The organism is Rhodococcus sp. BP-160 (assembly GCF_019836205.1).
Lineage (GTDB): Bacteria > Actinomycetota > Actinomycetes > Mycobacteriales > Mycobacteriaceae > Rhodococcoides.
Genome location: NZ_JABUEK010000003.1, coordinates 502,778 through 560,278, shown reverse-complemented (window position 1 = coordinate 560,278; position 57,501 = coordinate 502,778). Strand labels below are relative to the sequence as shown.

Genomic DNA, 57,501 nt, shown 5'->3' with positions numbered 1-57,501 from the left:
GAGGAGGCGTACGAGGAGATCGCCGACACGAATCCGTCGGAACCGATGTTCCCGGCCGCGCCGAACAGTCCGCACCCCGAGAACCAGAAGCTGAGCCGTGGCGAGGTCGACGGTCCCGCGAGCTGACGCCACCGGTGTCGCGGAGGCACCGCTGTGGCGCGCCGCGGCAGCGTTCCGACTGGTCACCGTCCTGTACGTGGTCGGGTTCCAGTTGGTCGTCCAGGACCGGTACGACGCACCGCGCCTGAGCTGGCTGTTCGTCGTCGTCACCGTCATCTGGTCCGGAATCGCGGCCGTCGCGACCCTGACGACGCCCGCGCGGCGCCCCGTCGTCGTCGCCGACCAGATGATGACGCCGGCATTGATCTGCAGCACGCTGCTGGTGGCGAGTCCGGCATGGCGCCAGGACCACCAGGTGCTCCCGACGACGATCTGGGTGGCCAACGCCGTGATCGGTGCCGCCGTCCTGGGAGGCCCCCGAGCGGGGCTCGCCTCGGCGGCGGTGATGACCGCCGCCATCGCCGTGGTGCGCGGCACCGTCGACGGCGAGTTGTGGCGCGACTCGACCGGGCCCGTGCTGTTGTCCGTCGGTCTGGCACTGGGGCTCGCGGCGCGGACGGCGCGCCTCGCACGCAGCCGCCTGGACGAGGCGGTGGCCCTGGCCGCGGCGACCGCGGAACGCGAGCGCCTGGCCCGCGAGGTGCACGACGGTGTGCTGCAGGTGCTGGCCATGGTCAGTCGTCGCGGCCACGAGATCGGCGGCGCAGCAGCAGAACTGGCAGATCTCGCCGGCAGCCAGGAGGCTGCGCTCCGCGCCCTGCTGTCCGGGTCGGCCACCGGGCGTACCGACGGCACTGCCGACCTGGCCGCGCTGGTGCGCGCTGCGGTGGGCACGCGCGCCGTGGTCTCGGCGCCGTCCGAGGCCGTCGTTCTCCGGGCGTCGGCCGCGTCGGAGCTCGCGGCCGCGACGCTCGCCGCCGTCGACAACGCGCATCGACACGGCGGGTCCGACGTCCACGTGTTCGTGCTGGTGGAGGACTTGGGGGACGAGGTGATGGTGACGGTGCGCGACGACGGAGCAGGAATGGCACCCGGCCGTCTCGACGAGGCGCGTGCGGAGGGACGGCTCGGCGTCTCCGGCTCGATCGTGGGCCGGACGGCAGCCATCGGTGGGCGTGCGAGGGTGGACAGCAGGCCAGGAGAGGGAACGGAATGGGAACTGACGCTGCCACGGACAGCGCCGACGCCTCGGTGACGGTGATGGTCGTCGACGACCACCCGATGTGGCGTGACGGAGTGGCGCGGGACCTCGACGCGCGGGGCTTCCGTGTGGTGGCCACCGCCGACGGAGTCCGCTCGGCCACCGCGCGTGCGCGGGCGACGTCGCCGCAGGTGGTCGTCATGGACATGGACCTCGGAGACGGAACCGGAGCCGAGGGCACCGCGTCGGTGCTGGCGGTCTCGCCCGACAGTCGGGTACTGGTGCTCTCCGCGTCCGGCGAACGGGACGACGTGCTCGGCGCGGTCAAGGCTGGGGCGACCGGCTACCTCGTGAAGAGCGCCTCCATCGACGATCTGGTGTCCGCCGTACAGGCGACGAGTCGCGGCGATGCGGTCTTCACGCCCGGACTGGCCGGGCTGGTGCTCGGGGAGTACCGGCGCATGGCAGCCGCCCCCACGGCTGCGGAACCGCCTCCCGTGCTGACCGAGCGCGAGACGGAGGTGTTGCGCATGGTCGCGAAAGGGTTGAGCGCCAAGCAGATCGGCACTCGGCTCGGTATCAGTCACCGCACCGTCGAGAACCACGTGCAGGCGACCCTGCGCAAGCTGCACCTCGCGAATCGTGTCGAACTCACCCGGTGGGCGCTCGAGCAGGGGCTGCAGTGACGGCGTCGTGTTCACTACTCTGGTTGCCATGACCGGAGACGGCACCGACCCCAGGAACATGCGCGTGAGCGACGCCGAACGAGAGCACGTGGGCGGCCTGCTCCAACGCGCCGTCGGACAGGGGATGCTGTCGCTCGGCGAGTTCACCGAGCGGATGGACTCGGTACTGGCGGCCAAGACGCGCGGTGAGCTCAACGCGGTGCTGGTCGACCTGCCGGGCATGACACTGCAGGGCGGCCCACCCCAGCAGGCCGGGCCGCTCGCCGTGGTCCCGAGCGACGCGCTGACGTCGGCACCCGGACACCCGGCCACCGACGGTGCACCCGTGGACATCCGAGCCACGATGTCGACGGTCACCCGTTCCGGTACCTGGACCGCGCCGTCGGCCATCCGGGTCGCGTCGAAGATGGCCACGGTGACCCTCGACTTCAGTTCCGCGGTTCTGACCTCGCGCGAGGTGCGGATCGACGTGGACGACTACTGCAGCACCATCACCGTCGTGGTGCCCGAGGGTGCGTCGGTGGATCTCGACGGCGTCGACACCATGGGCGGCAGTGCGACCAACAAGGTGCGCAGCCGGCCTGTCGAAGGGGGACTGCACGTCGTCGTGCGCGGACGCATCCGCTTCGGATCCGTCACGGCCAAGCACCCGTTCGGGACGTCCATCAAGCGCATGTTCGGGTAGGAACTGCACCCTCGGCTGAGTAGAACGGCGTCGGACTCGAGTAGTTTCCCGTGTTCCCCCGGTCCGCCCCGGCCAGCACGATCGAGGTATGACCACTCCCTCGATAGATCCGCGACTCGTGCACGTGCTGTCCGGTGAGGTCGCCTCCCTGCAGCAGCATCTCGCCCGTGTCGGCCACGACCTGGGTCTCCTCCGACAGCAGCTCGACGGTCCGCCGATGCAGGCCCCGCTGCAGGCGCCCCCTCAGCAGCACCCCGTCTCGAGGCCACAGGTGCAGAGTCCTCCGGTGTCGACTCCCCCGGTACGGCCGATCCCGCGCCCGATGCCCACGCCTCCCCGTGACACCACCCCGTGGTGGCAACGCGACGGTGTCGTCAGTCGTGTGCTCGCCGCCGCGGGCGCTGCGGTGACCGTCATCGGTGTCGTGATGCTGGTGGTGCTCGCGGCGCAGTCGGGCTGGTTCGGGCCCGGTCCTCGTGTCGCCGCGGGTGCGCTGCTGTCCGGAGCGCTCGTCGCCGCCGCGCACCGTGTGGTCGCCCGACCCGGTGGCCGCGTCGGCGCCGTCGCACTCGCCGCGACGGGATTCGCCGGGCTGTATCTCGACCTCGCCGCCGTCACCGCGCTGTACGGGTGGGTGCATCCCGTCGTCGGGCTCGTGGTGGGACTCGGTGTCGCCGCGCTCGGAGTCGCGGTCGCACTGCGCTGGTCGTCGCAGTCACTCGCGGTGATGGTCGTGGCCGGCATCGCGACACTGGCACCCGTCGTCACGGGCGGCATCATGCCGGCACTCCTCGCATTCCTGGTGGTCGTGCAGATCGCCGCCTCGCCGGTCGACGTCCGCGAACAGTGGGTCTGGTTGCGCGTCGTCCGCACCGTCCCGGTCGTCGGAGCGGTGCTGCTCGCCGGGCTGCTCGCCCACGTGGAGACGGTCCCGACCGCCGATCTGCTGCCGCTGCTCGTCGTCGCGGGACTGTCCTTCGGCACTGCTGTCGTCGCCTGGTGGACCACCCTCGCCCACCGCGCCGTGGACCCGGCGTCGCTCGCCTCGATCGCGGCCACCGCCGCCGCGGTCCTCGTCACCGCGACGCTGTTCTCTCGCCCCGTCGCCGGCGGCGTCGACGCTGCGGTCGCGCTCGCCCTGGTGGCGATCCTGGTCGCTCGACGCGAGCTGGTCACCACGGTTCGTCTGGTGCTCACAGCGACGGCTTCGGTGGCGGTGGCGTCGGCGCTGGTGACGGGCACGGCCGATCAGGTCCGCATTCTCGCCCTGCTGCTGGTCGCCACCACGGCGCTTCTCGTCGGCGCCCGGACCCGCTCGGGTGTGTCGGCCGCAGCCGGCGCGTTCTTCGCCCTCCTCGGAACCAGCGCACACTCGCAGATCACCTCGGTCGACTCGCTGAGCAGCCCCGTTCGCGCGCTCGACTCCGGCTGGGCCTCGGTGCCCGCGTCGGTCGCCATGATCGCGATGGCTGTGGCGGGAGTGCTCGCGGCACTGCGCACCATCGGGGACGCGACGCTCCGAACCCTCGCCGCCGGCCTGGCGGGAGTCGCCGGCCTCTTCGGTGCGACGGCGGTGTGCGTGATCACCGGCATCGAGATCGGCGGCCGCACCGGGTTCCTCGTCGGCCACGGCGCAGCGACCATCGTGTGGATGACCGTCGCCGCCGCACTGCTGATGCGTGGTCTGTCCGACGCCACCGGTGCCCGCGCGGTCCTCGCCGCAGGTCTGACCGTCGCGGCCTCGGCCATCGCCAAGCTGTTCCTGTTCGATCTCAGCGCACTCGGTGGACTGCCCCGCGCCGCAGCGTTCCTGGTGGTGGGAGTGATGCTGCTCGGTATCGGCACCCGCTACGCGAGGTCGTTCGCGGACCGCGCCGTCACTGCCGACGCTGGCGGGCCAGCAACTCGCTCACACTGATGGCACCGGACTGACCGTGGTGACGACCGCCCGACTCGTCGTCCCCGTCCCGAGCCCGCCGGCGACCCGATGTGGTCGTCGGCGGTGTCTCGTCGGGCTCGGGGACCTCGGGCGTGGAGGGGTTGTGGGTCTCGGGCTCGGGTGCCGGCCGATCCTCGCGCTCGGGCATGCGCAGACCGGCGATCCAGGAATCGACCTCGGCGCTGGTGCGCGAGCCGTTCCCGTGGGGCCCTCCGTTCCCGTTGCTGTGACCGTTCCCGTTCCCGTTCCCGTTGCCGTTGGAGTGGCCGTTCCCGTTGCTGTCGCCGTTGCGGGGCCGATCGACATCGATGCCGTCGCCCGAGACCGAGCCGTACCGGAACGACGTGGTCTCGTGCCCGTTCGAGCCGTTCGAGCCGTTCGAGCCGTTCGAGCCGTTCGAGCCGTTCGAACGCTGAGCGACCGACGGCGCGCGGAGTTCGGCGAGCCAGCTCTCGATGGGGCGCGGGGCGGGTGCGCCGTTCCGCGGTGCCGGCTCGGCCGACGTCGGCTCGGGACCGGCCGTCGGACGACTCTGCTGATCGTCGGAGGCCCGGGCGGGTCGGGTCTCCGCCGGGCGTGCGACCCGAATCTCCCCCGCGGGCGCGGGTGCGACGGGAGGTGCCGTGGGTTCGACGGCGCGCGGTGCGACGGGCTCCGGCGCGGCGGGCTGCTGCACCGGGGGTTCCTGCACAGCGGGCTTCTGCACGCGCTCGGGAGCCGGACGCGGGGCGACGGGCCGGGGACGATCGGGTGCGACGCGCTCGGGCATTGCACGAGCGGCCGACGGGCCGCTCTGCATGACCCGCGGAATCGGCTGGGTGAGCGGTTCCCGCGTCCGCGCCGGGAGCGGTGCGGACCCGATCGCGACGAGCTCGGGGACGTCGGTGGGCATCATCTCGGCGTCGAGGATCGGCTCGCCGAGCCCCAGCTTCTGCTGGATTCGCTTCATCCACTGCGGCGCCCACCAGCAGTCGTCGCCGAGCAGCTTCATCGTCGCCGGGACCAGGAACATGCGGATCAACGTCGCGTCGATGATGAGCGCGGCGATCATGCCGTAGGCGATGTACTTCATCATCACCAGCTCGGAGAAGGCGAAGGCGCCCGTGACGACGATGAGGATCAGTGCGGCCGCGGTGATGATGCGACCGGTGTGCGAGGTACCGACGCGAATGGCCTCGGTCGTACTGGCTCCGCGGGCTCGTGCCTCCACCATGCGGGAGAGCAGGAACACCTCGTAGTCCGTCGACAACCCGAAGATGATCGCGATGATCAGCACCAGGACCGGGGCCATGATCGGCCCGGGAGTGAAGTTCAGCAGACCCGCGCCGTTGCCGTCGACGAAGATGAACGTGAGGATGCCGAGCGTCGCGCCGAGGCCCAGCGTGGTCATCAGGATGGCCTTGAGGGGGAGCACCAGCGACCCGAACGTGAGGAACATCAGCAGCGTCGTGACCAGCACGACGAGCGTCGCCATGAGGGGTAGTCGGTCCACGAGCGCCGCGATCGAGTCCTGCTCGATGGCGGGCGTGCCGCCGACCGACAGGGTCACCCCGTCGGGAACGTCGATGGAGCGGATGTAGTCGATGGCCGGCGACGACACGTTGCGGTCGACCAGGCCCGCCTTGAGCACGGCGACACCGTTCTCGTTGCGCTCGATGGAGAACCGTTCGACGAGCCCGGGAGCGTTGGACGCCTCGCGCAGGACCGTGCCCAACTGCGGACCCTCCGCGTTCTCGAGCACGATCTTGAGCGGCTCGGTGCGGTAGGACGGGAAGTTCTCGTCGAACACGTTCTGTGCGACACGGGTGGGGTTGTCCGGCGGCAGGTACGTCTCGTTGATGCCGCCGAACTTGATGGCACCGACCGGCAGCGTGAGGATCAGCAGGCCCAAAACGATGGGCACGCACACCTTGAGCGGGTTCCGCATGACCCAGCGCGTGAGCTTGCCCCACGGCCCGGACTCGATCTCCTCGGTCGTCTTGGTCTTGCGCATGCTCTTCAGTCCGAGAGCGTCGATGCGCGGGCCGAGGATCGACAGGATCGCCGGGAGAATGGTGATGGCGGTCAGGGCCGCCAGAGCGACGGTGGCGATCGCACCGAACGCGACGGACTTGAGGAAGCCCTGCGGGAAGAGCAGCAGACCGCCGAGGCTCGCGACGATCATCGTCGCCGAGAAGACGACCGTGCGGCCCGCGGTCATGACGGAGCGTTGCACGGCCTGCTGTGTCGTGCGGCCGTCGGCCAGTTCCTCTCGGAACCGGCTGACGATGAACAGCGCGTAGTCGATGGCCAACCCGAGACCGATGAGCGAGACGACGGGCGCGACGAAGCTGTTGACCTCGACGAAATTGGTGAACAGCCGGACCATGCCGTTGGCCGCGACCACGGTGAGACCACCGATGATCAGTGGCAACGCCGCAGCCACGACGCCGCCGAACACGAAGAACAGGAGCACGCCCACCACGGGGATGGCGAGGATCTCCATGCGCTTGATGTCGCCGGCCATGGTGTCGTTCAGCGCGTTCGCGATGGGCTGGAGGCCGGCGAGCTGCACGTCGACGCCGTCGATGGCGAACGCGTCCTTCACGTCACGGAAGTTGTTGGTCAGTTCCGTGTCGTTCGCTCCGGCGATCGCGAACGTGGCGATCGCCTTCGTCTTGTCGGGCGAGGCCAGCGCGGGGAGCCGCTGCTGGAAGTAGTTGATGTTGATCTTCGAGATCTTGTCCGATTGCGCCGCCATCATGGCGTCCTGACCAGCGGTGACGGTCTGCTGGAACGCCGGGTCGTCGACCGTCGATCCCTCGGGTGCGGTGTAGAGGGCGACGACGTCGCCGGTGCTGTCGCGACCGAAGGTGCCGTCCGCGGTGACGGCGGCGTGCACCGACTCCGAGTTCGGGTCGTCCCAGCCGCTCTGACTCAGGTGATCGTTGAGGCTGAGTCCGTACGCGGCGAGGCCCAGCAGGAACGCGACCATCACACCGATGACGGTGAACCGTGATCGGTGAACCAGATCTCCCCAGCGAGAAAACACTCAGGACACTCCTTAACGCCCGACGAGCAGGGCGGACAGCGGACGGAACGGCTGCAGCCAGGCGCCCTCGTCCGGAAGGGAATCGAGGCTGACCCGCGGCAGTGGTTCGCGGAACACACCGGGGATGTCCTCGAGATCCAGGAACTCGAGAGTCTCCGACGTGACGGCCCAACTGGCGTGTTCACGGAACCCGAGGATCTGAACGGGCACACCCGTTGCCGCGATGGCTTCGAGTGGGAGCCGGAAGGCCTGGCCGTCCGCGGACGCGACCACCACTCCCGCGAGACCGTGGTCCCGTGAGCGGAGCTCGATGTGATCGAGCATGTCGGAGTCGACGTCGCTGTCCTCGTCGATCTTCGGTTTGGCGAAGACCGCGAAGCCCACGTTACGCAAGGCCTCGACCCAGGGACGAACGACGTCGGCGCTGCCCTGGGCGATGTTCGTGAAGACCGTGGCCTCGGGTTCGAGGCTCGCGGTCTGGTGCGCGGAGAGCTGGGCGGTGCGGCCGAGCAGCCATCGGCCCAGCGCATCGAAGCGCGGGCGGTAGGCGGCGGTGGGTCGTCCGCCCAGGATGGCGCCGAGGCCCATGTCCAGATTGGGCGCATCCCAGACGAGCAGGACCTTCTTGGTATGGCGAGAATCACCGGCGCCGTCGAGCACGGCCGTGTCCGTGTTCTGTTCGTCCACGCTCATCGGAGTGGGTTCTCGCTCTCTCGTCGCGTGATCGTCGCCGCAGCGACGTCGGTCGCTCCGGTGGATGGCCTGCCCCAGACGAACTCGCTCGTCGGCCTGCCGACCTGCTGGGCCTTGCCCTCGAACTTCGTCACCGGACGGTCGACGGACAGGGAGGACCCCTCGACGGTACGTCGTTCGGCATCGAACGGCAGCCGCGTCAGAGCGGGCTCCGCGTCACCGACCTCCTCGATCCACTCCGCGTAGTCGGCGTGGTCGGTGGCGACGTGGAGAATGCCGCCGGGCTCGAGACGGTCCGCCACCAGGGCGAATGTGGCGGCCTTCAGCAGTCGGCGCTTGTGGTGCCGGGCCTTGGGCCAGGGGTCGGGGAAGAAGACTCGGACGCCGGCGAGCGAGCCGGGAGCGACCATGTTCTCGAGCACGTCGGCAGCGTCGCCCCGCAGAATGCGCAGGTTGGAGAGACCTTCTCGCTCGATCCCCTGGACCGTCTGCGCGATTCCCGGTCGGTAGACCTCGACGGCGACGAGGTTCACGTGCGGTTCGGCGGCCGCCATCGCGAGCGCGGCGGTGCCGGTCCCGGAGCCGATCTCGAGAACCACCGGGGCGGTCCGGCCGAACCACGACGCGGCGTCGAGCGGCTCGTCGGCCACCTCGCGGCCGATGCCGGGCCACATCCGGTCCCACGAGGCCTGCTGCGGTTCGGTGAGCGCGCCGCGTCGGGACCGGAAACTGGTCACCCGGGGATACAGCCGGGAACCGCCGGACCGGCTCTCGTCGGCACCGTCGGACAGGCCGTTCTCGGGCGCTGCGTCCACGGCACGGGGGTCGGTCATCCTGTCATTGTCTCCCATGGACGCATTTCGTGACAGCAGGGTCTCGACTTCAGGTCGAGACTCTGGCCTACCGACACCGGGATCGGCGTGTGAGAATCGCCCCGTCGCATCTGCAGAATCGGGGGATCACGGATGCCGGGGACCGAGTCGAGCGCGCTGCACCGCGCGGTGACCGAGCTGGAACGCAGCGTCGACGACGCCGCTCTGCGGGCGGTGATCGAGCGATGGCGTTCCCCGGTGCGTCTCGCCGTCGCGGGACGCCCCGGTGCGGGCAAGTCCCGCGTCGTCACGGCGCTGGTCCTTCCCGAGGCGGCCGAGGTGCACGGGGTGGACGCCCCCGACCTTCCTCCTCCCGTCCTGGACCACGACGTTCTCGCGCTCGTCGTCGCTCGGACCGTGAGCGCCGCGGACCTCGAGGTGGTGGCGGCACGGCCCGGCGGTGACACCCTCGTGGTCCTCGGGCGCACCGACCTCCCGATCGACGCGGACGCCGTCGCCGCGGTGCTGCCGGCCGGGATGCCCGTGATCGGCGTGGACGACGTCGACACGCTCACCCGTGCCTGGGCGACGGCGGTGTCGCGCGCGGCGAGGTGCCGCGACATCGCCCTGCTCGCCGCGGTCGAGACGGTGGCCGCTCGGAGTGCGCTCGGAAGGTCGTCGATCGAGACGTTCCTGCGCGCCCCCGAGGTGGCTCACGTCCGGAGCGGTGCACGCGCGTGAGTCTCGACCTGCCCGCCGACGCGGCCCGAGTGGTGCGGACGTGGAGTCCCGACTCCCTGAGTCGGCTGGGGCGAGGACCCGTACCGGCGCGCACCGTCGCCGTTCTCGCGGCACCGGGTCTCGACCAGGAGGCGGTCGGTGCGGTGGTGACCTCCGCGGGATGGTCCGTCCGTCCCGTCTGCGCGGCCTCGGCCGTGCTCGTCCTGGTGGATCCCGCCCTGCCGCCGGGCGGTGCCCTCGTCCGGGCGGCGCGGTCGATCCCGGCCGATCTTCCGGTGGTGCTCCGGATCGCCGCCGGACCGGACGACGCGCGGCGCGTCCTCGCCCGATGGGCGGCGTCGGTTCCGCGCGCCGACGCGGTGGTGGTGTGCGGTCCCGACGACGATGCAATCGTGGACGCGCTCGCTCGGGCAGCGGACCGGGTGGACCCGGCAGAGGCGGAGCGGACGGCGGTGGACCGTGCGCTGGCCGAGGCCCGCACGGCACTGACAGCGGCGGCCCGACGCGACACGGGCAGCGCGGACCTCGCCGACGCGCGGGAACGCCGGCGCCGGGCCGCGTCGATCGCGACGGACGACGGACTGCTCCTCCGGCGGTCGACGGCCGAGCTGCGCCTCGATCTCGCCCACCGGGTCGGCGTGCATCGGCGGGAGACGGGCGCGCGGGTCGCCGCCGCCGTCGGGGACGCGAGCTTCGCCGACCTCCGACGCCTTCCGTCCGTGGTCGCCGCGGAGATCGATGCGGCGACGGGTCGGCTCGCGGACGAGGTGACCACCGCGCTGACCGCGGTCGGCGCCGTGGACTCCGCACCCCCGGTCGAACGCGCGTCGACGACCCACCAACCGCCCCCGTCGGCCGGGTGGGGAGTCGACGAGGTGGTGGCGGGTGTCGTCGGTGCCTCGGCGGGTGCCGGGGTGGGGCGGGTGGCGGTGTGGGCGGCCTCCCTCGGCGGCGCGTCGGCCGGGTTCGTGACCGTGCTCTGCGCCGCGATGATGGCCGCCGCGGTGGTGCGGACGAGGCTCCTCTCGACGCGCCGCGCGCGCCTGCGCCGATGGGCTGCGGACGTGGTGGCCGATGCCGCCTCCGGCTGGGAACGGGACACCGCGTCCCGTCTCGTGATCGCCGACTCGTGGCTGACCGCGAGACTGTCGGCGCAGGTCAAAGACGCCTCCGCCCGGCGGAACGCGCTGATCGCGGAGATCGACGGCGAGATCCGAGACATCACGTCCCGAGCTGCCTCGCGGGCGGCCGCCTATCAACGGGATCTCGACGTGCTGGACCGCGTCGCCCCCACTTTCGGGCGGCGGGGAACCGTCTCTTCGCTGGATGCGTCCAAGCACGAGGTGGGAACGACAGCGAGGAACACGGGGGACTGAGATGGCCGAGTGGTCGGGATCGTTCGACCCGGACGGGCCGGGTGTCGCGGACGACGGGTTCGACCCTGCCCTCGATCTCGACGGGGACGGCACCGCCGACACGGCGGTGTTGCACGGAGGTCTGTCCGACGTCCACGCGTCGGCATTCCATCGGAGTGCGACGGAGATGACGGTTCTCAGCGATCTCGACGGTGACGGCGACGTCGACCGTGCGACGGTCTTCGAGGCCGACGGCGACTACACCGTGTGGGTGTCCTCCACCGACCTCGCGGACGGTCCCGACGCCGTCTGGCGTGCGTCCGAGCGCGGCTCGCTGTGACGCGATAGACACCAAATGTCCTGACATAGTGCGCTTTACGGCCAGGTCACTGAATCGGTTTTGTGACGGAACGGACATGCCCCGAGTGCCCTGGCCGTTCTTCACAGCGTTAACCTCTAGGTCCAGGACACTCGGGGCCCTGCGATCTGTCGATCGAAGGTCACGGGACTACCCCGCCCACTGGGAACCCATGGTTCGCTCACGCACTTCGGTTCGGCGCCGATCGACGGACCGAGGCGGTGACGGCCACACGTTCCTGCACCACCCCAGGAGACAAGATGACCGCGACCATTCCGGGTCTCAACGGAACCGACGGCACGCCGCCCACGACGCATGCAGGCCTGCTGGCCTGGGTACGTGACGTGGCCGAGCTGACCCAGCCCGACCGGATCGTCTTCGCCGACGGTTCGGACGAGGAGTGGAACCGCCTCACCGACCAGTTGGTCGACGCGGGGACGTTCACTCGGCTGAACGCCGAGAAGAAGCCCAACTCGTTCCTGGGCAACTCCGACCCGTCCGACGTGGCGCGCGTCGAGTCGCGGACCTACATCTGCTCCACTCGGGAGATCGACGCCGGTCCCACCAACAACTGGATGGACCCGGAGGAGATGCGCGGCACGATGCGCGATCTCTACCGCGGATGCATGCGCGGTCGCACCATGTACGTCATCCCGTTCTGCATGGGCCCGCTCGAGGCCGACGACCCCAAGCTGGGTGTCGAGATCACCGACTCCGAGTACGTCGTCGTCTCCATGCGCGTCATGACGCGCATGGGTGCGAAGGTGCTCGAGAAGCTCGGGGACGACGGCTTCTTCGTCAAGGCTCTGCACTCGCTCGGAGCCCCGCTCGACGAGGGTCAGCAGGACGTCCCGTGGCCGTGCAACGACACCAAGTACATCTCGCACTTCCCCGAGGATCGCGAGATCTGGAGCTACGGCTCCGGCTACGGCGGCAACGCGCTGCTGGGCAAGAAGTGCTACTCGCTGCGTATCGCGTCGGCCATGGCCCACGACGAGGGCTGGCTGGCCGAGCACATGCTGATCCTCAAGCTCATCTCGCCGGAGGACAAGGCGTACTACATCGCCGCGGCGTTCCCGTCCGCCTGTGGCAAGACCAACCTCGCGATGATCCAGCCGACCATTCCGGGCTGGCGCGCCGAGACCATCGGTGACGACATCGCGTGGATGCGCTTCGGCAAGGACGGCCGGCTGTACGCGGTCAACCCGGAGTTCGGCTTCTTCGGTGTCGCGCCCGGTACCAACTGGGACTCGAACCCCAACGCGATGCGCACCATCGATCAGGGCAACGCCGTCTTCACCAACGTCGCGCAGACCGACGACGGCGACGTCTGGTGGGAGGGCCTCGAGGGCGACCCCCAGCACCTGATCGACTGGACCGGCAAGGACTGGACGCCGGACTCGGACAGCAATGCGGCGCACCCCAACTCGCGCTACTGCGTGCCGATGTCCCAGTGCCCGTCCATGGCGCCCGAGTGGGACGACCCGCAGGGTGTGCCGATCTCGGCGATCCTCTTCGGTGGCCGTCGCAAGACCACCGTTCCTCTGGTCACCGAGGCTCGCGACTGGCAGCACGGCGTGTTCATGGGCGCCACCGTCGGTTCCGAGCAGACAGCAGCGGCCGAGGGAACCGTCGGCACCATCCGCCGCGACCCGATGGCGATGCTGCCGTTCCTCGGCTACAACGTCGGCGACTACTTCCAGCACTGGATCGACCTCGGCAAGAACGCCGACGAGTCCAAGCTCCCGAAGGTGTTCTACGTGAACTGGTTCCGCCGCGGCGACGACAAGCGCTTCCTGTGGCCCGGATTCGGTGAGAACTCCCGCGTGCTGAAGTGGATCGTCGAGCGCATAGAGCACAAGGCCGCCGGCGTCGACACGCCCATCGGTGTGGTGCCCACGGCCGACGCGCTCGACATCGACGGACTCGACGTCGCCACGGCCGATGTGGCCGAGGCGCTCGCGGTGAACGTCGACGAGTGGAAGAAGGAGATCCCGCTCATCGAGGAATGGTTCGACTTCGTCGGCGAGAAGCTCCCCACCGGCATCCAGGACGAGTTCGACGCTCTCAAGCAGCGCCTGAACTCCTGATCCACCACCACTGACGCCCGCTCCCGATCACGGGGGCGGGCGTCAATGCTGTCTCGGGGTGACCAGTGCGGCCGCTCCTGTGAGAGTCCCGACGGCCCCGAGGGCAGCGGGGACCACCGTGAACGACTCGAGGAAGCCGAGCCGGGCGTGCAACGCGACGGTCTCGCGGATGGGGTTCCACAGCGCCGGGCCGGCCGCGCTGAAGCCACCGCCGAGGACGGCCGTCTCGATGTCGAGCAGCGCCGCGGCGGACGCGATCGCCTGTCCCAGCGCCACGCCGGCCCGCTGGAGGGCAGCGACCGCCACCGGGTCGGCGGCGCGGGCCGACTCGGCGAGGTCGATGCCGGTGGCACCATCCCAGCCGTTCTCGCGGGCCCAACGGACCGCGTTCGGGCCGCTGGCGACCGTCTCGACACAGCCGACCCCGCCGCAGGTGCAGGGTTCGATGGATCCGGGAACGACGATGTGTCCCACGTGGCCGGCGTTGCCGCTGTGGCCGCGAACGATCTCGCCGCCCAGGACCAGGCCGCCGCCGATGCCGGTCGACACCACCATGCCCAGCACGTTCTGCACGTGGCGGGCGGCCCCGAAACGATGCTCGGCCAGGGCCGCGCACGCACCGTCGAGTGCCAGGGTCACGGTGGCGTTCGGAACCACGCCGCGGACGGCCTCCACGAGCCCGAAGCCCTCGTACCACTCCGCGATGTTGATCGGCGCCACGGTGCCGGCAACGGTGTCGACGGGCCCGGCCGAGGCGATACCGACGGCCCCGATGTCCTGGAACTCGACCCCTGCCGCGGACACCACCGAGAGGAGAAGCTCCTCGCACGCCGCCCAGACGTTCTCGGTGGGGGTCGGAACGACGACGGGGTCCTGCGGTCGTCCGTCGGCACCCACCACCGCGGCGGTGAACTTGGTGCCACCGATGTCGAGTGCGAGCGATGTTCTCTCGGTCGTCGTCATTCACGCCACCCTAACGGGCGAGCGTGGTCCCGAGTCCGCGGTCGGCGGCGGAGTGCGCGCGGAGCACGACCACGAGGTTGCTCACCGCCAGCTCGCGAAATCCGGGGACGCGGACACACCACCACGCCCAGCGGGGGTGGTACCGCGGGAAGGCCGCGAGGAGTTCGCCGCCCGAAGTCTCTGCAGCCCAGCGTAATCCGTGCGAGGCGCGGATCGGGAACAGTGACAGTCCGAAACGGTTCTTCGGTTCGGCGCCGTGCACGCGCGCGTAGCGGCGAGCGGCGCGCTCGCCGCCGAACACGTGCCACGGTCCGGTCTCGTGCCCGCCGAACGGGCCCCACCACATGGTGTAGGACAACACCACCAGTCCGCCGGGCCGCGTCACGCGCAGCATCTCCTCGGCCATGATCCACGGGTGGCGGACATGCTCCGCGACGTTGGAGGAGAGGCAGATGTCGACGCTGTCCGAGCGGACGGGCAGCGCGGTACCGGATCCTCGGACGGACCCGCGGGCGTCGAGCCCCGCGGCGTGCATCTCCGAGGCGTCCGGTTCCACGGAGACGTAGTGGGCACCCGCGTCCGCGAAGGCGTCGGCGAAGTAGCCGGGTCCGCCGCCGACGTCGAGCACCGTCAGTCCGTCGAGAGTCGTTCCGGTGGCCCCGGTCCACAGGTCGTCGATCAGCATCGCTGTGTCGCGAGCCAGCGCCCCGTAGAAGCGCGCGGGATCGGACTGCTCGAACCGGAAGTCCGACACGAGCGAGAGTGACCGTCGAAGGGTGGCCCGTCGAGCGAGTCCGGCGGTGACGGGAGACGAGGGCACGAGTGGAGACTGTAGCGCCCGGTCGACCTGGCTCGCCGGGCTCACGGCCCGCGGGTCAGGCGGCGAAGCGCAGCACCGTGACGGAGGTGCGTCGGTTGCGGAAGAGCGCGCTGTCGGCCACCAGCGGCATGGAGTTGAACTTCCACGCGCCCTTGTGTGCTGGGAACAGGACATCGGTCGCCGAGGCGACGCCCGGAATCTCGTCGGCGAGCGAACGCCCACGGCTCGACGTCATACTGAAGGGCATGGCCGGCATCGTGTAGCGCTCGGTCAGCTTGACCCCTGCGACGGTCTTGCGAGACAACCACTCGGGAATGGAGTCGAAGATCATGCCGCCACCGGGGAAGAGCTCGGCGCACCGGGTGATCAGATCCATCGCGGTGGGTTCGTCGAAGTACATCAGCAGTCCCTCTGCGGAGACGAAGACGCCCGGCTCGGGGTCGATGCCGTCGGCCCAGGTCAGATCGAACGCGGAGGCCGCGACGGGAACGATCCGGTCCTCGCGCGGCAGGACGCGGGCACGAAGCTCCATGACCGGTTCGAGGTCCACGGAGTACCACGTGGTGTCCGGCCGCCCGAGTCGCCAGTACGCCGTCTGCAGTCCCTCGCCCAGCGCGACGACGGAGGCGTGGGGCCGCGAGGCGAGGTACGCACTCACCGCGGAGTCGAAGGTGCGGGCGCGCAACGCCGCGGCGGCCACGGGGGTTCCGAACTTGGACCAGTCGTACTCGATGGCGTCGCGGACGCGCAGCGCCATCGGGTCGTCGATGACCTTGTCGGGGCCGTCGGCGAAGGCGGCTCGATTGTGGAGCGTGTACAGAGTGGTGGAAGATACGCCGTCGAGAGTGTTGCCATCGATCAACCCGGACGTCATGACATGAGCCTCACTGCAGTGGGTTTTCCCGACCCTAAAAGGAAACTTACCGGTTTTTCGGGGCCGAAACAGCCATTCTGTGTCGTTCGAACGAATGAAAGACTGCCACGGGGGTGACAGCAGATGACGGAGTTACGTGAGGTGCTGCTGCTCTGTTGGCGTGACAGCGGCCATCCACAGGGCGGTGGTAGCGAGCGCTACCTCGAGCACGTGGGTGCAGGGCTGGCGTCGCGAGGCATCAAGGTCACGCTGCGCACGGCCGGTTACCCCGGCGCACCAGCGTCGGACACGATCGACGGTGTACGCATCAGCCGCGGCGGCGGGCGCCTGACGGTCTATCCGCGAGCACTCGGAGCGCTCCTCGCCGGGCGGCTCGGATTCGGTCCCCTGGCGGGACTGAAGCCCGACGCGGTGATCGACACGCAGAACGGCATCCCGTTCTTCGCACGACTCGTGACGGCGGCTCCCGTCACCGTGCTGGTCCACCATTGTCACCGCGAACAATGGCCGGTGGCCGGTGCGGTCATGGCGCGGCTGGGATGGTGGATCGAGTCCAGGCTGTCGCCGCGGGTCCATCGACGCTCGCAGTACCTGACGGTGTCGCTTCCCTCGGCGGACGAGTTGATCGCCCTCGGCGTGGACCGCGAGAGGGTGGCCGTCGTCCGCAACGGTGTCGACGACATTCCCGGTTCCGTCACGGTGGGCGATCCGGACACGCGTGCGGACGCCCCGACGCTGGCCGTCCTGTCCCGTCTCGTCCCGCACAAGCAGATCGAGGACGCAATCGACGTCGTCGCTGCGCTGCGCGATGCGACGCCCGCCCTGCGCCTCGACGTCATCGGCGGTGGGTGGTGGGACGACAACCTGCGCGACCACGCCCGTGCGCGTGGCGTGGCCGACGCCGTGACCTTCCACGGTCACGTGTCCGAGACCCGTAAGCACCAGATCCTGTCCCAGTCGTGGATCCACGTGCTCCCGTCCCGGAAGGAGGGGTGGGGACTCGCCGTCGTCGAGGCAGCTCAGCACGGTGTCCCCACCGTCGGCTACCGGCATTCTCGGGGGCTGACCGATTCCGTGGTGGACGGTGTCACCGGCGTCCTGGTGGGCGACGAGTGGCTCAGCCGCGACTCCGACGTCGACGAACTGACCGACGCGGTGCGGACCCTGCTGGATGACGGTGATCTCCGTCGGCAGCTCGGGGAGAAGGCGCGGCTGCGGACCCGGGAGTTCTCGTGGACGTGGTGCGCGCGAGCGGTGGAGTCGGTGCTGCGCGAGCGAGTACACGGCCGAGCGGTGTCCGGGCTGGTCGCGGGTAGGCCGGAGGCCGGTCGGTCCGGAATCAGCGAGTCCGGGTGCGACGCGCTCTCGTGACGGTGACGAACGCCGCGATCAGGACGGCGGCCGCCCACAGCAGATGAGCGACGATCGCCGGCAGGCGATCCGAGCGTGGACGAGGTGCCGGATCAGCGAGTGAGTACAGCGTGAGATCGGCGTCCGCGTACGCGGGTTCCAGGCCCGCGAGGGTGCGTGCGGAGTTCCCGCTCTCGCCCGCCGACCTCTCGACCAGGATCCACCCGACTCCGAGTGCGGCGAGGTCGCTCGCCGGGGCACCGGCCAGGAGCAGGCCTTCGACTCGCCCCGCGACGGTGTTCTCTCCCCGGACGACCGTCCCGCCCACCGGGAGATCTCCGGTGCCGAGCACGTCGGCGTCCAGCAGCCTCGGAGCGGGATCGAGGACCGGTGCCTCGCCCGACCAGTCGAACCGGCGGAAGGTACCTGTCGGCAGGACGGCCACGAGAGCGTCGGACGGTCCGACACCGTCGATCACCGAGGACCACCCGGCGGGGTAGTCGACCGGACGCAGCGCGCCGTGCACCCCCCATGCCAGATCGGGCAGGACGACGAGCAGCGCGGCGGCGGCGGACACGGCTGCGAGCCGGGGACGTGTCCCGCCGCGACCGGGTCGATCGACCGCGGCGCCTGCACTCAGGGCGAGTGCCGGCATCCACAGGGCGACCCATTTCTGACCGTCCCGGAACAGCCCGGCACCGGGTACCGACTCGGCGGCCCATCGGCCGACGTCGAGCCCGATCGGGGTGGCGGCGAGGGCGACGAGCACCACGGACACGGCGCCGGTGAGCAGGAGCGTCGCGACCACGGGCGATGCGGTCCGGCGCAGACGGGGGAGTCCGGCGGCGGCCAGGCCGAGCAGCACGGCGGTGCCGACGACGGCGAACAGGCTGGTTCGGCTGCCGGGAACCGCGTCCGCGTTCCAGATGCCGCCCAGACCGGCGAGCGCTCCGATCGTCCCGAGTCCGGGCTCGGCCCGCGCCGCGAAGGCCGCGACACCCGCCGGATCGGCGCCGGTGCCGGCCCCGGACACGGCGGTGGCCACCAGCCAGGGCAGCGACACGATCACCGTGGTGACAGCCACGACGACGAGCCGCCGTACGCGGCGTGCCCCTCCCGGTGCGGCCAGGACCACCACGGCGAGAACAGCGCAGAGCAGCACGCCTGTCGGGGTCAGCCCGGCGATGCCGAGACACAGCACGAGGGGCGCAGCGGACCGCAGGTCACCGCGGTCGCGGAGCGTCATGGTCGCGACGACCGTCCAGGGGAGAGCCGCGTAGCCGACGAGCAGGCTCCAGTGCCCTTGCAGCAGACGTTCGGCCACATAGGGGTTCCACCCGGCCACCGTGGCGGCCACCAGACGGGGGCCGGTCGAGGCGCCGCCGAGCACCCGCGCCGTCATCTGCGCGGCGCCCCACCCGGCGGCGATCAGAGCGAGAGAGAGCAGTCCGACGACCAGTACACCGCCGTCGACGACCGTGGTGGCGACCGCGACGACGGCGTCCTGGGGAACCGCCCGCGCTGCCGAGTCGGACAGGCCCAGGGCCGAGTCGGTGAGATACGACCGGGGCGTCGACACCGCGTCACGCAGCAGTAGGTGGCCGCCACCCGGAAGCAGCACACGCAGGAGCGGGCCGAGGACGACACCGGTGAGCACGACGGACCAGGCGAGGGACCACGCCCCGGCTGTCCTGCTCGACCCTGCGATCATGAGGGCATGATCCCTGCGCGCACCTCCACCGTGGTGGCCGGGGTGAGCATCGTGACGGCGGGGTCGATGGCGGCGAACATCGCCTCGTATCTGCTGCACCTCCCGGCCGGGCGTGTGCTCGGGCCGCAGGGCTACGGGGTCTTCGCGTCGCTGCTCGCCGCCCAGCTGGTACTCGCGGTGCCGGCGCTGGCGTTGCAGACCGTCGTGGCGCGTGACCGGGTGCGCGGTCGTTCGGTGGCTGCCTCCCGCAGGCTCGGACACCTGTACGCCGTGGTCGTCGCCGGTCTCGCCGTCGTCGCGACTCCCGTCGTGGCGGCTCTGCTCCACACCGACGTCGTGACCACGGCGGCGGCCGTCGTGACGGCGCCGTTCCTCGTGCTGCTGGCCACGGAACAGGGCCTGTTGCAGGGAGACTCGCGCTTCGGTGCCCTCGGCGGTGTGCTCGCGGCGAGCGGCCTGGCGAAGGTGGCGCCCGCCGTGGCCGCCCTGGTGCTGGGCGGAGGTGTGGGACCAGCCCTGGTCGCCGGTGCGGTGGGGACCGCGGTCATGGCGCTGGCCGCGCGCATCGTCGTCGACCGCGCCGAGCAGACGGACGAGCACGACCGGCCCGCCGCGGCCGGGACCTGGCGTGACGTGCTCGCCGCATCGCAGGTCCAACTCGTGATCGTCGCGTTGTCCTCGGTCGACCTCCTGCTGGCCCGACGCGTCCTCGACCCGGAGGCCGCGGGTGTCTACGCGCTCGGCGCCGTCGCCGCGAAGGCCGCCTTCTGGCTCCCGCAGTCGGTCGGCGTGGTGCTGTACCCGAGGATGGCGGATCCGCGTCGGTCGGCGTCGGCGGTCCGCACCGCCCTGCTGGTGCTGCTCGGCGTCGGATCCGTCGTGGTTGTGGGTGCCGCGATCGTCGGGCCGATCGTTCCGCTGGTGATGGGCGCGGACTACGCGCCGGTGCAGTACCTGCTGTGGCTGTTCGCCGCGCAGGGCGCGCTGTTGGCCGTGGTGCAGTGCGGTCTCCTGGCGGCCGTGGCCCGCGGCGACACGCGCTCGGCGCTGGCGGCGTGGACCGTGCTGCTGGTCGAGGCCGTCCTCGTGCTGACGATCGTCGACAGCGCGACGGAGCTCGTCGTCGTGGCCGCGGCATGCGCTGCGGTCGCATCTGTTGTGGTCTCGACCAGCGCGCTCGGGCGTGTCCGTGTGCTTGGATCGGTGGATGACCGAATCCGGGGGGTGGGTCCGTGAGGCTGCGTAGGGGCATGACGGGGATCGACGTGCTGCACGAGACCACGGGAACGTGGGTCGATCTGAGAGCTGCTGGTGGAGAGGAACTTCCGGGCGGAATCGTCGAGTTCCTCGGTGCCGGTGAGCGTGCTCGCGACGTGGCGCGCGATCTCGTGGACCGGGCCGTCACCGCCGGGACCGCCACTGCGTCGACGTCCTTCGCCTCCCTGCCGTTCGAGCCGCGATCGCTTCGCTGCTTCGCGGGGTGGGACCAGCACTGGCACCAGGCGGCCGAGCAGATGGTGCGGCGCAACCTGCCCGCCGTCGTGCCACTGGCGAAGGCGTTCCAGGCGATCGCGCGGAAGCCGTTCCCGCCTCTACGGCCGGGCGCCGCGGCAGTCGAGCACCCGATCTACTACACGGGCAATCACCTCTCCGTCGTCGGCGACGGCGACCCCATGTCGTGGCCCGCGTACACCGAGCTGTTGGACTTCGAACTCGAGTTCGGCGCCCTGGTGGTCCGGCCCGTCGTCAGCGCCTCGACGGCCGAAGCGGAAGCGGCGATCGGCGGCTTCGTGGTGTTCAACGACTTCAGCGCGCGCGACGTGCAGTGGGACGAGCAGCGCAACGGTCCCTTCGGACCCGTCGTGAAGACCAAGACGTTCGGGAGTTCCATGAGTGCCGAGGTGGTCACCGCGGACGAGGTCCTGCCGCACCTGACCGATCTGCGCGGCACCGTCACCGTCAACGGCGAGGTGTGGTCGGAGACGTCGACACGAGGCGGCCGGTGGTCGTTGGTGGACGGACTCGCCTACGCCAGCAGGTCCGAGAGCATCGGCCCCGGCGAGCTGCTGACCTCGGGGACCTTGCCGTCGGGGTGCGGGATGGAACTCGACCGCTGGGTGCGGCCGGGCGACGTGGTGCGCCTCGAGGTCGAGCGCATCGGGTCGGTGACCAACACGGTGGCGGAGCCTGCCTAGCCGGGTGGCTGGCCAGCGGGCAGGCCGGAGGCCGGCCGTGCGAAAAGTAGTGTCGGTGCATGCGTGCACTGGTGATCGAGGAGTTCGGCCGACCGGGAACCGTGCGGGAGATCGACCGTCCCGACGCGGCTCCCGACGGTGCGGTGATCCGGGTGGCCGCCACCGGGGTGTGCCGGAGTGACTGGCATGCCTGGCAGGGACACGACGGGGACGTGCGACTGCCGTTCGTTCCGGGCCACGAGTTCGCGGGAACGGTCGTCGCCGTGGGTGCGGACGTCGACCGCGACTGGATCGGTCGTCGCGTCACCACCCCCTTCGTGTGTGCGTGTGGGTCGTGTCCGACGTGCGCTGCCGGCGACCACCAGGTGTGTCCCCGTCAGGAACAGCCCGGGTTCACACACGACGGGTCGTACGCCGAGTTCGTCGCCGTCCGGTATGCCTCGACCAACCTGATCGCGTTGCCGGACGAGGTGTCGTTCGACGTGGCGGCCACTCTGGGATGCCGGTACGCGACCGCATGGCGGGCGGTTCATCGCCGCGCCCGCGTGGTGGCAGGCGAGCGCGTCGCCGTCTACGGGTGCGGTGGGCTCGGCCTGTCCGCGGTGATCATCGCGTCCGGGGCCGGCGCGGAGGTGACGGCAGTGGATCGCTCCACCTCGGCGCTGGACCTGGCGCGCCGACTGGGAGCAGCTCGGACGGTGCAGACGCCGGTCGACGACATGCACGTCGCGCTGGAGTGCTCCGGGCATGCCGGGTTGGCGGACGAGGCGATCCGGGGTCTGCGACGGCGCGGTCGGCACGTGCAGATCGGGTTGCTTCCGGGCGGCGGGCACGTGTCGATGGACGTGGTGATCGCGCGAGAGATCGACGTGCTCGGCAGCCACGGGCTGGCCGCCCACGAGTACCCCGAACTGTTGCGCACTCTCCCGCACGCCGCCGTGGAATCGATGATCGGAGGCCGCAGACGACTCGAGGACGCCCAGCTCGCGCTGGACGCCCTCGGTGAGTCTGCAGGAGTGACGCTGCTACTTCCCTGACCTGAAGGCCGGAGACGTCAGTCCTTGCGGAGGTTGGTGCGGGGGATCTCCTCGGTACGGTCCGTCGTCCAGTCGTGGTCCGGTGCGGGTGAACCGGCGCCGGAGGTACGAGGTCCGGTCGTGGGTCCGTCGGCCACCGGACGTGTTCCGCGGGTGGTGCGGCCGCCGCGCAGGAGCAGCACGATGCCGACTGCCAGGAGGATGACGCCCAGAACGCCGGCGACGATCGGCACGGTGCGGCCGATCAGGGCGATCTGGTCCTTGCCGTCCTGTGCGCGACCGAGCTGGTAGGTGACGGTGTTGTCGTCGAAGCCGATGACGGCCTTGACGACGTCCACCTCGGGAGTTCCGGCGCGGCGTGCGTAGTACTGGTGCACGTCCTCCTGGCCCTTGACGATGACGCCGGTGACGGGCTCGACGTAGATGTCCCGGGTGTTCTCGTAGTACCGCGTCATCGTGATCGGCGTGGCGCCGCCGTCGACGCCCCACGTGCTCGCGGGGAGAGCGAGCTTGTTGGCCGGCGAGGGGACGACGGCGGACAGGTCCACCGCGGGAATGGTCTGCGTGTAGTGGTAGACCGTGACGCCCTCGATCTGCGTCTCCTCGACGAAGGTCATGTCGTAGCTCTCGCGGGCCACGGTGTCGAAGAAGGGGTAGGTCTGCTTCTGCGAGTCGAACGGGAACTTGTACTGCAGTCCGGTGTGCGGCACTTCCTCGGCCGGCTTGTCGGCCTGGCTCTGGATGGATCCGACCGGGTCGACCGGCATGGAGGACACGCGGTCCAGGCTCACGCGGTCGACGGTCGCGGTGAGCAGACCGGTGTCGCCCTGTCGATCGGTGCGTCGCAGCGACGAGCCGGCCTGCACGGTGATGACGTCGGAGTTCGACGGCTCCTCCGTGGTGACGAAGCGCTGGGAGATCAGGGGGACGTTCTGATCCACGACGGCGGAACCCGCTGTGAGCGAACGCGAATCGAGCACCGACCCGGTGCCGGTGGACACGCTGGTGATCTCGAGGTCCAGCGGCGTCTTCTCGAGGCGCCCGACCGTGTACAGCGGGATCAGGATCGCGATGACCAGGAAGAATGCTCCGAGCCCGATGAGGATCGGCGGGATCACACGCGTCGGTGTGGATCTGTTCGCCATACTGGAGGTCCCCTTTGTGCATGTGCACTTGTCAGTGCATACCGGCCGTGATGGGTCGAACACTAACGTATTGAGCCGCTCCGAGTTCGGGTGCGATGCGGCAGACTCTCCTGACGATGACCACTGCAGAGAAGGCCCGCGTCGATCCGCGCATCGGCGGATTCGTGCCCGCGCTCGAGGGGATGCGCGGTCTCGCGGCCGTCGGCGTGCTGCTGACCCACGTCGCGTTCCAGACGGGATCGACGGGCACACCCCTCGTGGGCCCGCTGCTCGGCCGTCTCGATCTCGCGGTGGCCGTGTTCTTCGCGCTCTCGGGGTTCCTGCTGTGGCGACCCCACGCGGCCGCCGCGCGCGGCTCGCGGCCGAGGCCGTCCGTCCGTACCTATCTGGTGCACCGCGCGGCACGCATCCTGCCCGCCTACTGGCTCGTGGTCGTCGTCGTGCTGGCCCTGCTGCCGGGTGCGGGTGGTGGCGTCCGGGTGTGGATCGCCAACCTGACCCTCGTGCAGGTGTTCGTCCCGTTGACGTTGACGCAGGGCATGACCCAGATGTGGTCGCTGTCCGTCGAGGTGGCGTTCTATCTGCTGCTCCCCTTCATCGGGGTCGCCATGGCCGCGCTCCGCGGACCTCGAGCCCGTCTGCGCACGCCGGTGCTGGTCGGGGTGTCCGCCCTGTCGCTCGGGTGGACCTTTCTCCCGATCTCCACCGCGGACGGCGTGAACATCGAGAACTGGCTGCCCGGCTACCTGGCGTGGTTCGCGGCCGGGATGGTGGTGGCCGAGGCTGCTGCCGAGCTGGCGATACGCGAGACCCGACCGGTCTCCGACCTGCCCGCTCAGTCCCGACCGGTCTCCGACCTGCCCGCTGTCCCGCTGGTCGTCCGGATCGCGAGCCGACGATGGTTGCTCACCGGCATCGCGGCGGCGGCCTTCGCGGCGTCGTCGACACCGATCGCGGGCGCACAGGACCTGACGACGCCGGCGGCATGGCAGTTCGCGGTCAAGGTGGCCTTGGGCGCCGTCGTCGCGTTCTGTCTCATCGCGCCCCTGGCCGTCGGAACGGGTGTCCGTACCCGGTGGCTGTCGGGTCCGTTCGCGCTGATGATCGGCCGGTGGTCCTACGGCATCTTCATCTGGCACCTCGCGGTGCTGGCCGTGGTGTTCCCCGTGCTGGGGGTGTCCCCGTTCGGCGGGCAGTTCCTCCTCGTCGCCGGTGCCACGGTCGTGTTGACGCTGCCGGTCGCCGCGGCGAGCTACGCGCTGGTGGAGGAGCCGGTCCGTGTCGCACTGCGTCGACGGGAAGCGCGCAGGGCCGACCGGATCCGGGCGAACGAGGGAAGCGCCGCGAGCGCCACGGCGCCGACGGATGCCAGCGCTGCGAGCTGAATGACGGCCGAGTGGCCGACGTAGCCGTCGGGATCACGCCAGGGGCCGGTCGACAGCATCGCCCCGGCGACACTGAGTCCGAGCCCCGCGATCGCGACGAGCACACGACCGCGGACACGGGCTCCCCAGCGATGGTCGACGGCGGCGACCGCGACGGTGAGAACCGCCAGCCAGCCGAGTGCGGCGAGCCCACCGATGACCCACACGGCGGCGAACAGCCCCGCGTGGCCGACGAGGGCGGGTTGCCAGGTGGGTGTCGGTGCCGTCGCGGGGTCCGACGGGCGGCGCCGCATCGTCATCACGGCCAGAGCCGCGAGAAGCGCCAGGCCCGCGACGATCGCCGTGCGGTACCAGGTGTCGGCGGGGAACGTCAGGGTCACCTCGCCCGAGAGGCCTGCGGGGAGAATCCACCCTTGCTGCCACCCGTTCACGATCACCGGGGCGAGCACCTCTCCGTCCGGGCGCGTGGCCACCCATCCCGGGTTGGTGCTCTCGGGCACCACGAGAATGCGCTGAGTCGAGGACCCGGCCACGACGACGCGGCGGGTGTCGGCGGTCCACTCGTCCGCGGTGACCGCCACGGGGGTGGGGCCGGTGTGGGGGAACGCAGCGAGCGGTGCCGTGCGCAGCACGACGCTGTCGACGACGAAGGCGTCGCCCGGGTCCACCGACACGGACTGCGAACCCGAGGGAAGCGGAACAGGATTGGAGACGTTCGCCGCGACGGGGACATCGCCCTCGCAGAGAGACGCACGGATCGGTGCGCCGGTGGCCAACGCCCCGGCCGTCGTCGAGACGGCGGTGCGGACGAGCTGATCCGCGATGGTCAGGGTGGGGCCGGTCGCGCACGACGTCACGATCGGGCGGTCGGGATCGAACGCCGCCCCCGCGGACGCGGTACCGGATTCGGATTCGGATTCGGAGAGCACCGTGATCTCGGCCAGACCGGGAGGCCGTACCTGGTCGAATCCCAGTGCCGTGCGGTCGAGTACGTCGTCCCATTCCAGCAGCGAGACGGTGATCCGGTCGGTCACCGCCGGTTCGAGGGACACTCTGGTGTCGCCGTCCGCGTCGACGTCGCGGACCTGGGGGCCGGTCCCGAGGTTCACGGCGATCCTGGTCGGATGAGACGGCAGTGCGCCGAGGCTCTGGGCGATGTCGAGCCCGTCGACCGAAACGGTTTGCGGCAGTTCGAGAGTGACGGTGGGATACGTTCCGGCCCGGCCCTCGATCGAGTCCTGGCTCGCGGTCCAGGACGTGCGGTCGTCGCCGTCCGTGAGGGCGAAGGTCGACCCCCGGACGTCGGTGACCTCGGCCGCACCCCGAGCCCGCGGACGTGTGGCGTCCTGCAGGAGATCCTCCAGCGCGGACGACTGACGCGAGCGCAGCCAGAGTTCGGGAGTCACCGCCGTGCCACTGGGAACCGAGAGCGTGCGCTGGAAACTGTCGAGTTCCTCGGGTTCGACGGCCACGCCACCCGCGCAGCGCACCCGACCGGGCGTGTCGACGCAGCCTGTCCGGCCCGGAAGCTCCTGTGCCAGGTTCCATCCCGCCACCGTGACGCCGTCGGCCGGAGCCGGCATCTCCGTGAGGTGCCGGACGACCACCGGTGTCGGCGCATCGGGATCCGTGTAATCGGTGAGGCGAAGGTCGCTGACGCCGAACTGTGCTCCGACCGAACCGTTCTCGGTCTCGGTGGCTGTCACCCGGATCCGCGTCGTCGTGCCGGCGGGCAGTGAGACGGTCACCGGATCGCCCGGTTCGGTGATGCGTGCGGCTGCGGTCCCGTTGTCCGTCTCGATCTCGACCCATTTCACCGGTGACCCCAGAGCGCCGGGGCTGGTGCGGAAGTCGAGCAGGCCGGACTGCACCGGGCGATCGAGGTCGAGCTGGATCCACTGACCGACCGAGCTCTCGAGGCCGTTGCTCACCCAACTCGTCGCGGCGTCGCCGTCGACGGCCGCCGCCGGACCGTTGCCGGGCGAGGCGCCGCCGAACTGGGTGGCGTCCGATGCCGAGGAGGAGACGGACACCCGGGCACCGGACCACGCGCCCTCGACCAGCGGCGCACCGTCGACCGGATAGTCGGGCACGAGATTGAGTGTGCGGCGGGGATCGTCGGGTGTGCGCAGGGCGCTGCTGTGATCGTCGACGGAGCCGAAGTCCACCTCGCGGTTCATCGGGGTGTCCGTCACCAGGACGTCGTCGACCGTGAGCCCGGCGGCCCGGGCGTCGCCGTCGAGAAGTACCGGTCCCGCCGGAGTCGGGTCCAGGCCGCCGCGCTCGCGGTGCTCGTTCAGGCGAGCGAGGACCTCGGGCCCGCCCTGCACTCGGGGCACGTCGTCGGCCACCACCGTGTACGGGCCGGCGACGGCGGGGGTGCCGGGAGTCGCCTCGAAGATCTCGATCGCGGGATAGGTGGGGCGCAGGTCGGAGTCGGCGACGATGCCGTCCACCCGTCCGGGCCCGATGTCGTCGCCGAAGGTCGCGACCCGCTCGAGCCCGGGCGAGTTCTCGATGCTCTGGTGCGCCAGCGAGGTCCGGGTCGAACGCGACGTCTCGGGGTCGAGATCGTTGCGCATCACGAGGTAGCGGACGTTCATCGATGCCAGCGTGTCGGCGAGCCCGTCGGACGGTCTGCCGTCCGCGAGAAGCCGCTGCACCGAGTCGAGGGCGCGGATCGCGCCGGGCGGCACCAACGGGACCGCGTCGCGGACGGCCCACGGCGAGGCCGCCAACGCCTGCAACGGTTCGTCCCGCGTCAGCCCCCACAGCTGAGCGGCCAGGGGCGCACCGGGAACGACGAGCGCGCGGGACTCCTCGGCTCCGGTGCCCGCGTGGTCGGCCAACCAGCCCGCCGCGTCGGACCATTCGGCCGGAACGGCCTCGTACGCGCCCCGCGGCGCGAGCCGCCCGGTCCAGGCCAGCGAGGTCGAGACGGTGAGTGCCACCAGGACGAGTGCGGCGAAAGCGACGAGGGGCTCCCGTTCCGGGTGCGACGCCGCGCGACGCCAGCGAGGCGACGGCACCGAACCCGGCAGCGGCACCTGCGCCAGCAACTGTGCGAGGCCCAGCGCCAACGGCAGTCGGATCACCGGTTCCAGCTTGTGGATGTTGCGCAGCGGCGCACCGGAGGTGTCGAGGAACAGTCGCACCTGCTCGGAGACGGGGGAGGCCAGTCCGCCGACGTACCCGGCGGTCATGCCCACGAGCCCGATCAGCAGCACCAGGGTCAGCCGACCGCGTGCCGGCATCGACCGCATGCAGAGCCCGGCCATTCCCGCCGCGGCCACGACGGCAGAGGCGATCACCGCGGCGGGTTGTGTCACCACCACAGCGCCCGCGATGCGTTCCGGCGAGACGAACGGTGTCCAGCTGCTCGTGCCGCGCAGGACCTCCACCAGCGAGGCCCACTGCGTCGTCGTGCCGGCCGACTCGATGTAGTCGAGGAACGGTGGACTGACGCCGCGCAGGATGAAGAGGGGAACCAGCCACCACGTCGTCGCGGCGACGAGACACCCGATCCACCACAGCGAGAACCGGCGCCACCGGGCGTCCGGCCTGTGCGCGAGCCACCACACGACCGCCACGAGGGTGGCTGCCGCCGTCGCCACGGCGTTCACGGCACCCATCGCCGCGACGGCCAGCGCCGAACACGCGGCGGCGCGCGGAATGCTCACGGAGCGGCCGGAGAAGACGCGGACCAGGGGGATCAGTACCCATGGCGCCAGCATCATCGGCAGTGACTCGGAACTGATCGACCCCAGGGTGGTGATCACCCGCGGAGCGAGGACGAACGCGAGCGCACCCACCACCCGCGACCCGCGGCTCCCGACCCCGAGGGCCTCGCACAACCGCAGGACACCCCAGAACCCGAGAAAGATCAGCACCGCCCACCACAGGCGCTGCGTCACCCACCCGGGCAGCCCCAGCACGTCACCGAGGGCGAAGAACGACCCGTGCGGGAAGAAGTAGCCGTACGCCTGGTTCTGTACCTGGCCGAAGGTGGCGTCGGACGTCCACAGATGGGACGCACGCGAGAGGAACCCCAGCGGGTTCTGCGTCAGGTCGTACTTGGTGTCGGCGACGGTCAGGCCGGGAGCCTGCAGGAACGCCAGGACCAGCGCACCGACCGCGGAGAAGAAACGCCACCGGGCCCCTACGGGCGCGGTGACGGGAGCATCGGACGTCAGCGGCTGCCGTACTCGACCTGGTTGAGGAGGGAGGACTCGGCGTTACCGGAACGATCGACCTCGGGGCGGGTGTTGGACGAGGCGGCGGCAGTGGCGCCGAACACCACGGCCACTCCCAGCACGACGCCGATGACGGCACTGATCGCTGCGGATTTCACGAGCAGAACCTATCACTTCGACCGGCCTCCGGCCTGCCCGTTCACCTCGACCGGCCTCCGGCCTGCCCGTTCACCTCGACCGGCCTCCGGCGTGCCCGTCACTCATCTGCCGGGCGGCACGATCAGTACAGGGCGATGGCTGTGCTTGAGCACGAGATCGGCACAGGACGACTGCAGCAGCGACCGCAGACCGGTCCGGCCGCGCGTCCCGGTGACGATGATGTCGGCGTTCACCTCGTCCGCCGTCTCGACGATGGTGGTCCAGATGGCGGAGTGCGACTCCTCGCAGCGCCCGTCGGCGTTGATGCCGGCGCGGACGGCCAGCTCGAGGCCCTCGCTGTTGGTGACCTTCGCGTCGGCGAGTGCGATGTCCTCGGTCTGCTCGTCCGGCAGCCACTCCGGCGCCATCACTCCGGACAGGCCGGACATGCGGGCCGCCTGTCGCACCATCGGTTCCCACGCGGTGAGCACAATGGCGCGTTTCGCCTGGAGGAATCTGCCGGCGTAGTCCACCGCCCTGCGCGCATTGTCCGAACCGTCGTACGCGATCAACATGACGTCACACGACATGAGAGCCTCCAGGCTTGTGGCGGTGGCTGACGATCTTACCGTCGCGGTCGGGTTGCGGGGAGGCTCACGCGATAACGTTTCGGGTATGTACCTGCGCCGAGTTCTGACCCTGGTCGCGACGTGCGCGATCGCCACGACGGCGTGCGGGACGGGGGACGCGGCGGCTCCCGCACCCACCACCACCGGTGCGGCCACGGCATCGCCCTCGGCTCCCTCGGCGGTCGTGTCGACGTCCGAGATGCCTGCGGCCACGCCCGATGCGTGCGCCACCGCCATCGACGCCATGACGCTGCGGCAGCGGCTCGCCCAGCTGTTGACAGTCGGGGTCACCGGGACCGACGACGCCGTGGCGGTGGTGGGCGCCGAGCAGGTGGGTGGTGTGTTCGTGGGTAGCTGGACCGACAGGACGATGCTCACCGGCGGCGGTGTCGATCGCATGCAGTCGGCCGCCACCGTGCCCGTCATGGTGACGATCGACGAGGAGGGCGGCCGGGTGTCGCGGGCAGCCGACCTGCTCGGTTCGGTGCCCTCGGCACGCGAGACCGCCGCCACGATGACCCCCGAGCAGACGTACGAGATGTGGCTCGAGCGCGGACGTGGACTGAAGGATCTCGGCATCACCGTCGACTTCGCTCCCGACGTGGACGTCAGCAGCCAGCCCGACGACTCGGTGATCGGTGACCGGTCGTACTCGGACGATCCCGCCACCGTCGTCGCGTACGCCGGAGCTGCTGCGCGCGGTCTCCGCGACGCCGGGGTGATGCCCGTGATCAAGCACTTCCCGGGGCACGGCTCCGGATCGGGCGACTCGCACACCGGCGCCGTCACGACACCGCCGCTCTCCGAACTGCAGGCCCGCGACCTGGTTCCGTTCCGCGATCTCGTGTCCACCGGAGTGGGTGCCATGGTCGGACACCTCGACGTTCCGGGCCTGACGACGGAGGGCGTGCCCGCCAGTATCAGTCCCGCCGCGATGGCACTGCTGCGTGACGGCACCGGCTACGGGGCGGCGCCGTTCACCGGCCCGATCTTCACCGACGACCTGTCCGGCATGGCGGCGATCACGTCGCGACTGGGCATCGAGGACGCGGCGCTGGCCGCCCTCGTCGCCGGGGCCGACGTCGCCCTCTGGATCACCACCGACGCGGTGCCGAGCGTCCTCGACCGTCTCGAGGCGGCCGTGGCGTCCGGGGAGTTGAGCGATGCGCGCGTGGACGACGCGGCCCGGACCGTCCTCACGGCCAAGGGAGCCCTCGGCTGCGCCTGACTCGTCCCGCGGACGGTGACGTAGAGTCGGGAGGTCGTACGGCGGACAGCTCCGGGGAGGACGCATGGCAGGCGGAACCAAGCGGTTGCCGCGCGCCGTCCGTGAGCAGCAGATGCTCGACGCCGCCATCGAGGTGTTCTCCGAGAACGGCTTTCACAGCACGTCGATGGACTCCATCGCCGCACGGGCCGAGATCTCGAAACCCATGCTGTATCTGTACTACGGCAGCAAGGACGAACTCTTCGCCGCGTGCATCCATCGGGAGGGCCTCGAGTTCGTCGCTGCGATGACTCCCGCGGCGGACCCGACGCTCACTCCCCGCGAGCAGTTGCGCAAGGCATTGCTCGGGTTCCTCACGTTCGTGGACGAGCACCGCTCGTCGTGGATGGTGCTCTACCGGCAGGCGATCGGCCAGCAGGCCTTCGCCGGTCAGGTGCAGAGCAGCCGCGATCGGTTGATCAGCCTCACCGCGTCGCTGCTCGAGATGAGCACCAAGGACCCGCGGCCGGAACACAACTTCGGACTGATGGCCGTCGCCCTGGTCGGTGCCGGCGAGGCCGTGGCCGACAGGGTCGCCGGCGGCGAGATCGACGTGCACCAGGCGGTCGACCTTCTCGAGAGCCTCGCGTGGCGGGGGCTTCGGGCCTGACGCCGTGAGGGCGGGGACCGCGAGACGCAGCCCCCGCCACGACGATCAGCGCAGGGTGCCCGTCAGGAACGGGTAGCCCTTCTTCGGGTGCTTCAGCGCCACGTCCCACTGCCCCGGCCCGACGCCCGTGCCCACCCGCTCGGCGTACACGTTGATCTTGGCGGGCAACACGATCGGCTTGCCGAAGCGCACCGAGTACGTGACACGGTCCTGGATCTTGCCGTCGACGGCGCTGAGTACGGCCGCCGCACTCCACATCCCGTGAGCAATGGTGCGCGGGAAGCCGAAGGCCTTGGCGCCCAGCGACGAGACGTGGATCGGGTTGCGGTCACCACTCACCGCCGCGTAGCGCGAGATGGTCTTCTGGTCCACCCGCAGAGTCGAGGTGGGCGGCGGCGGGACCTCGTCGGCCGGCGGTGCCTCGCGAGGTCCACCGGACAGCGACGTCTTCTGCAGGCTGAGGAAGGTGGACGTCTGACGCCACACCAGCTCTCGGCCCACCGACACGTCGCTGACGACGTCGACGAGCAGTCCCTTCCGGTGCTCGCGGACGTTCTCCGCGTGCACCGCGATGTCGAGCGGCTCCGAGGTCCCGATGGGGCGGAAGCTCTCGATCACGTTCTCCGCGTGCACCGATCCCATGGCCGCGAACGGGAAGTCCTTGGACACCATGAGGGACATCACGGTGGGGAACACCAGGGTGAAGGGGTACGTCAGCGGCAGGGTGTCGCTGAGACGGAGGCCGGTCACCTTGGCGTACGTCGCGAGGTTGTCCCGATCGATCCGGATTCCGCCGAGGGTGTACGTCGCGTCCGGTGCCGTCGGCGTGCGCTTCCCGCCGCCGATGATCGGCAGCGAGTCGAGAGCCGCGCGGGTGTAGATGTCGCGGATCCTCGGCGGGCCGTCGAGCGGGATCACCGTGGCCACGTCGCTCACGCTCCGATCAGGGACTGGCCGCACACGCGGACGACCTGACCGGTGACAGCGTTGGAGGCCGGGCTCGCGAAGTACGCGATGGTCTCCGCGACGTCGACGGTCTGGCCGCCCTGCAGCAGCGAGCTCATCCGGCGGCCGGCCTCGCGAGTGGCGAACGGAATGGCCGCGGTCATGGCCGTCTCGATGAAGCCGGGCGCCACCGCGTTGATGGTGATGTCCTTCTTCGCCAGTTCGGGCGCCTCGGCGTGCACCAGGCCGATGACGCCGGCCTTGGACGTGCCGTAGTTGGTCTGGCCGCGGTTGCCAGCGATGCCCGCGATGGAGGACACGTCGATCACGCGGCCGCCGTCGTTCAGCGTGCCGGACGTCACCAGAGCGGTGGTGAGGCGGTGCGGCGCTGCGAGGTTGACGCCGATGACGGAGTTCCACCGGCCGTCGTCCATGTTGGCGAGGAGCTTGTCGCGCGTGATGCCGGCGTTGTGGACGACGATGTCGAGGCCGCCGCTGTGGCGCTCCTTCACGTGCTTCTCGAGCACCTCGGCGGCGTCGGGAGCCGTGACGTCGAGTGCCAGCGACGTGCCGCCGACCTTGTTGGCTGTCTGCGAGAGGGCCTCGCCGGCCGCGGGGATGTCGGCGCAGATGACGTGCGCGCCGTCGCGTGAGAGAACCTCGGCGATGGTGGCGCCGATGCCACGGGCGGCGCCGGTGACCAGAGCGACCTTGCCTTCGAGCGGCCGGTCCCACGAGGCGGGAGCCGTGGACCCGTCCTTGCCGACGGCGATGACCTGGCCGGACACGAACGCGGACTTGGCCGAGAGGAGGAAGCGCAGGGTGGACTCGACACCGGACAGGTCCGGCGCGGCGTCGGGGGAGACGTAGACCAGCTGCGCGGTGCCGCCGCGGCGCAGTTCCTTGCCGACGCTGCGGGTGAAGCCCTCCAGGGCGCGCTGAGCGATGTGCTCCTCGATGTCGCCGGTCTCCTCGGGCGTGGTGCCGAGGACGACGACGCGGCTCGACGGTCCGAGGTTGCGGACCGCGGGCTGGAAGAACTGGTACAGCTGCTCGAGCTGCTCGATGTTCTCGATGCCGGTGGCGTCGAACACGAGGCCGCCCAGCTTGTCGTCGTGCGGGCTCGCGGCGGGGTAGTCCGAGAGCAGCACGCGCAGCGGCTCGACGAGGCGACCGCTGCCGCCGATCAGGACCGGGCCGGCGAGCGGAGGCTCACCCGGCTGGTAGCGACGCAGAGTCTCCGGCTTCGGCAGTCCCGCCTGCTTGGCGAGAAACGCGCCGGGAGCAGAGGAGAGGAACTGCGAGTAGAGGTCAGGGGCTCCCTTGGTGGCTGCCATGTTCCTACCTTCGTGTCGGGTATGTCGAACGGTATCGACAAGTAACTTACTCGTGAGTAAGAATAGAGTCCACGACGAAGCGGCCCCGACTGTGGCCGCGCCATCTGCGCACAGGGAGAATCGTTCGATGACCAGCAAAGAGAAGCGCCCCGTCGCGATCCTCGGTGGAAACAGAATACCGTTCGCGCGCTCGAACAAGGTGTACGCCAACGCCTCGAACCAGGACATGTTGACGGCGGCCGTCGACGGTCTCGTCTCCCGCTTCAACCTGCAGGGTGAGCGGCTCGGCCTCGTGGCCGGTGGTGCGGTGCTCAAGCACAGCCGCGACTTCAACCTCACCCGCGAGGTCGTCCTGGGCAGCGCGCTGAGCCCGTACACCCCGGCGTTCGACCTACAGCAGGCCTGCGGCACGAGCATGCAGACGGTCATCGCCGTCGGCGATGCCATCGCGTCGGGCCGGATCGACGTGGGAATCGGCAGCGGTGTCGACACCACGTCCGACGCGCCCATCAGCGTCAACAACGAGCTGCGCGAGTTCCTGCTCACGCTCAACCGGGCGAAGAGCACCGCCGACCGCCTCAAGCTGCTCGCGGGCGTCCGCCCGTCGATGCTGGGGATCGAGATCCCGAAGAACGGCGAGCCCCGCACCGGCATGTCGATGGGCGAGCACGCCGCCGTCACGGCCAAGGAGTTCGGCGTGCGCCGCGAGGACCAGGACGCCCTCGCCGCGGCCAGCCACCAGAACATGGCGAAGGCCTACGACAGTGGCTTCTTCGACGACCTGGTCACCCCGTACCTCGGTCTGACCCGCGACGACAACCTGCGTCCGGACTCCACGGCCGAGAAGCTGGCCAAGCTGAAGCCCGTGTTCGGCACCTCGCTGGGCGACGCCACGATGACGGCCGGCAACTCGACGCCGCTCACCGACGGCGCGTCCTCCGTGCTGCTGTCCACCGACGAGTGGGCCGCGCAGCACAACCTGCCGGTGCTCGCGCACCTCGTCGACTCGGAGTTCGCGGCCGTGGACTACATCCACGGCAACGGCTCGTACAAGGACGGCCTGCTCATGGCGCCGACGTACGCCATCCCGCGTCTGCTCGAGCGCAACGGCCTGACGCTGCAGGACTTCGACTACTACGAGATCCACGAGGCCTTCGCCTCCGTGGTGCTCGCGACGCTGCAGGCCTTCGAGAGCGACGAGTACTGCAAGGAGCGTCTGGGTCTCGACGGTGCGCTGGGATCGATCGATCGCAGCAAGCTGAACGTGAACGGCTCCTCGCTGGCCGCGGGTCACCCGTTCGCGGCGACCGGCGGACGCGTCGTGGCCACGCTCGCGAAGATGTTGGCGCAGAAGGGTTCCGGCCGCGGACTCATCTCCATCTGTGCCGCCGGTGGGCAGGGCATCACGGCCATCGTGGAGGCCTGAGCCTCCCGTACCGAACACGAGGACCCGGCTGCGAGGGGTGGCCGGGTCCTCTGCCGTTTCCCGGACCGAGCGGTCTGCGTCTGGCACAGTGGCGGGGTGCAGCGGTGGCGAGGCGAGAGTGGGTCCTGCGCGACCCTCCTCGAGGGCAACCCTCGGGAACATTCACGGAATCGGGCACTGCGTCCGACGCACCTCGGCACGCTCCGCGTGCTGGAGCGCGACGACGACGAGAGTCTCAGGTCGCCTCGCCCCGCCGCACGTCCCCGGACCACAGCTCGCTGATGTCCGAGTCGTTCTGGCATCACCGCACGGCGCGGATGATCGCACCGCGCCTGGTCGACATCGCGTGGAACAGCACCGAGCTCGGTGAGGTGCTGGCCCGGTTCGAGCACGTCGCGGACGTCGAGACCCTCATCACCAGGCTCCTCGAGCGGCGCAACCATGCACCCGATTCGACGGAGGTCGCCGCCGAACTCCTCGAGGTCATCGGGTATCCCGGTGATCCGTTCGTCCTCCCCGCGCCGCCCGTCCGTCCCACTCCGGCGGTGCGCTTCGGGGTTCCCGCGTTCGCGACGACCGCCGAGCTCGCCGCGTCCCTGGACGTCACCGTCTCCGAACTCGACTGGTTCGCCGACGTCGGCGGCTGGTTGCGTCGGGCGGCTCCGCCGCTGCGCCACTACCGGGCTCGTGAGGTGGCCAAGAGTCGCGGCGGGACGCGCATCCTGGAGATTCCCAAGCCGAGACTGCGCGAGATGCAGCGGCGCGTGCTCCACCGCGTCCTCGATCACGTGGTGCCGCATCCAGCCGCTCACGGTTTCCGGGCCGGTCGGAGTGCCGTGACCTTCGCGCGCCCGCACGAGGGCCGGGACGTCGTCGTCCGGGTCGATCTCGCGGACTTCTTCCCGACGGTGACGAGGCCGCGCGTGCGCGCCGTCTTCGAGGCCTGCGGGTACCCGTACCGGGTGGCGTCGGTTCTCGCCGGCATCTGCACCACCGCGATGCCGGTCGACGAGGTCGCCGGTCTGCCCCGGACTCAGGCGGCACTGCTGCGCGTCCCGCACCTCCCGCAGGGGGCACCGACCTCGCCCGCGCTCGCCAATCTGGTGGCCCGCGGACTCGACCGTCGCGTCGCGGGTCTCGCCCGCGCCCGTGGGCTCGTCTACACCCGCTACGCCGACGACCTGGCGCTGTCGGGCCCGTCGGACACCGATGTGGGCACGCTCCTCTGGGCGCTCGACCGCATCGTGCGCGACGAGGGCTTCGTGGTGAACGGTGACAAGACTCACGTCGCGCGTGCTCACCGTCGGCAGACGCTGGCCGGGCTGGTGGTGAACGAGAGTGCCGCGGCGCCCCGTGACCGCTACGACGCACTCCGCGCGCTGCTCCACAACAGTGTTCGTACCGGTGCCGCTGCCCAGAATCGTGCAGGTGTACCGGACTTCCGCGCCTCGGTGTACGGGCAGATCGCCTGGATCGGCGAAAGCAGTCCTTCGCGGCGGTCACGACTTCTGGCCATGGCGGAACGGGTCGATTGGGACTCCTGACAGATCCGGGACGTTCGGTCTGATTCGAGTTGTAACGAGTGCGGTCGTCCGGCGATACTCCTCATGGCTCCGCATCGCTGCCTGACCCCCGACCCGGCAGCGGTGCGGAGCCGTCTTCGTGAGGAGTCGGGCTCCGACCCCAGTGGGTAGGCTCGAGCAGAGGGCGAACGCGCCTGTTCAGCACGACGGAAGGGAGCCGGGTGACCGAGGACGTACCGGCGCAGCACGAGCACCGGACCGCCCCCGAGGGCACGCGCTCCACCCGCCGGCGCACGATCGCGCTGTCCGCGGCCGGCGGCGTCGTCGCCGTGGCCGCGCTCCTGTACGCCGCCGACTGGTTCACCTCCACCGGTGACATCCCCCGCGGCGTGACCGTCGCGGGCGTCGAGGTCGGCGGCCGCAGTGTGGCGGAGGCGGACAACCGGCTCCGCGACGCCCTGGGTCCGCGCACCGACGCCCCGGTGGACGTGCGCGCGGACGATGTCGCCGCCACCCTCACCCCGGCCGCGGCCGGTCTCGGAATCGACTGGGCAGCAACCCTCGATCGTGCCGGCGACCAGCCTCTCTCCCCGTTCACCAGGCTCGCGTCGTTCTTCGGCACCCGCGAGATCGGTGTCGTGTCCACTGTCGACGACGCGGCACTCACCGCCGCCGTCGGATCGTTGTCCCCGCAGGTCGACCGCCCCGCGGTGGAGGGCGACGTGGTCATCGAGGCCGGCGTGCCCCGCGCCGTCGGACCCGTTCCCGGACGCACGCTCGACGTACCGGGTGCGGCCTCCGCGTTCCGCACCGACTGGGCCGAGGGCGGTCCGGTGGAGCTCCCCGTCGTCGTCGAGGACGTCGAGGTCGACGCTGCCGCGATCGACGCGGCGATCCAGGACGTGGCGACGCCCGCGGTGTCGGCGCCGGTGATCGTGACCGGCGAGGACGGTGCGACGACGACGCTCGCACCCGATCGCGTCGGCGAGGTCCTGAGCTTCGAACCGGACGACGACGGCGGTCTGCGACCGGTGTACGACACGAATGCCGCGATCGGCATCCTCGCGCCCGGGCTGGCGGCCACCGAGACCCGGCCCGTCGACGCGCGCTTCGACTTCTCCGGGGGCCGACCCGTGGTGGTTCCGTCCGTCGACGGCACCGAGGTGCGCTGGCCGGAGACACTGGCCACCCTGCCGGACCTGCTGGCGGCGTCCGGTGACGCGCGCACCACCGTCGCGCAGTACGGACCGCGTCCGGCGGCACTGACCACGGACGCGGCGAACGCTCTCGGAATCCGGGAAGTGATCAGCGAGTACACGACCGGCGGGTTCGAGTACGCGTCGGGCGTCAACATCGGTCTCACGGCGGACATCGTGAACGGCGCTGTGGTGAAGCCGGGGGAGACGTTCTCACTCAACGGCTACACCGGCCCCCGCGGGACGGCGCAGGGGTTCGTCGAGTCGGGCATCATCGACAACGGCCGACCCGATCGCGCCGTTGGCGGAGGCATCAGCCAGTTCGCCACCACCCTGTACAACGCCGGCTACTTCGGCGGCATGGACGACGTCGATCACACCGAACACAGCTACTACATCAGCCGCTACCCCGAGGCCCGCGAGGCGACGGTCTTCGAGGGCGCGATCGATCTGCAGTTCCGGAACCCGGCGTCGACGGGTGTGGTCGTCGAGTCGTTCGCCGACGGATCCTCCGTCACCGTGCGGTTGTGGGGCACCAAGACCGTCGAGGTGGAGTCGATCACCGGCTCCCGCAGCCGACCCACCACGCCGGACACCGTCCGGCTGCCGCGCGGAGACCAATGTGTCGCGTCGAGCGGAGCGCCCGGCTTCACCACCAGCGACACCCGGATCATCCGCGACGCGGCGACGGGTGCGGAGATCTCGCGGAACACGCGCACGGTGCGCTACGACCCGGTGCCGATCGTCCGCTGCGAGTGAGGCCCGCCGTTGGGCTCGGCGTGATCCGAATCCAGGGGCTGTGACCTTGCCCAGTGCCGGGCCCGCGATGGTGGCGGCGGATGGCGCGCGGCCCTACCGTGGGGTTCCATGAGTCAGACCGCATCCTCCGAGCTCGACCAGGCGACCCTCCGTCAGGCATACGGCACCTTCCCGAGTGGGGTCGTCGCCATCGCGGCTCGCATCGGCGACGTGCCGGTCGGTCTGGCCGCGAGCAGTTTCGTGTCGGTCTCCCTCGACCCGCCGCTGGTCGCGGTGTGCATCCAGAACACGTCGACCACGTGGCCCAAGTTCCGCGACGCGACGCACATCGGCATCAGCGTTCTCGGCGAGGCCCACGACGTGGCCGCGCGCAGCCTCGCGGCGAAGACGGGTGACCGGTTCGCTGGTCTGACGCTGGAGACGACGCCCGACGGGGCCATCTTCATCGACGGCGCGTCCTCGTGGCTCGACGCCACGATCGAGCAGGAGCTGCCGGCGGGTGATCACGCCATCGTCCTGCTGCGCGTGCACGGTCTCGAGGTGCACTCCGACGTCGCGCCCATCGTGTTCCAGGGCAGCCGCTTCCGAAAGCTGGTCGTCGAGCAGCGCTGAGTCTCGTCCTCCGATGTCGAGCGAGAATCCGCGGATCCGCAGATTTCCGAGCGATCGGGTGGCTCCGGACGCGCGCCTGGCGATCCACGCATCCGCCGTGGACTTTCAGTTAATCATCGTTTACTGTCCTGGTTAGTGAGTGTTAACTGACGGACGGGCTGAGCGATGACGATGCTGGACGGTGCTCGAACCGAGCGCACGAGCAGGCGGGACGACCACCTCGCGCTGGTCGACGAGCTCCACCGAGCCATGGCGGCCGCTGCCCGCGGCGGCAGTGACGCCTCCCGTGAGCGGCACGTCTCCCGCGGCAAGCTGCTTCCGCGCGACCGTGTCGACACGCTGCTCGACGACGGCAGCCCGTTCCTCGAGATCGCCCCGCTGGCCGCGAACGGCATGTACGACGATGCGTGCCCGGGCGCCGGTGTGATCGCCGGAATCGGCCGGGTGTCCGGGCGCGAGGTGATGGTCGTGGCCAACGACGCCACGGTCAAGGGCGGCACGTACTACCCGATGACCGTCAAGAAGCATCTGCGCGCGCAGGAGATCGCCCTGCAGAACCGGCTGCCCTGCGTGTACCTCGTCGACTCGGGTGGCGCGTTCCTGCCGATGCAGGACGACGTGTTCCCCGACCGGGAACACTTCGGCCGGATCTTCTTCAACCAGGCGACGATGAGTGCGAGGGGCATCGCCCAGATCGCGGCGGTGATGGGGTCCTGCACCGCCGGTGGCGCGTACGTGCCCGCGATGAGCGACGAGGCGATCATCGTCCGCAACCAGGGCACCATCTTCCTGGGTGGACCGCCGCTGGTGAAGGCGGCCACCGGCGAGGTGGTCACGGCCGAGGACCTCGGTGGCGGCGACGTCCACTCCAAGATCTCGGGCGTGACGGATCACCTCGCGACCGACGATCGTGACGCGCTCCGCCGGGTCCGCGCGATCGTGGCCACCCTCGGCCCCCGCACGCCGTCGCCGTGGGAGGTACGCACACCGTTGCCTGCGAGCGACCAGTCGGAGCTGTACGACGTGGTGCCGACAGATCCGCGCACCCCGTACGACGTGCACGAGGTGATCACCCGCCTGGTGGACGGTGGGCAGTTCCAGGAGTTCAAGGCCGAGTACGGCACCACGCTGGTGACCGGGTTCGCCCACATCGACGGACACCCGGTCGGCATCGTCGCCAACAACGGTGTCCTGTTCGGTGAATCCGCCGTCAAGGGCGCACATTTCATCGAGCTGTGCGACAAGCGGTCGGTGCCGTTGCTGTTCCTGCAGAACATCACCGGGTTCATGGTCGGCCGCGAGTACGAGGCCGGGGGCATCGCCAAGCACGGCGCGAAGATGGTCACCGCGGTGGCCTGTGCCCGGGTGCCGAAGCTGACGGTCGTCATCGGCGGGTCCTACGGCGCGGGCAACTACTCGATGTGCGGACGCGCGTACTCGCCCCGCTTCCTGTGGATGTGGCCGAACGCGCGCATCTCCGTCATGGGCGGGGAGCAGGCGGCGTCGGTGCTCGCGACCGTGCGCAGCGATCAGCGGTCCGCGTCCGGCGAGCCGTGGACCGAGGACGAGCAGGAGCGGTTCAAGGAACCCATCCGCCGTCAGTACGAGGAGCAGGGCAACCCGTACCACTCGACGGCGCGGCTGTGGGACGACGGCATCATCGATCCGGCCGACACCAGAACTGTTCTCTCACTTGCTCTGTCGGTGTGCGCCAACGCGCCGCTCGAGCCGGTGTCCTACGGCGTCTTCAGGATGTGAGTGTGATGACCACGATCGACACGGTGCTCGTCGCGAATCGCGGTGAGATCGCCGTCCGGGTGTTCCGGACACTGCGCACCATGGGAATTCGCTCCGTCGCGGTGTACAGCGACGCGGACGCCGACGCGCTGCACGTGCGCTCCGCGGACACCGCGGTACGACTGGGTCCGGCGCCCGCACGCGAGAGCTATCTGAACATCGACAAGGTGATCGACGCGGCACTCGCCAGCGGCGCCGATGCGATCCACCCCGGATACGGGTTCCTCTCGGAGAATGCGGCATTCGCGGCGGCGTGCGAGAAGAACGGCATCACGTTCATCGGCCCGCCGACACGTGCGATCGAGACCATGGGCGACAAGATCACGGCGAAGAAGGCGGTCTCCGCGTTCGACGTGCCGGTGGTGCCCGGCATCGCGGAACCCGGACTCACGGACGACGAACTGATCGCGGCCGCGGGCGACATCGGCTACCCCGTGCTGATCAAGCCGTCGGCCGGTGGCGGCGGCAAGGGCATGCATTTGGTCGAACGAGCCGAGGACCTGACGGCGGCCCTGGTGCGGGCCAGGCGAGAGGCGGCGTCGTCGTTCGGCGACGACACCCTCTTCCTCGAACGATTCGTGTTGCGTCCCCGGCACATCGAGGTGCAGGTGATGGCGGACGCCCACGGCCACGTGATCCATCTCGGTGAGCGCGAGTGCTCGCTGCAGCGCCGTCACCAGAAGGTGATCGAGGAGGCGCCGTCGCCGTTGCTCGACGAGGTGACGCGGGCGCGGATCGGCGAGGCCGCGTGTGCGACCGCTCGGAGTGTCGACTACGTCGGCGCCGGCACCGTCGAGTTCATCGTCTCCGCCGACGCGCCCGACGACTTCTTCTTCATGGAGATGAACACCCGTCTGCAGGTGGAGCATCCGGTGACCGAGGAGGTCACCGGCATCGATCTCGTGGAGCTGCAGATACGGATGGCAGCGGGCGACACGCTGCCGCTGCAGCAGGAGGATGTGACGCTGACCGGTCACGCGATCGAGGCGCGTGTCTACGCGGAAGATCCGGGCTATGGCTTCCTGCCCACCGGCGGCCGAGTGATCGGACTGCACGAACCGGCGGGCACCGGTGTCCGCGTGGACTCGTCGCTCGCACCGGACACGGTGGTGGGCAGCGACTACGACCCGATGCTGGCCAAGGTCATCGCGCACGGTCGGGACCGCGCCGAGGCACTGCGCATCCTGCGACGGGCGCTCGGCGAGACCGCGGTGCTCGGCGTGGGCACCAACATCGACTTCCTCTCGTACCTGCTGGCCGATCCCGACGTCGCCGCCGGCCGTCTGGACACGGGCCTGCTGGACCGGGTCGCACCCGACTACGCGGCGCCCGTCGCGACGGACGAGGTCATCGCCGCCGCAGCCGTGTTCGACTGGTGCGCAGCCTGGCCCGCGCAGGACGACGGCGCGTGGACCGTTCCGAACGGGTGGCGTCTCGGTGGTCGGAGCGCACCGACGACCGTCCTCGTCGAGGACTCCGGGCGGCGGCGCACCGTCGCGGTGACCGGGTCGCCGAGCGACGCGGCGGTGACCGTCGACGGCGGAAATGCTCGGTCGCTGACGGTGACTCTCGACGGAGCGACTCTCGTGGTCGCGATCGACGGTCGCCGGACGACGTACACGGCTGCGCGGGACGCGGACGGGCTCTGGCTCGCGGCTTCCGGTGGGGTGTGGCATCTGCGCCCCGCCGCAGAGATCGACCTCGCCGCCGGGGGCGAGGCGGAGCTCGAGGACACGGTGCGCAGCCCCATGCCGGGCACCGTGATCGCCGTCGAGGTGACGAACGGTGACACCGTCACGGCCGGAACCGTTCTCGTGGTCGTGGAGGCCATGAAGATGGAGCACGCGCTCACTGCTCCCGCGGACGGCATCGTCGAGGTGACGGTGGCGAGAGGCGACCAGGTCGCCGTGAACCAGGTACTCGCACGCATGACCACGGACCCGAAAGAGGATGCAGCATGAGCACATCGACCGTCGCGGGACACAGCCTGTTGTCCGACGAGCACCAGCAGCTGATCGCCTCGGTGCGCGACTTCGCTCGCACCGTGGTGGCGCCCGTCGCCGCGCAGCACGATCGCGACCACACGTTTCCCTACGAGGTGGTCCGCGGCATGGCGGACATGGGACTGTTCGGACTGCCGTTCCCCGAGGAGTACGGCGGCATGGGCGGCGACTACTTCGCGCTGTGCCTCGCCCTCGAGGAGCTGGGCAAGGTGGATCAGAGCGTCGCGATCACGCTCGAAGCCGGTGTCTCCCTGGGCGCGATGCCCGTGTACCGCTTCGGTACGGACGCGCAGAAGAAGGAGTGGCTCCCCAAGCTGACGTCGGGCCGGGCGCTCGGCGCGTTCGGCCTCACCGAGCCCGGTGCCGGCAGCGACGCCGGCGGTACGCGCACCACCGCGGTGCGCGACGGTGATCACTGGGTGATCAACGGGTCGAAGCAGTTCATCACGAACTCCGGCACCGACATCACCGAGCTGGTGACGGTGACCGCCGTGACCGGAACCGATGCCTCCGGGCGCAAGCAGATCTCCTCGATCATCGTGCCGACGGACACCCCCGGCTTCGAGGCCGGTCCCGCGTACGACAAGGTCGGCTGGAACGCCTCGGACACCCACCCCCTGTCGTTCACCGATGTTCGTGTGCCGCTGGAGAATCTGCTCGGCGACGAGGGCCGTGGTTACGCCGGGTTCCTGCAGATCCTCGACGAAGGCCGTATCGCCATCGCTGCGCTCGCCGTCGGTGTGGCGCAGGGGTGCGTCGACGAGAGTGTGAAGTACGCGAAGGAGCGCGAGGCGTTCGGTACCGCCATCGGCCGGAACCAGGCCATCGCCTTCAAGATCGCCCGCATGGAGGCGCGCGCCTACGCCGCCCGGACCGCCTACTACGACGCTGCAGCGCTCATGTCGGCGGGCAAGCCCTTCAAAAAGGAAGCGGCCATCGCCAAGCTGATCTCGTCGGAGGCCGCGATGGACAACGCGCGCGACGCCACGCAGGTGCACGGCGGCTACGGGTTCATGAACGAGTACACGGTCGCGCGGCACTACCGCGACAGCAAGATCCTCGAGATCGGCGAGGGCACCACGGAGGTGCAGCTGATGCTGATCGCGCGCCAGGTGGGGCTGTGACCGAACCGGAGCGCATCGTCCAGCGCGGCCTGTGGTTCGACGAGATGACGGTGGGCACCGTCTACGAGCACCGGCCCGGGCGCACCGTCACCGAGGCGGACAACGTCCTGTTCACCACCCTCACGATGAACACGCAGGCGCTGCATCTCGACGCCGCGTACAGCGTGGACACCGCGTTCGGGGAGCGGCTCGTGAACTCGATGTGGACGCTCTCCACGCTGGTCGGGCTCTCCGTCGCCCAGCTGACGCAGGGCACCATCGTCGCGAACCTCGGGTTCTCGGAGATCAGCTTCCCGAAGCCGATGCTGCACGGTGACACCCTCTACGGCGAGACGGTGATCGCGGACAAGCGAGAGTCGGCGTCGAGACCCGGAGAAGGCGTCGTGACGTTCGAGCACACGGGCCGCAATCAGCACGGCGACGTCGTCGCGCGCGCCGTGCGGAAGACCCTCGTCCGGATGGCTCCCGCGTCGTGACGGGGCTCGGTCCGGTCTGGATGTTCTGCCCGGCCGACAGGCCCGAGCGCTACCGGAAGGCCGCCGCGGCAGCAGACGTGGTGATCCTGGACCTCGAGGACGCGGTGGCCCCCGGTGACAAGGAAGCGGCGCGGCAGGCCGTCGTCGACACCCCACTCGATCCGGACCGCACCGTGATCCGCGTCAACGCGCGATCGACGCCGTACTTCGAGGCTGATCTGGCAGCCCTGTCCGAGACGGTCTACCACCGCGTGATGGTGCCCAAGTGTGAATCGGCGCAGGACGTCTCGGCACTGGCTCCACGATCGGTGGTCGCCCTCGTCGAGACCCCACTCGGGATCCTGCACGCTGCGGAGATCTGCGCAGCCGACGGGTGCGAGGGCATGATGTGGGGCGCGGAGGACCTGGTGGCCGCGCTCGGCGGAGCGTCCTCGCGTCGCGGCGACGGGTCGTATCGCGACGTGGCCGTGCACGCACGCTCGACCGCTCTGCTGGCGGCCAAGGCCTTCGGGCGCCAGGCTCTGGACTCGGTGTATCTGGACATCGCCGATCTCGACGGACTGCGCGCCGAGTCGGAGGACGCCGTCGCGGTGGGGTTCGACGCCAAGGTGGCGCTGCACCCGACGCAGGCCGCCGTGATCCGCGAGTGTTACACCCCCACAGCCGATCAGGTGGACTGGGCCCGTCGGGTCGTGGCTGCCGCCGCCACCGAGCGCGGAGTGTTCACCGTCGACGGCAGGATGGTCGACGCGCCGGTGATCCGGCACGCCGACCGCATCCTGCGGGGACTCGGCTAGCGAGTCGGTGTCGCGGTGGTACCCGTGACGACGCGCGGCAACGCGAGACCCAGCCCGATCATGCCGACGCCGAGCACGAGGTGCAGCCAGTTGTCGGCGTCGTTCAGCGGCACGAAGTTGGCGCTGCTCTCGTGGTCGATGACGAGCCCGTACACGAAGAGCACCAGGTAGATGATGCCGCCGCCGATGAGGTACAGCCTCGCCGAGGACGGTGCACGGGCCAGCAGGATCCCGGCGACGCCGAACAACAGGTGCACGATGTTGTGCAGGATCGACACCTCGAAGATGCCCAGGAGCATCGCCCCGCTGTGGTGGCCCGCGAAGGTGAGCATGTCGTAGTCCGTCGTGATGCCCGGGACGAACCCGAGCACACCGACGAGAAGGAACACGACGCCGACGATCAGTGCTCCCCATTGAACCGGTGACCGGCGGACCACGGTACGGCCCGCTCTGTTCGTGTTCGCCATGGTGGATCCTCTCCTGTCGCGAGTGGGCCTGTCCCACTGCGCAACGCGAGGTGTAGCCGGTGGGCGTCGCGATAAACGCGGTGTCGGGCCGACTCCGCGAGAGCGGCCGGGAAGCGCCCCCACCACACAGCACTGCGGCCCGGCTGGAATACCAGCCGGGCCGCAGTGGGGATTCAGCGGATCAGAACGCCGCTTCGTCGAGCTCCATGACGTCGTTGTCCAGGTCGGACAGGATCTGACGGGTGGAGGTCAGGCGGGGCAGGATGTTCTTGGCGAAGAACGACGCTGCGCCGATCTTGCCCTCGTAGAACGCCTTGTCCTTCTCGCCGGCGCCGTTGTCGAGTGCGGCGATGGCGATCTCGGACTGACGCAGCAGCAGCCAGCCGATCATCAGGTCGCCGACGCTCATGAGCAGGCGGACGGATCCGAGGCCGACCTTGTACAGCTCGGTCGGCTGCTCCTGGGCACCCATGAGGTGCTGCGTGAGTGTGGCGACCATGCCCTGCACGTCCTCGAGGGCGGTGTTGAGCAAGGCACGCTCGCTCTTGAGGCGACCGTTGCCCGCCTCGCTGTCGATCCACGTCTTGATCTGGCCGGCGACGTGGGCCAGTGCGACGCCGCGGTCCCGGGCGATCTTGCGGAAGAAGAAGTCCTGCGCCTGGATGGCCGTGGTGCCCTCGTACAGCGAGTCGATCTTGGCATCGCGGATGTACTGCTCGATGGGGTAGTCCTGCAGGAAGCCGGAGCCACCGAGCGTCTGGAGGCTCTGCGCCAGCTGCTCGTACGCGACCTCGGAACCCACACCCTTGACGATGGGGAGCAGCAGGTCGTTGACGCGGAACGCGGTGTCCTTGTCGGCGCCCGAGACGTGCCGTGCGGCAACCTCGTCCTGGTGAGCGGCCGTGTAGAGGAACACCGCGCGCAGGCCCTCCGCGTACGCCTTCTGCGTCATCAGCGAGCGACGGACGTCGGGGTGATGCGTGATGGAGACGCGGGGCGCGGCCTTGTCGGTCATCTGCGTCAGGTCAGCACCCTGAATGCGCTGCTTGGCGTAGTCGAGCGCGGTGAGGTACCCGGTGGACAGCGTCGAGATGGCCTTGGTGCCCACCATCATTCGAGCGTGCTCGATGACGTCGAACATCTGCGCGATGCCGTTGTGGACGTCGCCGACGAGCCAGCCCTTGGCGGGGACGCCGTGTCCGCCGAGGGTCAGCTCACAGGTGGCCGAGACCTTGAGGCCCATCTTGTGCTCGACGTTGGTGACGAAGACGCCGTTGCGCTCGCCGAGTTCGCCGGTCTCGCTGTCGAAGTGGAACTTCGGGACGAAGAACAGCGACAGTCCCTTGGTGCCCGGCTTGGCGCCCTCGGGGCGAGCGAGCACGAGGTGGAAGATGTTCTCGAAGAGATCGTCCGAGTCGGCCGAGGTGATGAAGCGCTTGACGCCCTCGATGTGCCAGCTGCCGTCGGCCTGCTCGACGGCCTTGGTGCGGCCGGCGCCCACGTCCGAACCCGCGTCGGGCTCGGTGAGGACCATGGTGGCGCCCCAGTTGCGCTCGGAGGCGAGTACGGCCCACTTCTTCTGCTGCTCGTTGCCGTTGTCGGAGAGGATCTGGGCGAAGCCCGGGCCGGCGGAGTACATGAAGGCGGCGGGGTTCGATCCGAGGATCATCTCGGCGACGGCCCAGAACACCTGACGCGGAACCGGCATGCCGCCGAGTTCCTCGTCGAGGCCCAGGTGATCCCAGCCGGCTTCCTGCAGCGCGCGGTACGACTTCTTGAACGACTCCGGGAGGGTGACGGTGTGCGTCTCGGGGTCGAAGGTCGGCGGGTTGCGGTCGGCGTCGGCGAAGGACTCCGCGAGCGGGCCCTCGGCGAGGCGGCGGACCTCGGAGAGCATGTCACGCACGGTGTCGACGTCGAGATCGCCGAACTGTCCGGACTCGAGCGTCTTGTCCAGGGCGAACAGCTCGAACAGGTTGAACTCGAGATCGCGAAGATTGCTCTTGTAATGACCCATGGTGATGCGTTCTCCGTCTCAGTGGTGCGGTCCGGCCTCGGTACCGCCTGTGTGGCCCGGCGCTACCTACTCGCCAGTAACATACGGCTATGTTACGCCGGATCGGGAGCACTGCCAATAGGGGTCTACTCGTCGGTAACTCGTCCCACCACAAGGGCGTCGATCGCTGCGGAATCACCTACGTGCCGCACCCTGTCCTCGGCGACGAGAATGCGCATCCTGTCGCCGATGTCCGCGACCAGATCGTCTGGGCTGTAGAGGATCTCGGGATCCTGAGGACCGCCGACGCCATTCTTCAGATTGGCAGAATGGTGACCCACGATCACGAGGATTCCCTCATGTTTCAACGCCTGGACGGCAGTCGCGAGGACGTTTTCACGCTCGGTCCGCGATAAATGCAGGTAGGCGATGACAACGAGATCATAATTCCGCTCCGGTGTGAGTGTGGTCACGTCCGCGTGGACCCACCGCACACGCTCGCGGATCGACGCGGTGGCCGTGGCGGCGATGCGGACCGCCTTGGTCAGCGCCACGCTGCTGAAGTCGACGGCGTCGACACTCCATCCGCGCGTGGCGAGCCAGAGGGCGTTGCGCCCCTCGCCGCACGCGAGATCGAGCGCCCGGCCGCGCGGCAGGGAGGTGCAGAACTCGACGACCATGTCGTTCGGCGGTGCGCCCCAGATGAGTTCGGCGCGTTCGTACTTGGCGTCCCAGGCCGCGGCGTCCACTCAGGTCCAGACCGAGTCGGGGTCGACGGACGAGCGGGCCGGACCCGCCGGCGTGGACGTGGCGGTACGCCCGAAACGCGGCGCCGGGGCGTGCTGGGTGACCGCGTCGATGTCGATGAGGCTGCCGCGTTCGGCCATGTGGCGGTGGCGCGTGGCCTCGTCGAAGGTCAGCACGGGGGTGACGCAGGCGTCCGTGCCGTCGAAGACGGCGGCCCACTCGTCGCGCGTGCGGGAGGCGAACACCTCCGTGAAGGTCGACCGCAGCGTCGGCCACTGCTCACGGTCGAGCTGGTGGGGCAAGGCCGACGGATCGAGCCCGAGTCCCTGCAGCATCGCGGCGTAGAACTGGGGTTCCAGCGCGCCGACGGCGACGTGCTTGCCGTCGGACGTCTCGTACGTGTCGTAGAACGGGGCACCGGTGTCCAGCAGGTTCGTGCCGCGCTCGTCGGACCACATGCCGATCCCGCGCCACCCCCAGATCATGTGCGACAACGCGACGGTGCCGTCGACCATGGCCGCGTCGATCACCTGGCCCTTCCCGGACCGACCGCGCTCGACCAGCGCTGCGAGAATGCCCATGACGAGGAACATCGATCCACCGCCGAAGTCGCCGACCATGTTCATCGGGGGTACCGGGCGCTCACCCTCGCGTCCGATCGCGTGCAGCACTCCGGTGACCGAGATGTAGTTGATGTCGTGTCCCGCGACCTGCGACCACGGACCCTCCTGGCCCCACCCCGTCATGCGTCCGTAGACCAGACCGGGGTTGCGCTCGGCGACGACGTCGGGTCCCAGACCCATGCGCTCGGTGACCCCCGGACGGAAGCCCTCGATGAGGACGTCGGCGCGGGAGATCAGGTCGAGCACCCGTTCCAGCTCGGCCGGATCCTTCAGGTTCGCCTCGACGATGCGGCGGTTGCGGAGCAGGGGGTCGCCCGGTGATCCCTCGGCCGGCAACGCGCCCGCACGCTGGACGCGCACGACGTCGGCGCCGAGGTCGGCCAGCAGCGTCGCGGTGTGCGGTCCGGGGCCGATGCCCGCGAGTTCCACGACCTTGATTCCGGCGAGAGGTCCACCTGCAGTAGTCATGGCGCGACCCTATCCACCGGAACCTGCCCGACGACAGGACCGGACTGTGCGGGTCGGGAGACTCAGAGGAACTCCGACGCGGCGTCGTCCACCCGCGACCGGTAGTCACCCCACCAGTCGGCGTCACCGTCCGCCAGGTTGGAGTTGCCGGGAGCCAGTCCGGCGCTGCCGTCGGCGAGTTCGCGCACGATGTCGGCGTGGCCGGCATGGCGGTGTGTCTCCGCGATCAGGTGCACCAGGATGTACTCGACGGTCACGGGGTTCTTCGCCGTCCACCACGGCACCGTCCCCTCCGCTCTCGGTCCGAGGGTGCGCACCGTCTCGTCGGCATGGGCGTTCACCCGGCGGTAGAGGTCGACGAGAGAATCGCGGGACTGGTCGGGTGTGGCCCACATGTCGGCATTGAGTTCGAGTGTCGGGTCGGACCACGGGATCGGTTCGGGGAACGGTCGCCCGAACGTGGACCCGAGGTACCCCGCCTCGGTCATGGCCAGGTGTTTCACGATTCCCAGCAGGTTGGTACCGGTCGACGTGAGGGGCCGACGGATGTCGTACTCCGACGCGCCGTCGAGTTTCCACACCACCGCGTCCCGTCCTCGCTGGAGGTAGGTGAGCAGGTCCTCGGTCTCCGCCATGCCCGATACCATTCCAAGAGTGACGTCCTCCCGCATCGGTACTCCGCTTTCTCCGTCGGCCACCAAGGTGATGCTGCTGGGCTCCGGCGAGCTCGGCAAGGAAGTGATCATCGCGTTCCAGCGCCTGGGCGTCGAGGTGATCGCCGTCGACCGGTACGCGGACGCCCCCGGCCATCAGGTCGCGCACCGCGCCCACACGGTGGACATGAGCGATCCGGACGCCCTGCTCGCCGTCATCGAGTCCGAGGCGCCGCACTTCGTCGTGCCGGAGATCGAGGCCATCGCCACCGAGGCGCTCTCCGTGGTCGAGGACCGCGGGGTCACCACCGTCGTGCCGACGGCGCGCGCGACGCAGCTGACGATGAACCGCGAGGGCATCCGCAGGCTCGCGGCCGAGGAGCTGGGGTTGCCCACGTCGCCGTACGCGTTCGCCGACAGTGTGGACGAGGTTCGCGCGGCGCTCGAGCACACGGGCTTCCCGGCGGTGATCAAGCCGGTGATGTCGTCGTCGGGCAAGGGGCAGTCGGTCGTGACGAGCGACGACGACGTCCAGCGGGCCTGGGACCACGCTCAGGCCGGGGGACGAGTCGCGCTGGGCCGGGTCATCGTCGAGGGCTTCGTCGACTTCGACTACGAGATCACCCAGCTCACCGTCCGCGCGGTCGACGAGAACGGCGCCGACGAGACCTCCTTCTGCGAGCCCATCGGCCACCTCCAGAAGTCCGGCGACTACATCGAGTCGTGGCAGCCCCAGCCCATGTCGGCGGCCGCTCTGCACGCTGCACGCGAGGTCGCCCGCACGGTCACCGCGGCACTCGGCGGCCGCGGCATCTTCGGCGTCGAGCTCTTCGTCAAGGGCGACGACGTGTACTTCTCCGAGGTCAGCCCACGACCGCACGACACGGGCCTGGTCACGCTCGGCACCCAGCGGCTGTCGGAGTTCGAGCTGCACGCGCGCGCCATCCTCGGGCTTCCGGTGGACACCACGCTGCTGACACCCGGCGCGTCCGCGGTGATCTACGGCGGTCTCGACGAGGTGGGCATCGCCTTCGAGGGCGTCGAGCAGGCGCTCCGCGTCCCGGAGACCGACATCCGCCTGTTCGGCAAGCCGGAGAGCTTCGCGAAGCGCCGGATGGGCGTCGCCGTGTCGACCGGTCCGGACGTCGAGACCGCGCGGGGGCGTGCACGCGACGCCGCGAGCCGCGTGCGTCCGGTCTCGGCACGGTGACCGCCGGTGCCGAGGTCCTCGTCGGACTGGTCGTCCTGATCGGCCTGATCGGGATCGTCGTCCCGGTGCTCCCCGGCGTCGTCCTGATCTTCGCCGCGATCGGCGTCTGGGCCTTCGTCGTCGGCACCGCATCGGCGTGGACGGTGTTCGGCATCGCGACGGCGCTGCTGGCGGCATCGGGCGTCGTCAAGTACCTGTGGCCGGGCAGACGACTGAAGACGGCCGGAGTGCCCACCCGTTCCATCGTCGCGGGCGGCGTCGTCGGCATCGTCGGATTCTTCGTCGTCCCGGTCGTCGGACTCTTCCTCGGGTTCCCCCTCGGTGTGTACCTGGCGGAACTTCCTCGTGCCCGCACGTCGGGATCCGCCTGGCAGTCGACGGTCCACGCCACCAAGGCGGTGGGCCTGTCGATCCTCGTCGAGCTGTTCGGCGCGCTGATGGCGGCTGGCGTGTGGCTCGGCGCCGTCATCGTGCTCTAACGCTCCCGGTACCAGGCCCTCGCGTTCCTGAACAGCACCTTCTGGAGATCGCCGCCCACTGCCTCGGTCACCAGGTCGATGTCGGAGGGGACGAAGCGTCGCGGGGAGCGCGTGCCGGGCAGGTCGGTCCCGAACATCAGTGCCTCGGGGTTGACGGCATGGATCCTGCTCATCGCCTCCACCGGGTCGTGGCCGATGCGGCCGAAGCCCGCCGCCTTGACCCGTGCTCCCCTGTCGACGAGATCGAGGAGGTACGGCATGGCGTCCTCGGCCATGCCGAGGTAGTCGATGCTGATGGCCGGCAGTTTGGACAGGACCGGCTCCAGGGACAGCAACAATCCGGCGTCCGCGTAGAACTCGGCGTGCCATCCGGCGATCTCGTGCGCGCGGACGGCCTGCTCGGTGAGGGTCGACACGTCGGTGTCGCCGCGCCGCAGATTGAATCTGAGCGCTCGGACGCCCGCGTCGTCGAGCGCGATGATGTCCTCGTCCTCGGCGTCCCACGGCAGGTGGGTCACGCCCACCCATCCGTCACCGAGTTCGGTCAGCGCCGCGAGCAGAAAGCTCTGGTCGCTGCCCTGGAACGACCCGGCGATGACGGCGCCGCCCACGACCCCCAGCCCGTCGGTCTCCTCGCGATAGTCGTCGGCAGTGAACACGGGGGGTTCGTATCCGCCGTTCGACACGAGAGGGAACCGCGGATCGATGATGTGGACGTGGCTGTCGAACACGTCTGCCAGGATGCCTCATGATGTGATGAGGCGTACGTCACATTCGATCATCCGTCTCGTCGTGCGAGGAGCTACACATGAAGGCAGAGCCGACCGTGGTCCTGGAGGGCTACACCTACTTCGAGTGCCCACGGTGGCGGGAGGGTCGTGTCTGGGTCTCCGACTTCTACACCCACCAGGTGCTGTCGGCGAACGAGGACGGCAGCGACGTCCGGGTGGAGGCCGAGGTGCCGCACCAGCCGTCCGGGCTCGGGTGGCTTCCCGACGGTCGGCTCCTGGTCGTCTCGATGCGAGATCAGACCGTTCTGCGGCGCGAGGAGAACGGCGACCTCGTGGTGCACGCGGACCTGTCCGCGCACGCGACCGGCAACGCCAACGACATGCACGTGGATGCGGACGGGCGCGCCTACGTCGGCAACTTCGGATTCGATCTCATGAACATGGCGCCCATCGAGACGGCCTCCCTGCTGCGTGTCGAGCCGGACGGCAGTGTGCACGAGGACGCCACCGATCTGCACTTCCCGAACGGCATGGCCGTCACCGCAGGCGGCGATCTCCTCGTCGACGAGACGCTCGGCAACCGGATCAGCGCCTTCGCGATCGGCGACGACGGTGTCCTCGGACCGCGCCGCGACTGGGCCGTGCTCGGTCCGATGCCCGAGTCGACGGACATGGCCGAGGGCATTGGCCAGGTGGTGGTGGCGCCCGACGGTTGCGCTCTCGCGCAGGACGGCACGCTGTGGGCGGCCGACGCACTGGGGCAGCGCATCGTGCAGATTCGCGAGGGCGAGGGAGTGGTCGACGAGTTGACCTTCGACACCGGGGTGTTCGCGTGCGGGTTCGGCGGCGACGACGGCCGCACCCTGTTCGTCTGCGCCGCACCCGATTTCAACGAGCACGCCCGCAAGGACGAGCGCGAGGGACGGCTGCTGTCCGTCCGGATCTGACACGCACGAAGCCCCGAGCACATCCTCGGGGCTTCGGTGCGTCAGGTGCTGGGGTCAGGCCTTGTCGGGCTCGCTGGCGCGCAGCATGTCCTCGCGCTCGACGACCTTGACGCGCTCGCGGCCCTGCGGCTCGCCGAGGCTGCGCTCGTGCGCGTCGAGGCGGTACCAGCCGTCCCACGTGGTGAACGGGACCTTCTTGTCCTCGAGGAACGCGACGACGGCGTCCTCGGACGGGTCGGTGGCACCCGCGAACGACGGGGCGTCGGCGAGGAGGTTCGCGACGGTCTCGTTGGCATCACCCTTGGTGTGGCCGATGAGGCCGACGGGTCCGCGCTTGATCCAGCCGGTGACGTACGTGGCGTCGACGGGGGTGCCGTCGTTGTTCTTCACGCGGCCGGCCTCGTTGGGGATGGTGCCCGCGAGGTCGTCGAAGGGGAGGTCGGCGATGTTCTGCGACAGGTAGCCCACCGCGCGGTAGACGGCCTGGACGTCCCAATCGGTGTAGTTGCCGGTGCCCTTGACGTTGCCGGTGCCGTCGAGTTCGGTGCGCTCGGTGCGCAGTCCGACGACCTTGCCGTCCTGGCCGAGCACCTCGTGCGGCGACTCGAAGAAGTGCAGGAACAGCTTGTGCGGGCGGTCGCCGGCATCGCGAATCGCCCAGTCCTGCAGCGTGTTCGCGACCATGTCGACCTGCTTGGACTCGCGGCGGGCCTTCTCCGAGCCCTCGTCGTAGTCGATGTCCTCGGGAGCGACGATGACCTCGATGTTGGGGGAGTGGTCCAGCTCGCGGAGCTCGAGCGGCGTGAACTTGGCCTGGGCGGGGCCGCGGCGGCCGAACACGTGCACCTCGACGGCCTTGTTGGCCTTCAGGCCCTCGTAGACGTTCGCGGGGATCTCGGTGGGCAGCAGCTCGTCGCCCGTCTTGGCCAGTACGCGGGCCACGTCGAGCGCGACGTTGCCGACGCCGAGGACGGCGACCTTCTCGGCGTCGAGGGGCCAGGTGCGTGGCACGTCGGGGTGACCGTCGTACCAGGAGACGAAGTCGGCGGCGCCGTAGCTGCCGTCGAGGTCGATGCCGGGGATGTTCAGCGCGCGGTCCGCGTTGGCGCCGGTGGAGAAGATGACGGCGTCGTAGAAGCGGCGCATCGTCTCGAGGTCGATGTCGGTGCCGTAGTCGATGTTGCCGAGCAGGCGGACCTGCGGCTTGTCGAGCACCTTGTGCAGCGCGGTGATGATGCCCTTGATGCGCGGGTGATCCGGTGCGACGCCGTAGCGGATCAGACCGAACGGAGCGGGCATGCGCTCGAAGAGGTCGATGCTCACGCCGGGGCCGGAGACGTTGTGGTCCGACTTCATCAACGCGTCGGCGGCGTAGATGCCGGCCGGGCCTGCACCCACGATGGCCACTCGGAGCGGGCGGGTCTGGTCAGTCATCAGCGTGGATCTACCTAACATCGTCGTCGGCCGGCCGCCCATCGAGCTCGGAGCGGGCGTCGTGGCCGCAGGGAGGCGGACACCCCAGCATAAGTGACGAGGCGGCGCCTCCGGTGCGCCAGGTGGCCGTGACGTGTGCACAGAGAACTGGGTGAACATCGGGATTCCACCGAGTGATGCGGCCCACAGTCGGGCATGGATCGCGGACCCCTCAGGCTTGCGTCAGAGGACAGCTCGACAGTCAGCACCTTCGAAAGGCCGATCGACGTGACCGAACTCAGTCCCGAATCACCCCTGCTCCAGCCGCTCGAACTCGGCGACATCCACGCCCGCAACCGTGTCTTCATGGCGCCGCTCACGCGCAGCCGCAGTGGTGACGACGGTGTGCCCGGTGACCTCGTCGTCGAGTACTACCGCCAACGTGCGGGTGCCGGCCTCATCGTGTCCGAGGGAACGCAGCCTTCCGCCGTCGGCAAGGGCTACACCAACACCCCGGGCCTGCACACCGACGAGCAGCAGGCCGGCTGGGCGAAGATCGCGGACGCGGTGCACGGTGAGGGCGGCAAGATCGTCGTCCAGCTGATGCACGCGGGTCGGGTGTCCCACCCCGACAACTCGGGCCTCGAGGCCATCGCACCGTCCGCCATCGCGCCCGGTATCGAGATGTTCACCAAGGGTGGGTCGAAGGAGATCCCTGCGCCGCGCGAGATCGCCGCGGACGAGATCGCTCGCGTGGTCGACGTGTTCGTCGACGCCTCGACCCGTGCGATCGAGGCCGGTCTCGACGGTGTCGAGCTGCACGCCGCCAACGGCTACCTGCTCCACCAGTTCCTGGCGGACGGCGCGAACCACCGCACCGACTCCTACGGCGGCAGCCCCGAGAACCGTGCGCGCCTCGTCGTGGAGGTCGTGCGCGCCGTCTCCGCCGCCATCGGCGCGGGCCGGGTCGGCATCCGCATCTCGCCCGGAGGCACCGCGAGTGGCATCACCGAGGACGACACGACGGGTGCCTACGAGGCGCTGCTGTCGCAGATCGACGGCCTCGGCCTGGCGTACCTGCACGTGCTCGTCGATGCCGAGGATCCGTTCCTGGGCAAGCTGCGTTCGGCCTGGAGCGGCCCGTTCGTGCTCAACACCGGCTTCGCCGCGATGACCACTCGCGACGAGGCCGAGAAGCTGGTGTCCGACGAGATCGCCGACGCCGTCACGGTGGGTCGGCCGTTCATCGCCAACCCCGACCTGGTGACCCGGTGGACCCACGACACCGAGCTCAACACCCCCGACGAGAGCACCTTCTACGGCGGCGGCGCCGAGGGCTACACCGATTACCCGTCGCTCGAGGGCTGAGCTGCACCGAGCTGACATGATCGGAGCATGAGCTCCGAAGAGGATCCGAGACCCACCACCGCAGCGCCCTTCATCGCGGCCGCTGCGGTGGTGGTCGTCGTGGCGGTGATCATCGCAATCCTGTCGCTGACCGGGTCGCCCGACGAGAACGTCAGCGACAACCAGCGCGTCGGGACCGCCGTCGCCGCCTACGTCGAGGCTGTGAAGTCCGGCGACACCGCCGCTGTCACCGCACTGCAGTGCCCCGGCATCACCGACGCACCGCTGGCGGATGCGGGTACGTCGGTGGATCTCGAGAACATCGAGGAGGTGCGGGTCAAGGGTGACGCCGCCGAGGCCGACGTGCGAGTCAGCCTCGACGGCAGCGAGCAGAGCCTCACCTGGAACGCGGTGCGGTCCGGTGACGACTGGCTGCTCTGCAGTCCCTGACGAGCTCTACTCGGCCGTGTCCTTGCCCGCCGTGCGTTCCGACGCCTGAGCTGCGAGGCCGCCCTGG

Annotated in this window: 50 protein-coding genes and 1 pseudogene (2 of these 51 only partly in view); 30 read left to right on the top strand and 21 right to left on the bottom strand. The window is 69.9% G+C overall.

Going from position 1 to position 57,501, the window contains the following annotated elements; translation table 11 throughout:
* From HQ306_RS14545 to HQ306_RS14525, 5 genes are all read left to right on the top strand, one after another.
* A protein-coding gene (locus HQ306_RS14545) for an AI-2E family transporter (RefSeq protein ID WP_308115362.1) crosses the window boundary here: on the top strand, positions 1-126 show its 3' portion. Its footprint begins 1,053 nt before the window's first position; only the last 126 of its 1,179 coding nucleotides appear in the window; its start codon lies off the left edge, out of view; it ends in the stop codon at positions 124-126.
* Complete coding sequence (gene macS / locus HQ306_RS14540) at positions 98-1,255, top strand: MacS family sensor histidine kinase (protein ID WP_222632192.1); 1,158 nt, start codon at positions 98-100, stop codon at positions 1,253-1,255. The genes HQ306_RS14545 and macS overlap by 29 nt, the downstream gene beginning before the upstream one ends.
* Entirely contained in the window at positions 1,213-1,887 is a 675-nt protein-coding gene (locus HQ306_RS14535) for a response regulator transcription factor (RefSeq protein WP_222632190.1), read from the top strand. Before macS ends, HQ306_RS14535 begins: the two co-directional genes overlap by 43 nt.
* Positions 1,888-1,915: 28 nt before the next feature.
* Positions 1,916-2,572, top strand: coding sequence for a DUF1707 domain-containing protein (locus tag HQ306_RS14530; protein ID WP_037186162.1), 657 nt, complete (start codon positions 1,916-1,918; stop codon positions 2,570-2,572).
* Between the two features lie 88 nt (positions 2,573-2,660).
* Positions 2,661-4,490 (top strand): DUF2339 domain-containing protein, encoded by a 1,830-nt coding sequence (locus HQ306_RS14525; RefSeq protein WP_222632188.1) that lies wholly within the window; start codon positions 2,661-2,663, stop codon positions 4,488-4,490.
* Here HQ306_RS14525 and HQ306_RS14520 read toward each other — a convergent pair.
* The 3 genes from HQ306_RS14520 to trmB are packed head-to-tail and all read right to left on the bottom strand — an operon-like array spanning position 4,450 to position 9,068.
* Positions 4,450-7,542, bottom strand: a complete 3,093-nt coding sequence (locus tag HQ306_RS14520; RefSeq protein ID WP_222632186.1) for an MMPL family transporter — start codon at positions 7,540-7,542, stop codon at positions 4,450-4,452. The genes HQ306_RS14525 and HQ306_RS14520 overlap by 41 nt on opposite strands.
* Positions 7,543-7,554: 12 nt before the next feature.
* The gene (locus HQ306_RS14515; protein WP_222632184.1) at positions 7,555-8,235 is read right to left on the bottom strand and encodes an NYN domain-containing protein; all 681 of its coding nucleotides are present in this window, start codon (positions 8,233-8,235) and stop codon (positions 7,555-7,557) included.
* On the bottom strand, positions 8,232-9,068 hold the full coding sequence (gene trmB, locus HQ306_RS14510) for a tRNA (guanosine(46)-N7)-methyltransferase TrmB (protein ID WP_231476385.1): 837 nt from the start codon (positions 9,066-9,068) through the stop codon (positions 8,232-8,234). The genes HQ306_RS14515 and trmB overlap by 4 nt, the downstream gene beginning before the upstream one ends.
* Before the next feature lie 132 nt (positions 9,069-9,200).
* Here trmB and HQ306_RS14505 point away from each other — a divergent pair, with 132 nt between their 5' ends.
* The 4 genes from HQ306_RS14505 (at position 9,201) to HQ306_RS14490 (ending at position 13,591) form a co-directional block, all read left to right on the top strand.
* Positions 9,201-9,788 carry a hypothetical protein gene (locus HQ306_RS14505; RefSeq protein ID WP_027506177.1) on the top strand — a complete coding sequence of 196 codons (588 nt, stop codon included), beginning with the start codon at positions 9,201-9,203 and terminating at the stop codon, positions 9,786-9,788.
* Positions 9,785-11,164 carry a hypothetical protein gene (locus HQ306_RS14500; protein ID WP_222632183.1) on the top strand — a complete coding sequence of 460 codons (1,380 nt, stop codon included), beginning with the start codon at positions 9,785-9,787 and terminating at the stop codon, positions 11,162-11,164. Before HQ306_RS14505 ends, HQ306_RS14500 begins: the two co-directional genes overlap by 4 nt.
* Position 11,165: 1 nt before the next feature.
* On the top strand, positions 11,166-11,483 hold the full coding sequence (locus HQ306_RS14495) for a DUF6802 family protein (RefSeq protein ID WP_051613439.1): 318 nt from the start codon (positions 11,166-11,168) through the stop codon (positions 11,481-11,483).
* A gap of 278 nt (positions 11,484-11,761) precedes the next feature.
* Entirely contained in the window at positions 11,762-13,591 is a 1,830-nt protein-coding gene (locus HQ306_RS14490) for a phosphoenolpyruvate carboxykinase (GTP) (RefSeq protein ID WP_027506179.1), read from the top strand.
* Between the two features lie 42 nt (positions 13,592-13,633).
* Here HQ306_RS14490 and HQ306_RS14485 read toward each other — a convergent pair whose 3' ends face one another.
* The 3 genes from HQ306_RS14485 to HQ306_RS14475 are packed head-to-tail and all read right to left on the bottom strand — an operon-like array spanning position 13,634 to position 16,248.
* A complete protein-coding gene (locus tag HQ306_RS14485) occupies positions 13,634-14,554 on the bottom strand; it encodes an ROK family protein (RefSeq protein ID WP_222632181.1) in 921 nt (306 codons plus the stop codon).
* 10 nt (positions 14,555-14,564) lie between these two features.
* Positions 14,565-15,374 (bottom strand): class I SAM-dependent methyltransferase, encoded by an 810-nt coding sequence (locus HQ306_RS14480; protein ID WP_308115361.1) that lies wholly within the window; start codon positions 15,372-15,374, stop codon positions 14,565-14,567.
* A 55-nt stretch (positions 15,375-15,429) separates the two neighbouring features.
* Positions 15,430-16,248, bottom strand: a complete 819-nt coding sequence (locus HQ306_RS14475; RefSeq protein ID WP_222632177.1) for a class I SAM-dependent methyltransferase — start codon at positions 16,246-16,248, stop codon at positions 15,430-15,432.
* Between the two features lie 123 nt (positions 16,249-16,371).
* Between HQ306_RS14475 and HQ306_RS14470 the strand changes: the two genes are divergently transcribed.
* Positions 16,372-17,619, top strand: a complete 1,248-nt coding sequence (locus HQ306_RS14470) for a glycosyltransferase family 4 protein (RefSeq protein ID WP_222632169.1) — start codon at positions 16,372-16,374, stop codon at positions 17,617-17,619.
* Here HQ306_RS14470 and HQ306_RS14465 read toward each other — a convergent pair.
* The gene (locus tag HQ306_RS14465; RefSeq protein ID WP_222632167.1) at positions 17,588-19,309 is read right to left on the bottom strand and encodes a hypothetical protein; all 1,722 of its coding nucleotides are present in this window, start codon (positions 19,307-19,309) and stop codon (positions 17,588-17,590) included. The genes HQ306_RS14470 and HQ306_RS14465 overlap by 32 nt on opposite strands.
* Positions 19,310-19,315: 6 nt before the next feature.
* Between HQ306_RS14465 and HQ306_RS14460 the strand changes: the two genes are divergently transcribed.
* The 3 genes from HQ306_RS14460 to HQ306_RS14450 are packed head-to-tail and all read left to right on the top strand — an operon-like array spanning position 19,316 to position 22,541.
* Positions 19,316-20,545 carry a polysaccharide biosynthesis protein gene (locus HQ306_RS14460; RefSeq protein WP_222632165.1) on the top strand — a complete coding sequence of 410 codons (1,230 nt, stop codon included), beginning with the start codon at positions 19,316-19,318 and terminating at the stop codon, positions 20,543-20,545.
* Entirely contained in the window at positions 20,542-21,504 is a 963-nt protein-coding gene (locus HQ306_RS14455; RefSeq protein WP_222632163.1) for a fumarylacetoacetate hydrolase family protein, read from the top strand. The genes HQ306_RS14460 and HQ306_RS14455 overlap by 4 nt, the downstream gene beginning before the upstream one ends.
* Positions 21,505-21,563: 59 nt before the next feature.
* Entirely contained in the window at positions 21,564-22,541 is a 978-nt protein-coding gene (locus HQ306_RS14450) for an alcohol dehydrogenase catalytic domain-containing protein (RefSeq protein ID WP_222632161.1), read from the top strand.
* 17 nt (positions 22,542-22,558) lie between these two features.
* On the opposite strand, the gene HQ306_RS14445 is transcribed toward HQ306_RS14450, so the two are convergent.
* On the bottom strand, positions 22,559-23,686 hold the full coding sequence (locus tag HQ306_RS14445; protein WP_056441268.1) for a DUF3068 domain-containing protein: 1,128 nt from the start codon (positions 23,684-23,686) through the stop codon (positions 22,559-22,561).
* A gap of 95 nt (positions 23,687-23,781) precedes the next feature.
* Between HQ306_RS14445 and HQ306_RS14440 the strand changes: the two are divergent.
* Positions 23,782-24,921, top strand: a pseudogene (locus HQ306_RS14440) (acyltransferase family protein); the annotation flags it as partial.
* 17 nt (positions 24,922-24,938) lie between these two features.
* On the opposite strand, the gene HQ306_RS22620 reads toward HQ306_RS14440, so the two are convergent.
* From HQ306_RS22620 to HQ306_RS14425, 3 genes are all read right to left on the bottom strand, one after another.
* On the bottom strand, positions 24,939-29,264 hold the full coding sequence (locus HQ306_RS22620) for an alpha-(1->3)-arabinofuranosyltransferase (protein ID WP_222632653.1): 4,326 nt from the start codon (positions 29,262-29,264) through the stop codon (positions 24,939-24,941).
* Positions 29,261-29,422 carry a DUF2613 domain-containing protein gene (locus tag HQ306_RS14430; protein WP_285186808.1) on the bottom strand — a complete coding sequence of 54 codons (162 nt, stop codon included), beginning with the start codon at positions 29,420-29,422 and terminating at the stop codon, positions 29,261-29,263. The genes HQ306_RS22620 and HQ306_RS14430 overlap by 4 nt, the downstream gene beginning before the upstream one ends.
* A 102-nt stretch (positions 29,423-29,524) precedes the next feature.
* Complete coding sequence (locus tag HQ306_RS14425; RefSeq protein ID WP_027506188.1) at positions 29,525-29,992, bottom strand: universal stress protein; 468 nt, start codon at positions 29,990-29,992, stop codon at positions 29,525-29,527.
* Between the two features lie 85 nt (positions 29,993-30,077).
* Here HQ306_RS14425 and HQ306_RS14420 point away from each other — a divergent pair, with 85 nt between their 5' ends.
* Positions 30,078-31,259, top strand: a complete 1,182-nt coding sequence (locus HQ306_RS14420) for a glycoside hydrolase family 3 N-terminal domain-containing protein (RefSeq protein WP_222632159.1) — start codon at positions 30,078-30,080, stop codon at positions 31,257-31,259.
* A gap of 64 nt (positions 31,260-31,323) precedes the next feature.
* The gene (locus HQ306_RS14415; RefSeq protein ID WP_027506190.1) at positions 31,324-31,908 is read left to right on the top strand and encodes a TetR/AcrR family transcriptional regulator; all 585 of its coding nucleotides are present in this window, start codon (positions 31,324-31,326) and stop codon (positions 31,906-31,908) included.
* Positions 31,909-31,953: 45 nt separating this feature from the next.
* Here HQ306_RS14415 and HQ306_RS14410 read toward each other — a convergent pair whose 3' ends face one another.
* Both HQ306_RS14410 and HQ306_RS14405 read right to left on the bottom strand, forming a co-directional pair.
* Positions 31,954-32,835 (bottom strand): MaoC/PaaZ C-terminal domain-containing protein, encoded by an 882-nt coding sequence (locus HQ306_RS14410; protein ID WP_051613473.1) that lies wholly within the window; start codon positions 32,833-32,835, stop codon positions 31,954-31,956.
* Between the two features lie 5 nt (positions 32,836-32,840).
* Positions 32,841-34,190 (bottom strand): 3-oxoacyl-ACP reductase, encoded by a 1,350-nt coding sequence (locus HQ306_RS14405; RefSeq protein ID WP_222632157.1) that lies wholly within the window; start codon positions 34,188-34,190, stop codon positions 32,841-32,843.
* Positions 34,191-34,317: 127 nt separating this feature from the next.
* On the opposite strand from HQ306_RS14405, the gene HQ306_RS14400 reads away from it, so the two are divergent.
* From HQ306_RS14400 to HQ306_RS14360, 9 genes are all read left to right on the top strand, one after another.
* Positions 34,318-35,616 carry an acetyl-CoA C-acetyltransferase gene (locus HQ306_RS14400; protein WP_056441321.1) on the top strand — a complete coding sequence of 433 codons (1,299 nt, stop codon included), beginning with the start codon at positions 34,318-34,320 and terminating at the stop codon, positions 35,614-35,616.
* A 281-nt stretch (positions 35,617-35,897) separates the two neighbouring features.
* Positions 35,898-37,160 (top strand): reverse transcriptase family protein, encoded by a 1,263-nt coding sequence (locus tag HQ306_RS14395; RefSeq protein WP_261769900.1) that lies wholly within the window; start codon positions 35,898-35,900, stop codon positions 37,158-37,160.
* Positions 37,161-37,360: 200 nt separating this feature from the next.
* Positions 37,361-39,094 (top strand): VanW family protein, encoded by a 1,734-nt coding sequence (locus HQ306_RS14390; protein WP_308115360.1) that lies wholly within the window; start codon positions 37,361-37,363, stop codon positions 39,092-39,094.
* 108 nt (positions 39,095-39,202) lie between these two features.
* Positions 39,203-39,706 carry a flavin reductase family protein gene (locus HQ306_RS14385; protein ID WP_222632155.1) on the top strand — a complete coding sequence of 168 codons (504 nt, stop codon included), beginning with the start codon at positions 39,203-39,205 and terminating at the stop codon, positions 39,704-39,706.
* A gap of 171 nt (positions 39,707-39,877) precedes the next feature.
* The gene (locus HQ306_RS14380; protein ID WP_222632647.1) at positions 39,878-41,464 is read left to right on the top strand and encodes a carboxyl transferase domain-containing protein; all 1,587 of its coding nucleotides are present in this window, start codon (positions 39,878-39,880) and stop codon (positions 41,462-41,464) included.
* Between the two features lie 5 nt (positions 41,465-41,469).
* Positions 41,470-43,464, top strand: coding sequence for an acetyl/propionyl/methylcrotonyl-CoA carboxylase subunit alpha (locus tag HQ306_RS14375; RefSeq protein ID WP_222632153.1), 1,995 nt, complete (start codon positions 41,470-41,472; stop codon positions 43,462-43,464).
* Positions 43,461-44,630, top strand: coding sequence for an acyl-CoA dehydrogenase family protein (locus HQ306_RS14370; protein WP_027506197.1), 1,170 nt, complete (start codon positions 43,461-43,463; stop codon positions 44,628-44,630). The genes HQ306_RS14375 and HQ306_RS14370 overlap by 4 nt, the downstream gene beginning before the upstream one ends.
* Positions 44,627-45,106 (top strand): MaoC family dehydratase, encoded by a 480-nt coding sequence (locus tag HQ306_RS14365; protein WP_027506198.1) that lies wholly within the window; start codon positions 44,627-44,629, stop codon positions 45,104-45,106. The genes HQ306_RS14370 and HQ306_RS14365 overlap by 4 nt, the downstream gene beginning before the upstream one ends.
* 20 nt (positions 45,107-45,126) lie before the next feature.
* The gene (locus tag HQ306_RS14360) at positions 45,127-45,903 is read left to right on the top strand and encodes a CoA ester lyase (protein WP_056442231.1); all 777 of its coding nucleotides are present in this window, start codon (positions 45,127-45,129) and stop codon (positions 45,901-45,903) included.
* Here the strand turns inward: HQ306_RS14360 and HQ306_RS14355 are convergent.
* From HQ306_RS14355 to HQ306_RS14335, 5 genes are all read right to left on the bottom strand, one after another.
* On the bottom strand, positions 45,900-46,370 hold the full coding sequence (locus HQ306_RS14355; RefSeq protein WP_222632151.1) for a DUF4383 domain-containing protein: 471 nt from the start codon (positions 46,368-46,370) through the stop codon (positions 45,900-45,902). The two genes, HQ306_RS14360 and HQ306_RS14355, sit on opposite strands and share 4 nt — an antisense overlap.
* A 181-nt stretch (positions 46,371-46,551) precedes the next feature.
* Entirely contained in the window at positions 46,552-48,387 is a 1,836-nt protein-coding gene (locus HQ306_RS14350; RefSeq protein ID WP_222632149.1) for an acyl-CoA dehydrogenase, read from the bottom strand.
* 125 nt (positions 48,388-48,512) lie between these two features.
* Positions 48,513-49,115, bottom strand: coding sequence for a bifunctional 2-polyprenyl-6-hydroxyphenol methylase/3-demethylubiquinol 3-O-methyltransferase UbiG (locus tag HQ306_RS14345; protein WP_222632147.1), 603 nt, complete (start codon positions 49,113-49,115; stop codon positions 48,513-48,515).
* Entirely contained in the window at positions 49,116-50,204 is a 1,089-nt protein-coding gene (locus HQ306_RS14340; protein ID WP_027506202.1) for a CaiB/BaiF CoA-transferase family protein, read from the bottom strand.
* 62 nt (positions 50,205-50,266) lie between these two features.
* The gene (locus tag HQ306_RS14335; RefSeq protein WP_200933792.1) at positions 50,267-50,839 is read right to left on the bottom strand and encodes a DinB family protein; all 573 of its coding nucleotides are present in this window, start codon (positions 50,837-50,839) and stop codon (positions 50,267-50,269) included.
* Here HQ306_RS14335 and purT point away from each other — a divergent pair.
* Together purT and HQ306_RS14325 are read left to right on the top strand one after the other, a co-directional pair.
* Entirely contained in the window at positions 50,838-52,067 is a 1,230-nt protein-coding gene (purT, locus tag HQ306_RS14330) for a formate-dependent phosphoribosylglycinamide formyltransferase (RefSeq protein ID WP_222632145.1), read from the top strand. The two genes, HQ306_RS14335 and purT, sit on opposite strands and share 2 nt — an antisense overlap.
* Positions 52,064-52,546, top strand: a complete 483-nt coding sequence (locus HQ306_RS14325) for a DUF456 domain-containing protein (protein WP_222632136.1) — start codon at positions 52,064-52,066, stop codon at positions 52,544-52,546. Before purT ends, HQ306_RS14325 begins: the two co-directional genes overlap by 4 nt.
* Here the strand turns inward: HQ306_RS14325 and HQ306_RS14320 are convergent.
* Positions 52,543-53,277 (bottom strand): amidohydrolase family protein, encoded by a 735-nt coding sequence (locus HQ306_RS14320; protein WP_222632134.1) that lies wholly within the window; start codon positions 53,275-53,277, stop codon positions 52,543-52,545. The genes HQ306_RS14325 and HQ306_RS14320 overlap by 4 nt on opposite strands.
* 77 nt (positions 53,278-53,354) lie before the next feature.
* Between HQ306_RS14320 and HQ306_RS14315 the strand changes: the two genes are divergently transcribed.
* The gene (locus HQ306_RS14315) at positions 53,355-54,224 is read left to right on the top strand and encodes an SMP-30/gluconolactonase/LRE family protein (protein WP_027506207.1); all 870 of its coding nucleotides are present in this window, start codon (positions 53,355-53,357) and stop codon (positions 54,222-54,224) included.
* Between the two features lie 54 nt (positions 54,225-54,278).
* Here the strand turns inward: HQ306_RS14315 and HQ306_RS14310 are convergent, their stop codons facing one another.
* Complete coding sequence (locus tag HQ306_RS14310; RefSeq protein WP_027506208.1) at positions 54,279-55,658, bottom strand: FAD-dependent oxidoreductase; 1,380 nt, start codon at positions 55,656-55,658, stop codon at positions 54,279-54,281.
* A gap of 267 nt (positions 55,659-55,925) precedes the next feature.
* Here HQ306_RS14310 and HQ306_RS14305 point away from each other — a divergent pair, with 267 nt between their 5' ends.
* Positions 55,926-57,005 (top strand): alkene reductase, encoded by a 1,080-nt coding sequence (locus tag HQ306_RS14305; protein ID WP_268788549.1) that lies wholly within the window; start codon positions 55,926-55,928, stop codon positions 57,003-57,005.
* 27 nt (positions 57,006-57,032) lie between these two features.
* Entirely contained in the window at positions 57,033-57,434 is a 402-nt protein-coding gene (locus HQ306_RS14300) for a hypothetical protein (RefSeq protein WP_051613444.1), read from the top strand.
* Between the two features lie 6 nt (positions 57,435-57,440).
* Here HQ306_RS14300 and HQ306_RS14295 read toward each other — a convergent pair whose 3' ends face one another.
* Positions 57,441-57,501 carry the end of an MDR family MFS transporter gene (locus HQ306_RS14295; RefSeq protein ID WP_222632131.1) on the bottom strand. Its footprint extends 1,655 nt past the window's final position, so the window shows 61 of its 1,716 coding nt (coding positions 1,656-1,716); its start codon lies beyond the right edge, outside the window — the gene reads right to left on this strand; the stop codon is at positions 57,441-57,443.

Excerpts from the sequence above, each read along its gene's own strand:
- HQ306_RS14415 (WP_027506190.1), top strand. The coding sequence starts at position 31,324 with ATGGCAGGCGGAACCAAGCGGTTGCCGCGCGCCGTCCGTGAGCAGCAG.
- HQ306_RS14450 (WP_222632161.1), top strand. The coding sequence starts at position 21,564 with ATGCGTGCACTGGTGATCGAGGAGTTCGGCCGACCGGGAACCGTGCGG.
- HQ306_RS14400 (WP_056441321.1), top strand. The coding sequence starts at position 34,318 with ATGACCAGCAAAGAGAAGCGCCCCGTCGCGATCCTCGGTGGAAACAGA.
- HQ306_RS14315 (WP_027506207.1), top strand. The coding sequence starts at position 53,355 with ATGAAGGCAGAGCCGACCGTGGTCCTGGAGGGCTACACCTACTTCGAG.
- HQ306_RS14460 (WP_222632165.1), top strand. The coding sequence starts at position 19,316 with ATGATCCCTGCGCGCACCTCCACCGTGGTGGCCGGGGTGAGCATCGTG.
- HQ306_RS14530 (WP_037186162.1), top strand. The coding sequence starts at position 1,916 with ATGACCGGAGACGGCACCGACCCCAGGAACATGCGCGTGAGCGACGCC.
- HQ306_RS14495 (WP_051613439.1), top strand. The coding sequence starts at position 11,166 with ATGGCCGAGTGGTCGGGATCGTTCGACCCGGACGGGCCGGGTGTCGCG.
- HQ306_RS14300 (WP_051613444.1), top strand. The coding sequence starts at position 57,033 with ATGAGCTCCGAAGAGGATCCGAGACCCACCACCGCAGCGCCCTTCATC.
- HQ306_RS14375 (WP_222632153.1), top strand. The coding sequence starts at position 41,470 with ATGACCACGATCGACACGGTGCTCGTCGCGAATCGCGGTGAGATCGCC.
- HQ306_RS14475 (WP_222632177.1), bottom strand. The coding sequence starts at position 16,248 with ATGACGTCCGGGTTGATCGATGGCAACACTCTCGACGGCGTATCTTCC.
- HQ306_RS14525 (WP_222632188.1), top strand. The coding sequence starts at position 2,661 with ATGACCACTCCCTCGATAGATCCGCGACTCGTGCACGTGCTGTCCGGT.
- HQ306_RS14445 (WP_056441268.1), bottom strand. The coding sequence starts at position 23,686 with ATGGCGAACAGATCCACACCGACGCGTGTGATCCCGCCGATCCTCATC.
- HQ306_RS14420 (WP_222632159.1), top strand. The coding sequence starts at position 30,078 with ATGTACCTGCGCCGAGTTCTGACCCTGGTCGCGACGTGCGCGATCGCC.
- HQ306_RS14405 (WP_222632157.1), bottom strand. The coding sequence starts at position 34,190 with ATGGCAGCCACCAAGGGAGCCCCTGACCTCTACTCGCAGTTCCTCTCC.
- HQ306_RS14370 (WP_027506197.1), top strand. The coding sequence starts at position 43,461 with ATGAGCACATCGACCGTCGCGGGACACAGCCTGTTGTCCGACGAGCAC.
- HQ306_RS14395 (WP_261769900.1), top strand. The coding sequence starts at position 35,898 with ATGTCCGAGTCGTTCTGGCATCACCGCACGGCGCGGATGATCGCACCG.
- HQ306_RS14335 (WP_200933792.1), bottom strand. The coding sequence starts at position 50,839 with ATGGCGGAGACCGAGGACCTGCTCACCTACCTCCAGCGAGGACGGGAC.
- HQ306_RS14490 (WP_027506179.1), top strand. The coding sequence starts at position 11,762 with ATGACCGCGACCATTCCGGGTCTCAACGGAACCGACGGCACGCCGCCC.
- HQ306_RS14470 (WP_222632169.1), top strand. The coding sequence starts at position 16,372 with ATGACGGAGTTACGTGAGGTGCTGCTGCTCTGTTGGCGTGACAGCGGC.
- HQ306_RS14425 (WP_027506188.1), bottom strand. The coding sequence starts at position 29,992 with ATGTCGTGTGACGTCATGTTGATCGCGTACGACGGTTCGGACAATGCG.
- HQ306_RS14340 (WP_027506202.1), bottom strand. The coding sequence starts at position 50,204 with ATGACTACTGCAGGTGGACCTCTCGCCGGAATCAAGGTCGTGGAACTC.
- HQ306_RS14505 (WP_027506177.1), top strand. The coding sequence starts at position 9,201 with ATGCCGGGGACCGAGTCGAGCGCGCTGCACCGCGCGGTGACCGAGCTG.
- HQ306_RS14485 (WP_222632181.1), bottom strand. The coding sequence starts at position 14,554 with ATGACGACGACCGAGAGAACATCGCTCGCACTCGACATCGGTGGCACC.
- HQ306_RS14380 (WP_222632647.1), top strand. The coding sequence starts at position 39,878 with ATGCTGGACGGTGCTCGAACCGAGCGCACGAGCAGGCGGGACGACCAC.
- HQ306_RS14385 (WP_222632155.1), top strand. The coding sequence starts at position 39,203 with ATGAGTCAGACCGCATCCTCCGAGCTCGACCAGGCGACCCTCCGTCAG.
- trmB (WP_231476385.1), bottom strand. The coding sequence starts at position 9,068 with ATGACCGACCCCCGTGCCGTGGACGCAGCGCCCGAGAACGGCCTGTCC.
- HQ306_RS14535 (WP_222632190.1), top strand. The coding sequence starts at position 1,213 with ATGGGAACTGACGCTGCCACGGACAGCGCCGACGCCTCGGTGACGGTG.
- HQ306_RS14465 (WP_222632167.1), bottom strand. The coding sequence starts at position 19,309 with ATGATCGCAGGGTCGAGCAGGACAGCCGGGGCGTGGTCCCTCGCCTGG.
- purT (WP_222632145.1), top strand. The coding sequence starts at position 50,838 with ATGCCCGATACCATTCCAAGAGTGACGTCCTCCCGCATCGGTACTCCG.
- HQ306_RS14310 (WP_027506208.1), bottom strand. The coding sequence starts at position 55,658 with ATGACTGACCAGACCCGCCCGCTCCGAGTGGCCATCGTGGGTGCAGGC.
- HQ306_RS14350 (WP_222632149.1), bottom strand. The coding sequence starts at position 48,387 with ATGGGTCATTACAAGAGCAATCTTCGCGATCTCGAGTTCAACCTGTTC.
- HQ306_RS14355 (WP_222632151.1), bottom strand. The coding sequence starts at position 46,370 with ATGGCGAACACGAACAGAGCGGGCCGTACCGTGGTCCGCCGGTCACCG.
- HQ306_RS14515 (WP_222632184.1), bottom strand. The coding sequence starts at position 8,235 with ATGAGCGTGGACGAACAGAACACGGACACGGCCGTGCTCGACGGCGCC.
- HQ306_RS14360 (WP_056442231.1), top strand. The coding sequence starts at position 45,127 with ATGTTCTGCCCGGCCGACAGGCCCGAGCGCTACCGGAAGGCCGCCGCG.